Below are 55796 nucleotides of genomic sequence, written 5' to 3'. Positions count from 1 at the left end.
CTCGACGAGCCCACCGCCGCTCTGAACGACGACGACTCGGCGCACCTGCTCGAGCTCATCCGCTCCCTGCAGGCCGAGGGCATGACGGCGATCATCATCAGCCACAAGCTCAACGAGATCAAGGCGATCGCGGACAAGGTCACGATCATCCGCGACGGCAAGACCATCGAGACGCTCGACATGCACGCCGACGACGTGTCCGAGGACCGGATCATCCGCGGGATGGTCGGCCGGGACCTGTCGAACCGGTACCCGGAGCGGGAGCACCCCGTCATCGGCGAGGAACTCCTGCGCATCGAGGACTGGACGGTGCACCACCAGCTCGACGCCTCGCGGGAGATCATCCACCAGGCGAACCTCAACGTCCGCGCCGGCGAGGTCGTCGGCATCGCGGGCCTCATGGGTGCCGGGCGCACCGAACTCGCGATGAGCGTCTTCGGCCACTCGTACGGCACCGGGATCAGCGGCACGGTCTACAAGCGCGGCACCCCGATCAAGACCCACACGGTGTCGCAGGCGATCGACAACGGCATCGCCTACGTCACCGAGGACCGGAAGCGCTACGGCCTCAACCTGATCGACGACATCAAGCGGAACATCTCCGGGTCGGCGCTCGGGAAGCTCGCCAGCTGGGGCTTCGTGAACGCCTCGGAGGAGACGACCGTCGCGACGCAGTTCCTCAAGAGCCTCAACATCAAGGCGCCGAACGTCGACGTCGTGACCGGGAAGCTCTCCGGCGGGAACCAGCAGAAGGTCGTCCTGTCGAAGTGGATGTACGCCGACCCCGACGTGCTGATCCTCGACGAACCCACGCGCGGCATCGACGTCGGCGCGAAGTACGAGATCTACACGATCATCAACAGCCTCGCGGACCAGGGGAAGGCGGTCATCGTGATCTCCTCCGAGCTCCCCGAACTCCTCGGCATCTGCGACCGCATCTACACGCTCTCCGAGGGCACGATCACCGCTGACGTGCCCCGCTCCGAGGCCACACCAGAGGTCCTCATGCAGTACATGACCCAGGAACGGGAGACCCCTGTCAATGAACGCGCTTAAGTCCGCCGCCGGCTACCTCACCGGGCAGCTCCGACAGATCGGCCTGTTCATCGCGCTGATCGTCATCGTCATCTTCTTCCAGGTGACGACCAACGGCATCACGCTCGCCCCGATCAACGTCTCGAACCTGATCGTCCAGAACAGCTACATCCTCATCCTCGCCATCGGCATGGTGATGGTCATCATCGCCGGCCACATCGACCTGTCCGTCGGGTCGGTCGTCGCCTTCACGGGTGCGATGGCGGGCGTGATGATCACGCAGTGGGGCCTGCCGTGGCCGATCGCGGTCGTGCTCTGCCTGGTCGTCGGCGCCCTCGTCGGTGCCTGGCAGGGGTTCTGGATCGCCTACTTCGGCATCCCGGCCTTCATCGTCACGCTGGCGGGCATGCTCGCGTTCCGCGGCGCGGCGCAGATCGTCCTGCACAACCAGCAGATCTCGCCGTTCCCGACCGGGTTCCGTGCGCTCGGCTCCGGCTTCCTGCCGTCCTTCGGCACCACCGGGTACGAGCCGCTCACGATGATCCTCGGCTTCGCGGCGGCCGCGGTCCTGGTGGTCACGGCGTTCCGCGGTCGTGCGACCCGTCGCAAGTACCAGCTCGAGAGCGAACCGTTCGCGTGGTTCATCACGAAGCTCGCGTTCACCGTCGCCCTGGTGATCTACGTGGCGCTGCTGCTCGCCAGCTACAACGGCACCCCGATCGTGCTCGTGGTGCTCGGCGCACTCGTGGTCATCTACTCGGTCGTCATGCGGAGCGCGGTCTTCGGTCGCCACATCTACGCGATCGGCGGCAACGCCCTCGCTGCGCAGCTGTCCGGCGTGAAGACGAAGCGGGTCACCTTCCTGCTCTTCGTCAACATGGGCGTCATCTCGGCGCTGGCCGGTGTGGTGTTCACGGGGCAGCTCAACCTCGCCGCTCCCGGTGCGGGCAACGGCTTCGAGCTCGACGCCATCGCCGCGGTGTTCATCGGTGGCGCAGCCGTCACCGGCGGCATCGGTACGGTCCCCGGCGCGATCGTCGGTGGTCTCATCATCGGTCTGCTCAACAACGGCATGTCGATCCTCGGCGTCGGCACCGAGTACCAGTCGCTCATCAAGGGCCTGGTGCTGCTCGCCGCCGTCGCGTTCGACGTGTTCAACAAGCGCCGGGCGGCGTCCGCGCGCAAGTAGCGCTCGCGCGTTCGCGCGCTTCCGCGTTCGCTTGGTGAGCAGAAATGGTCGGGTCCTCTCTGGGGACCCGACCATTTCTGCTCACGATCGCGAGAGAACGGCCCAACCAGCGGCCGGGAGGCGCACGGTCCCGTCCCCGAGATCCGCGCCGCCCGCCTCCACCTGCGTCGCGTCGGCCGCGGGCACCTCGACGGGATCGGCCGACAGGTTCAGGGCGGTCACCACGGCCGCGTCCGCCGTCGCCGTACGGAGGACGACCTCGGTGTTGGTCAGGTGCACGACGTCGGTGTGGGCGCGGTGCAGCCACGGGTGCCGTCGACGCAGGGCGACGAGGGCCTCGTAGGCGTGGGTGAGCGGGGTCGGAGCCGGTGGCTCTGCCGGGAACCCGGGCCGGACCGCGTCGTCCCCGCCCTCTCGTTCCTCCTTCACGCCGGTCCAGCCGTACTCGTCCCCGGCGTAGACGACCGGCGTCCCTGCGACGGTGAAGAGCACCGCGGCGGCGTGTCCGGCGAACTGCTCCCCCACCGCGCTCGCGATCCGGGTCACGTCGTGGTTGCCGACGAACGTCGTCGGGGCGAAGGTGGCGAGCAGGGCGTCGTGCCGTTCGATCGCGTGTGCCAGTTCGTGGCCGTTGCCGTCCGCGATGCCGTGCCAGATCCCCTGCCACAGCTCGTACTGCGTCAGCGAGTCCATCGTCGATTCGCTGGCGATCGCGGCCGCGTCGCCGTGGATCACCTCGCCGCTGAACCACGCGTCCGGGAACCGCTCCCGCACGCGGGGCAGCACCCTCGCCCAGAACGCCGGCGGTACGGCGTACGCGGCGTCGAGGCGCCAGCCGTCGATGCCCCGCTCCAGCCAGTGCGTCATCGCGTCGACCACGAGGTCCTCGGTCGCCCGGCTGTCGTGGTCCAGCGCCACGAGGATGTCGTGCCCCTCGAACAACCCGACCGGCACCGCTCGTCCCGGCTGCCACCCGGTCCAGTCGATCGAGAACAGGTCCGCGGTCGGAGCGTCCGGCCCCTGGTCTGCCAACGCCCGGAAGGCCGGGTGCTCCCGTCCGACGTGGTTGAAGACGCCGTCGAGCAGCACCCGGACGCCACGGTCGTGCGCGGCCACGACGAGCCGGTCGAAGTCGGCGTCGTCGCCGAGCCGCGGGTCGATGCGGAAGTGGTCGACGGTGTCGTAGCCGTGCGTCGAGCTCGCGAAGACCGGGCCGAGCAGGAGTCCGTTCAGGCCGAGGTCCACCACGTGGTCGAGCCAGCCGGTGATCCGGTCGAGGCGGTGCTCGACGGGTCGGTCGGCGGTGGGCGTCGTCGGGCGGACCTCAGCGCCGACGAACCCGAGCGGGTACACGTGCCACCACATGACGTGCTCGACCCAGGCCGGTTCGGACGGACGTGCAACGGTGGTGTCGGGGTTCACCGCACCGATGCTGCCAGCCGTACCTGGGCTGTGTGCTGGCGGAGCCCCGGGGGCGAGGATGGGGCGATGGGACGGGCGATCAGGACGGAAGCGGACGCGGCGGCGTCAGAGTCGGTGTCGGCGGAACGGACCTGCGCGTCGTGCGGGCGGCGGATGCCGTCGTCAGCGGCCCCGGAGGCGAAGTGGTGCTCCCGTGCGTGCCGTCGCCACGGAGTGGACCGGACGGACCTGGCACTCGAACAGCGCATCGACGAGCTGCTCGCCGCACGGGCACGCACCTCGAGCATCTGCCCGTCCGAGGTGGCCAGGTCGCTCGAACCGGACGACTGGCGCCCACTGATGGAACCCGCCCGTCGAGCGGCCCAGCGCATGACGGCGCGCGGCGAGGTCGAGATCACCCAGCACGGGAGCGTCGTCGATCCCTCGACCGCGAAGGGCCCGATCCGTATCCGCCGACCGCGGTGACCGACACGGCGTCAGATCCGATCGTGCAGCGTGCTGACGAGCCGTTCGAGAGCAGTCACGAGCGTCCGCGTCTTCTCCTGCGTCACCCGTGAAGACGAGTACTGGAAGTGCGTCTTCTCGTCGGTCAGACGTTTGAAGTGCTGTCCTGGCCGGGTGTCGGGCGCGCACGCTTGATCGAGCAGCCGTCGCGCCGCCGCATGGTCCTCACCCAAGTGGTGATGCCCCAAGAGTGCCCCGCAGATGGCGTCGGACGCTGCGATGCCGCCGAGCACGGCGTTCGCGCCGGCAGCCTTCCAGTCCGCGTGACTCGTGGACTCGACGTACATGCGAGCGACCTCGAGGTACGAGACCGCTTCATCACGTCGCATCTCGACCGCGTGTCGATCGACCGCTCGGATCCGACCTGCCATCAGATGAGCGTCCGGATCTCTTCCCCGAACACCGTGCGGGCCTCGTCGCGCCACGAACCGACGAGCGGGTCCCCCTCGGCAACGAAGCGACGAAGGTCTGCCCGGGTGACGTCGAAGACCTGACACTCGTTCCCGGTCCACCGCCGGACGAGATCCCCGAGACGCACGACCGTGTCGGTGTCAACCGCCTCTGCGAAGACGACGAGGAGATCCAGATCGGACGCCTGGGTCGCTGTGCCACGAGCAACGGAGCCGAAGATCGACACCGAGAGCACGCCCGCTCCAGCGGATTCGACGAACGAGGCGATCCGACGCTCGAGCTCGTCGCCGGCGTCGAGGCCGAGTTCGACGGCCGGCCAGAGGAGGTGCTCACGGTTCACGCGGTACGCCGAGTGCTGCAGGCCCCGGTCGACACGAACGAGTCCTGCTTCTTCGAGCTTGTCGAGCGCACGTTTGATGCCGGTGTGCTGCGCAGCGCCGGCAACCCGCGCCACCTGACGCCCGGTCATCCCGGCGTCGGTGCGCGCGAGGACGCGGAGCGCGTCGGCTTGGGTGCTCCCGAGGAGCGTAGCGAGCGGTTTCACGAGTTGCATGGAAGAACCTCCGCGGTGAGTGTACCGATTTTGAGTACACGTGGTGCGGATTCGTGTACACCGCTTCCTCCGCAGGCCGCGGTGAGGGAACACCTGTCGCGAATCTCGGGTTGGGGCGGGAGATGACTGCAACCGGATCGAACGAACCGACCTCCGTCCAGCCCCGTGCCCTCGTGGTGGGAGCCAGCGGCATCACCGGGTCCGCCCTGGTGAGCCACCTGCTCGACCTCGACTGGGAGGTGACCGCACTCTCCCGACGACCGCTCGCCCGCGACGGCGTCCGGACCGTCGCCGCGGACCTCCGCGATCCCGACAGCCTCGGCAGTGCGCTGGCGGACGAGCGTCCGACGCACGTGTTCTTCACCGCCTGGCAGCGACAGGAGACCGAGGCGGAGAACATCCGCGTCAACGGCGGCATGGTCCGCGACCTCCTCGCCGCACTCGCCCACGCACCGGTCGCGCACGTCGCGCTGGTGACCGGCCTGAAGCACTACCTCGGCCCGTTCGAGGCGTACGCCGCCGGCGAGATGCCGGACACGCCCTTCCACGAGGAGGAGCCGCGCCTCGACACCCCGAACTTCTACTACGCGCAAGAGGACGAGCTCTTCGCCGCCGCGGAGCGCCAGGGCTTCACGTGGTCCGTGCACCGCTCGCACACCGTGATCGGGCACGCCGTCGGCAACGCGATGAACATGGGGCTGACGATCGCCGTGCAGGCGACGCTCGCGAAGGAGCTCGGCCTGGACTTCGTGTTCCCGGGCAGCGAGGCGCAGTGGAACGGACTGACGGACATGACCGACGCCGGGATCCTGGCGGAGCACATGGTCTGGGCAGCCACCGCCCCCGAGGGCGCGGACGAGGCCTTCAACATCGTCAACGGCGACGTGTTCCGCTGGCGCTGGATGTGGCCCCGACTGGCCGCGCACCTCGGCGTGGACCCGGCGCGCGTCGTCGGCTACGAGAGCGAGCCCCGGCCGCTCGAACAGCAGATGGCGCCGCACGAGGCCGAGTGGCCCCGCATCGCCGAGCGGTACGACCTGGCCGAGTCCGACCTGACGCGGCTCGCCTCGTGGTGGCACACCGATGCCGACCTGGGCCGGGCGATGGAGGTCGTCACCGACATGGGGAAGAGCCGCGAGGCCGGGTTCACTGCCTTCCGCCGGACCGAACGCGCGTTCGCCGACCTGTTCGCGCGCTACCGGGCCGACCGACTCATCCCCTGAGCCGTCGGCCCGGCACAGCCGGCTACAGCGCGAGCAGGAGCACCACGAGCGTCGCGACCGACAGCACCAGCAGGGCGACGGCACCCTGGACGTCGCGGTCGTGCGCTCGGAGGTGCGCCACGACGGCACCCGCGAAGTAGACGACCGCGCCGATGGCTGCGGCGATGGCGAGCGGCACCCACCAGATGCCGATGACGAGTCCGGCGGCAGCGGCGACCTCCAGCAGACCGAGGACCGTCATCTGCGACGGGGTGACGTGGACGGCCTGCATCGAAGCGATGATCTTCGGGTTGCGGACGAGTTTCATGACGCCCGAGCCGAGCAGGGCCACGGCGAGGACGAGGGACAGGATGACGGCGGCGATGTGCACGGGGGAACTCCAGGTGATGAAACGGACGGTTGTCCCCGTTTCAAACCGGGGACTGCTCTCCGTATTCCCGGCCACGCGATCTAGGCTCGGTGCATGACCCGCCGAGACGTCGCCCGGAACCGTCAGGCACTCGTCGACGCGGCCCGGTCCGCGTTCACCGACCACGGCCTCCAGGCCGCACTGGAACCGATCGCGGTCGCGGCCGGCCTCGGCAACGCGACCCTGTACCGGCACTTCCCGACCCGCGCGGCGCTGTGGGAAGCGGTCCTGGTCGAGCCGATGCACGAGGTCCTCGACCTCGTCGAACACTGCCGCGAGCTGTCCGCCTCGGACCCGTGGGCGGGCTTTGCGACCTTCGTCCGCGAGACCGCAGCGATCGAGGCCCGCCGCACCGGGTTCAGCGAACTCATGACCACCGACTACCGCGACGCTCCGGAACTCCTCCGGCTCCGCATCGCCGTGCAGGAGGGCATCGACGCGCTGTTCGCAGCCGGTCAGCAGGCTGGCCAGATCCGTGCGGACGCCGCACTCGCCGACGTCGCCCTCCTGCAGCTCTCCATCGCGACGACGATCGGCACCTTCGGACGGGTCGCCCCGGACGCCTACCGACGCTGGGTCGACCTGGCCCTCGACGGGTTCCGGGCACCGGGCGTCCCCCGCGAGGGCCTTCCGGGACGCCCGCTCCGTGGCGACCAGGTCCGCCGCGCACTCGCCGAGCGGCAGCCGACGGTGCCCCGTCAGAAGGCGTAGCGGATCCGGCAGGACGGCAGGTGCTCGGCAACGAGTTCGCGGAAGCGCTCGACGAGCTGCCCCTTCATGCCGGACCGGTAGCGGACGTTCACCGCTCCGTTCTCGGACACCTTCTGCTCCTGCAGGTCCGGTCGCCAGAGCAGGTCCTCGGCCTTCGGGTGCCAACCGAGGTTCACCTCGTGCAACGGCTGGTTGTGGGTGAGGAAGATGACCTCGGCCGCGAGCTGCGCCTTGGCCGCCGGCGACAGCACGTCGTCGACCTGGCGGAGCAGTGCAGCCCAGTCAGACTCCCACGTCGGGGTGAGGATGACCGGCGAGAAGTTGAGGTGGACCTCGTACCCGGCGTCGACGAAGTCGTTCACCGCGGCGATCCGCTCGGCGATCGGGCTCGTGCGGATGTCGGTGACCTTCGCGGTCTCGTGCGGCATCAGCGAGAACCGGATGCGGGTGCGACCCATCGGATCCCAGTCGAGCAGCTCGCGGTTGACGTACTTCGTGGCGAACGACGCCTTCGCGGTCGGTGTCATGCGGAACAGATCGCAGAGGTCCCGCACGTTGTCACTGATCACCGCGTCGACGGAGCAGTCGCGGTTCTCGCCGATGTCGTAGACCCATGAGTCGGGGTCGCACTGGTTCGGCTCGGCCTTCGGGCCCTGCTTCGCGATGTTCCGCGCGACGTGCCTCGTGATCTGGTCGATGTTCGCGAACACCGTCACCGGGTTGCTGTAGCCCTTCCGTCGCGGCACGTAGCAGTACGCGCAGGCCATGGCGCAGCCGTTCGCGGTCGACGGTGCGATGAAGTCGGCCGAGCGCCCGTTCGGGCGGGTCACCAGCGACTTCTTGACGCCGAGCACGAGCGCTTCGGTCTTGATCCGGACCCACCGCTGCACGTTGCGCTCGTCGCCGTGGACCTCGGGGATGTTCCAGTGCGATTCGACGGGGACGACCTCGGCGTCCGGCCACCGCCCGATCACCTCTTGTCCGCGCTGCAGCTCGAGAGCGGCGGGTTCGGCGTAGATCCGACGGACCTCGAGCACCGGGCGGACACGTTCGTTGCTCATCACCTCCTGTCTACCGGGCACCACCGACGGTGCAGACTCGTCAGCATGACCGCCGAACCCGACGAGCACTTCTTCGTGGTCGACGGCCGACGGTGGCGCCGGACGGACCCTGCGCTGCCGGAGGACGTCGCCGCGGCACTCCGGTCGCACCTCGGTCGCGGGCGGAATGCCGTCAAGCAGGCGAAGGGCGCGGGCGACGAGGCCGCCCTGGCCGCTGCCCGACACCGGAACGGCCTCGCCAAGCACGGTCTCGGCGAGCGCGGGCCGGAGTGGTGGACGCGTCCCGAGGCCGATCGGATCGCCGATGCCGAGCAGGCCCTGGCCGACCTGGACGCCCTGCCGTGACGACGATCCGTCCGCCGCGCCTGGACCGCATCCTGAACCTCATCGTGTTCGGCCCGGTGATGATCGGGACAGGAGTCGCACTTGCGAGCGTTGCCTTCGTGCCCGGAGCATCGGCGCGGGTGTTCGTCTTCGTCCTCGGTGTCGCCTTCATCGCCGGCGGGACCTGGGCCACGGCCAGGCTCCGACGTGTCGCCGTGCACTTGTCCGACGACACCCTCCGGTACTCCGGCTTCCTCTCGTCCTGGACCGCACCACGTGCGGGCATCACCACGGTGCTCGACGACGCGTACGTCGAGTGGCGCGATGATCACGGAGTCGACCACCGACGGCAGATCTGGCTGCTGACCAGGGCATGGGAGGACGACGGCACGAAGTTCGCCCCGCTCTGGCGCTGGCGACGCGAGGCGCTCCTCGAGGTGCGGGCATGGGCCGGGGCGCACGCGACCTGACTACGCCTCCGTGTGCCCCAGCGACGGCTCGAGCAGCAGGCACGCGGTGCGCGAGGCGGCCGCGTGCAGCTCCAGGACGACGAGCTCGTTCCGACCCTCGCGGAGCACCGGACCCGGGATCGCCAGGGTCTGCTGGGGGCCACGCGACCAGTACCGGCCGAGGCAGAACCCGTTGACCCAGGCGACACCCTTCCGGAACCCGTCGAGCGACAGGTACCGGTCGAGCGACGGCGCGCGATCGTCCACCGCGCCGAGGTCGAGGTCGAACGAACCAGCGGCGAACGTCGGTCCGGCGAGCACGTCGCCGTCCGACGGGTTCACCGAGGCGAGCACCTCGAGCGCCGCCGGAGCGATCGGGTCGAGCGACAGCGGTGCAGCGGTCCAGCGCGCGATCGGGACACCGTCGACGGCCACGCCACCGATCAGGCCCTTCGGCTCGCCGATGCGGGTGCCGTAGTCGACGCGGCCCTGGTCCTCGACCAGGAGCTCGAGCGTGCCGGCGACCGGCGGCAGGGTGATCGCGCGGTCGTGGTGCTCGCGCTCCAGCACCCCCACGACGATCCCGTCCACCGCGACGATCGCACGGTCGCGGACCTCGGTACCGACGGTGAGCACGCCGCCGCTGGGCAGGGCGATCTCGGAGCGGTAGACGACGAAGCCGCTCGCGGCACCGAGGGCGTCGAACGTGGGCGGGGTGTCGTGGGCCGACCACGATGCGAGCGCGGGCAGCAGGGAGCGGAGCGACGCGACGCGGTCGAGACGGACGGCGAGGTCCGCGGCGGGGACGACCCGCGCCTCCAGGCCGCTTGAATAGGCATACTGTTCAAGGCGACCAGAACCACCCGGCTGCATCGACTCAGGCAGCGGCGGGACGGGCGCGTAGCACTCGATGACCGCGCGGAAGGCGTGGAACTTCGCGGTCGGCCGACCGGCCTCGTCGAGCGGGGCGTCGTAGTCGTACGACGTCGCGATCGGGCGGTACACGCCCTTGTCGTTGGCGCCGTTCGTGAAGCCGAAGTTCGTGCCGCCGTGGAACATGTAGATGTTGACCGAGCCGCCGGCAGCGAGCAGATCGTCCAGGTCCGACGCCGAGGCAGCCGCCGGCGTGGTGTGGTGGTGCTCGCCCCAGCTGTCGAACCAGCCGTCCCAGAACTCCGAGCACATCAGGGGCCCGGTCGGCTGCGCCTGTCGGAGCCGTTCCAGGCGCGAAGCGGAGCGGGAGCCGAACGACCCGGTCTTGTGGAGCGATGGCAGCGAACCGTCCTCGAGCATGGTGCCCATCGGCTGGTCGACGCTCGTGAACGGCACGGTGAGGCCGATCGCGCGGTGCATCTCCTCGAGCTTCGACAGGTAGACGGGATCGGAGCCGTAGGCGCCGTACTCGTTCTCGACCTGCACCAGGACGATGGGTCCGCCGTGGTCGATCTGCCGCGGGACCAGCACCGGCGCCAACGCCTGCAAGTACGAGGAAACTGCTGCGAGGAACCCGGGCTCGTCGCGCCGGACGCCCACGGAGCCGTCGGCGAAGAGCCAGTAGGGCAGGCCGCCGTTGGTCCACTCGGCGCAGATGTAGGGGCCGGGGCGGACGATGGCGTGCATGCCCTCTGCGGCGATGAGGTCGAGGAACCGGCCGAGGTCGAGGCCGCCTTCGAAGCTGAACGAACCGGGCGACGGGGCGTGAGCGTTCCAGGCGACGTAGGTCTCGATGGTGTTGAGCCCCATCAGCTTCGCCTTGCGGATCCGGTCGGCCCAGAGGTCGGGGTGCACGCGGAAGTAGTGGATCGCGCCGGACAGGATCCGGTGCGGCTCGCCGTCGAGCAGGAAGTCGGTGTCGCCGATGGCGAAGCGCATGGGTTGACTCTTTCATGGCCGGCCGGAGCCGGGCGTGGGACGGGGCCGTGCGGTGGGATCCGCACGGCCCCGCGGGGTTGCACTGCTACTTGGTCGAGACCGTGAAGCCCTGGTCCTTGCCGTACTTCACGAGGGCCTTCTGCCAGGCCTCGAGGCCGGCGTCGAGCGACGTGCCGTTCTCGTACGCCTGACCGACGGTGTCGGCGTAGACGCTGTTCGCGTACACCTGGTACGGCAGGTAGGTGAAGTCGTTGTCCGAGGACTTCGACGCGTCGACGAGCACCTTGTTGATCTGCTGGCCACCGAAGTAGGACGGCTCCTCGTTGAGGAACGACGACGAGTCGAGGTCAGCGGTCGTCGAGGGGAAGCCACCCGACTTCATGAAGACGCCGGTCGACTCCTTCGACGAGTTCAGCCACTTCAGGAAGCCCGCGGCGAGGGCCGGGTTCTTCGACTGCTTCATGACGACCTCGGCGCTGCCGCCGTTGTTGGCGGTCTGCGCGGTGCCACCGTCGTAGGTCGGCATCGGGGCGACACGCCAGTCACCGGACGCGTCCGCGACGCTGGCCTCGAGGTTGCCGGGCATCCAGGCGCCGGTGATCAGCGTGGCGATCTGGCCGTTGCCGAGCTGCTTGTACCAGTCGTCGCTCCAGCCGACCGTCTTGGACAGCAGGCCCTGCTCGACGAGCTCGTTCCAGGTGCTCGTCCACTTCTTGGTGCCGGCGTCCTGCAGGTTGACGGTGACCTTGTCGCCGTCGGTGGTGAACGGGGTGCCACCGGCCTGGGCGATCATGCTCGTGGTGAAGCCGGCGTCGCCGGAGTCCGCCGCGATGTAGGCGTCGGGGTCGGCTGCGTGCAGCTTCTTCGCGGCGGCGACGTACTCGTCCCACGTCTTCGGCACGGCGATGTCGTGCTCGTCGAAGACCTTCTTGTTGTAGAACAGCGCCATGGGGCCGGAGTCCTGGGGCAGGCCGTAGACCTTGCCGTCGAGCGACACCGAGCTCCAGGTGCTGGCGGCGAACTTGTCCTCGAGGTCACCGAAGCCGTACGACGTCAGGTCGAGGAGCGAGTCGGACAGGGCGAACTGCGGCAGCGCGTAGTACTCGACCTGGGCGACGTCGGGGGCGCCCGAGCCGGCCTTCACGGTGTTCTGCAGCTTGGTGTACTGGTCGGCGCCGGTGCCGGCGTTGACGAGCTTGACCTTCACCTTGGGGTACTGCTTCTCGAACGCGGCGACCTGGGCCTTCGCGGACGGGGTCCAGGACCAGTAGGTCAGGGTGCCACCGTCCTTCAGGGCCTTGGTGATGTCGTCGGACGAGCCACCGGAGGACGAGCCGCCGGACGCGCAGGCGGCGAGGGCGATCGCGGCGGTGACGCCGATGGCGAGGGCGCTGAGCCCGCGCCGGAGACGCTTGTTCATGGGAGTGCCTTTCACTTCTTCGTGGAGGGGGTGGGGCTGCTGTGTCAGGCCTTGACGGACCCGGCTGCGAGGCCGGACTGCCAGAAGCGCTGGAGGAAGAGGAACGCGACCACGATCGGGATGATCGTGAGGAGCGATCCCGTGACGACAAGGTTGTAGATCGGCTGCGCACCGGAGCCGGTGGCCTGCGCGTTCCACTGGTTCAGGCCGACCGTCAGCGGGTACCACTTCGGGTCGCTCAGCATGATGAGCGGCAGGAAGTAGTTGTTCCAGGTGGCGACGACGGCGAAGAGCAGGACGGTGACGACACCGGGTGCGAGCAGGCGGAGCGCGATCGTGAAGAAGATCCGGAACTCCCCCGCGCCGTCCATACGGGCGGCCTCGAGGAGCTCGGCGGGGATCGCGTCGACCGCGTAGGTCCAGATCAGGTACATGCCGAACGGGCTGATGAGCGAGGGCAGGATGATCGCCCACGGGGTGTTCGTCAGGCCGACCTGCGAGAAGAGCAGGAACGTCGGGACCGCCAGCGCCGTGCCGGGGACCGCGATGGCGCCGAGGACGATCGCGAAGACCGCACGCCGTCCGGGGAACTGGAACTTCGCCATGCCGTAGCCGGCGATCGTGGCGAGCAGCGTCGCACCACCGGCACCGACGACCACGTAGAGCAGCGTGTTGCCGAGCCACTGCACGAAGATGCCGTCGTTGTACGTCAGCGTGTCGACGATGTTCTGCCAGAGGTTGAACTTCCCGCCGAACCAGAGGCCGAAGGTGGACAACAGCGACGACTGCGTCTTCGTGCTGTTCACGAGCAGGTAGAACAGCGGCGCGAACGAGTACACGACGAAGACGACCATGACCGCGGTCAGCAGGCCGGAACGCTTCGGCTTGCGTCCGTCGACGTGCTGCTCGGCCTTCCGCTCGGCCTTCCTGGAGGCGCGGGTCGACCGGGTGCGCGGGTCGCGCTGCGTCGTGGTCGCCTCCGTGACCGTGGCCGGGACCGGCGCTGCGGCCGGGTTTCCGGGGTGCTGGATGGTGCTCATCGGTTCTCCTCGCGGGTGCCGCGGACCTGGACGACGTAGGCGATCACCGCGGTGATCACGCCCATCACGATCGCGACGGTGGCGGAGTAGTTGAACTGCTGGCCACTGAAGGACAACGAGTACGCGTACATGTTCGGGGTGAAGGCGCTGCCGATGACGTTCGGGGCGAGGGTCTTCAGCAGGTTCGGCTCGTTGAAGAGCTGGAAGCTGCCGATGATCGAGAAGATCGTGGCGATGACCATCGGGCCGCGGAGCGCCGGGAGCTTGATCGAGAAGACCGTGCGCAGGGGGCCGGCGCCGTCGAGCTCGGCGGCTTCGTACAGGTCGCCGGGGACGGTGCGGAGGGCGGCGTAGAAGATCAGCATGTTGTAGCCGAGGAACTCCCACGTGACCACGTTGCCGATGGAGGTCAGTACCCAGCTCGGGCTGAACGGCTGCAGCAGGTCGATGCCGAGCGCGTCGTTCGCGGCACCCGTCAAGCCGAACTGGTTGCCGTAGATGAAGCCCCAGATGAGCGCCGCGACGACCCCGGGGACCGCGTAGGGCAGGAACACCGCGATGCGGAAGAAGCTCGTGCCCCAGAGTCGGGCGCTGTCGAGGGCGAGGGCGGCCACGAGTGCGAGCCCGAGCATGATGGGCACCTGGACGACCAGGAAGATCGCGACCCGGCCGAAGCCGGACCAGAACTTGGCGTCCTGGAAGAGCTGGACGTAGTTGGCGAACCACACGAACTGGTTGCCGCCGATGAGCTGGTCGCGGAACAGGCTGAGCCAGAGGGCGTAGCCGATCGGCACGATGAGCATCGCGATCAGGACGACGACGAACGGCCCGACGAAGAGCCATCCGGTGTACCGGCCGCGCGGCCTGGCGCGGCGCCGCGGTGGCACGGCCGGCGCGGTGGCTCCGGCTGCGCGCGCTTCCAGCGTGCTCATGTGACTCCCTTGTCGTGCGGTGTTCGGGTCCGTCGATGTTGACGTCAACATCGAACGCCGCGACGATAGCATGGCAACGTCAACATGCGCTAGCGTCCGGGGAGGCAGACTGCGCGAACACGCAACGGAAGGGGCGCGACGATGACGACCGAGTCCCCTGCCGGCACCCGCCGCTCCCCCTCGATGGCTGCCGTCGCCGACGCCGCCGGGGTCTCCATGCAGACCGTCTCCCGGGTCGCTCGGGGCTTCGACAACGTCAGCCCGGAGACCCGCGACCGGGTGCAGCGTGCGATGTCCTCGTTGGGCTACCGGCCGAACCGGGCGGCACGGGCTCTGCGGTCCGGGCGGTTCCGCACCATCGGCGTGATCATGTTCACGCTCGCGTCCTTCGGCAACATGCGCACGCTCGAGGCGATCGCCGACGCCGCGGGCACCGCCGACTTCACGATCACCCTGCTGCCGATGGCGTCCCGCACCGAAGAAGGTGTGCGCTCCGCGTTCTCACGGTTGCACGAGCAGGCCGTCGACGGCGTCGTGATCATCATCGAGTCGCACATCATCGACACGGCCGAGGTCGTGCTCCCCGACGGCGTCCCGATGGTCATCATCGACTCCACCGGCAGCACCGACCACCCGGCCATCGACACCGACCAGGCCGACGGTGCACGCCAGGCCACGCAGCACCTGCTCGACCTCGGGCACGAGACGGTGTGGCACGTGGCTGGCCCGACCTCGTCGTACTCCGCCGCCCGTCGTCTCGCGGCGTGGCAGGACACCCTCGAGCGCGCCGGTCGCGTCGTCCCGCCGGTCTTCCACGGCGGCTGGAGCACCGACTCCGGGTACCGCGCAGGCCTGGTCATCGCCGAGCGCCTGGACATCACCGCCGTGTTCGCCGCCAACGACCAGACGGCACTCGGGGTGCTCCGCGCCGCGCACGAGCTCGGTCGCCCGGTGCCGTCGTCGCTCAGCGTGGTGGGGTTCGACGACTCCCCGGAGTCCGACTCGTTCTGGCCGCCGCTCACCACCGTGCACCAGTCCTTCGACGAGGTCGGGCGCCGAGCCGTCGCGAACCTGCTCGCCCAGATCGACGGCGAGTCCGTGTCCGCCGCCCCCGACCTGGTGCCGGTGCGCCTGGTCGAGCGCGCGAGCACGGCGCCGCCGCCCGCGCGGTAGCCGCGGGCGGTGCGGTGCGGCTTTTCGCGCCCACCGACACCTCACGCGCGCGGCGCCCCGTGAACTGTCGCCCAGCCCGTGAACTCACCCACCCGCCGGACGGGAGGCACGGCCCCAGCCCGCCACGCGCCTCCCGGCCGACAGCCAGCCACCTTTCGCGCCCACCGACACCTCACGCGCGCGCAGCCCCGTGAACTGTCGCCCAGCCCGTGAACTCGCCCACCCGCCGGACGGGAGGCACGGCGCCAGCCCGCCCCCGCGCCTCCCGGCCGACAGCCAGCCACCTTTCGGGCCCACCGACACCTCACGCGCGCGGCGCCCCGTGAACTGTCGCCCAGCCCGTGAACTCGCCACCCGCCGCGCACACGCACACGCGCACGCGCGCGCCGCGCGCGCCGCGCACGCGCGCACGCGCGCGCCGCGCACGCGCGCGCCGCGCACGCGCAGAGGGTGCCGAGCGCAAGCGCCCGGCACCCTCTGTGCTCACTCGACGCCCGCCGTGGCGTGCGCCGAGGCGTCTCAGCCGATCGACACGGCGGTCCAGGAGACCGGCGGCAGCTCGATCGTGATGGTGTCGCCGTCGCGGCTGACCGTCTCGTTCGTGCGGAGCCCGACGCGCTCGGTGGACGAAAGGTCGTTCACGGCGTGGATGTCGTCGTCCCAGATGCCCTCGGCACGGACGTCACCCGAGGCCGCCAGGCCCGCGAGGTCGATCGTGACGGTGGTCGACTCGGACGGGTGGCGGTTGATGAGGAACACCGCTGCCGTGCCGTCCTCGGTCACCGTGGCGGCGGAGTCCACGACCGGGACCTCGCCGTACTTGCCACCGTCGACGGTGTCACCAGAGGCCTTGACCTGCAGCGACGTGCCGTTCGCCAGGCGCGAGGTCACCGAGAACGGGAAGAACGTCGTCTGGCGCCACGCCGGGCCGCCGGGCTCGGTCATGATCGGGCCGATGACGTTGACGAGCTGCGCGAGCGAGGCCGACGCGACCCGGTCCGCGTGGCGGAGCAGCGAGATGAGCAGCCCACCCACGACGACGGCGTCGGCGACGGTGTAGACGTCCTCGAGCAGTCGCGGGGCGACCGGCCAGTCCTGGAGGGTGAACTCCTTGGCCTGCTCGTGCCACTTCGTCAGCGACCAGACGTTCCACTCGTCGAACGAGATGTCGATGCGCTTGTCGGACTTCTTCTGCGCCTGCACGTGGTCGGCGGCGGTGGTGACCGTCTTGATGAAGTGGTCCATGTTGACGCCGGCGGCGAGGAACGACGGCAGGTCGCCGTCCTCTTCGTAGTAGGCGTGCGCGGAGATGTAGTCGACGTCGTCGTAGGTGTGCTCGAGGACGGTGCGCTCCCACTCGCCGAACGTCGGCATCGACGCGCCGGAGGAACCGCAGGCGACGAGCTCGAGGTCGGGCTGGATCTGCCGCATGGCCTTCGCGGTCATGGCGGCGAGCTTGCCGTAGTCCTCGGCGTTCTTGTGGCCGAGCTGCCACGGGCCGTCCATCTCGTTGCCGAGGCACCACATCTTGATGGCGAAGGGCTCCTGGCGACCGTTGGACTTGCGGTACTCGGACAGTGCGGTGCCGGCGTCGATGTTCGCGTACTCGAGGAGCTCGATCGCCTCGGCGGTGCCGCGGGTACCGAGGTTCACGGCGAGCATGAGCTCCGAGCCGACCTTGTCGAGCCAGTGCTGGAACTCGTGCAGCCCGACCTCGTTCGTCTCGGTGGAGTGCCACGCGAGGTCGAGGCGACGCGGGCGCTGCTCGACGGGGCCGACGCCGTCCTCCCACTTGTAACCGGAGACGAAGTTGCCGCCGGGGTAGCGGATGGCGGAGACGCCGAGCTCCTTGACGAGTTCGACGACGTCTTCGCGGAAACCGTGTTCGTCGGCGGTCTCGTGCGTGGGCTCGTGGATGCCGTCGTAGACGTGACGGCCGAGGTGCTCGACGAACCCGCCGAACAGGCGACGTCGCACCGGCCCCACGGTGAACGCGGCGTCGAGGACGAGGTGTGTGCGGGGCATGGATCTCCTTCGATCGGTGCGAGAGCGGGTCGTGCGGTGAGCGGGTCGTGCGGCGCGTCGGCCCGTCACAAAAGTGAGCGCTCACCCGAGAGAAACGCTACCGGGTTTCGCAGAGTCGCGGAAGGGGTGGCGCGCGGCGCGTCGCAGCGCTAATGTGAGCGCTCACGGAGCACCGACCCTGCTCCGCTCGGCCCGTCCCGATGGAGTGATGCCATGCCGATCCGACCAACCACGCCCGCGTCGCGACTCTCGCGCCGCGGATTCCTCGCCGCAGGGGGAACCGCAGCCGCAGCTGCTGCGGTCCTGCCGCTCGCCGGGTGCTCGAGCCCGATCGCCGCCGGCCTGGCCGGCAGCGCACTCAACCCGGAGACGCTCGTCTTCTGGAACCTCTTCGGTGGCGGTGACGGCGCCCGCATGCAGGCGATGGAAGCCGGCTACGCGAAGCAGCACGGCGGCTCCAGCTCCCTGCAGGCCACCACCTTCGCGTGGGGCAACCCGTACTACTCGAAGCTGACACTGGCCACCGTCGGGAACAAGCCACCGGACGTCGCGGTGGCGCACCTGACCCGTGCGAAGCCGCTCTGGGACGGTGACCTGCTCGACCCGATCACCTCCGACGACCTGGCCAGTGTCGGACTCAGCGCCGCCGACTTCAACCAGAAGGCCTGGGCAGCGCAGAAGACCGACGGGAACAACATCGCGATCCCGCTCGACACCCACCCCTTCGTGCTCTTCTACAACGTTGACATCTGCAAGAAGGCGGGCCTGCTCGACAGCGACGGCAACCTCAAGGACCTGTCCGGCATGGACACGTTCGAGAGCGCCCTGGCCGCGGTCTCGAAGGTCACCGGCGGGAACGCCCTCAACGTCGCGAACGTCGTCCCCGAGACGGCGACCCCGTGGCGCTTCTTCTGGACGCTCTACAACCAGCAGAAGGACGCGACCCCGTTCATCAGCGACGGCGGCGCGAAGCTCACCGTGAACGAGGACGCGTACAACGAGGTCACCAGCCGCACCCAGAAGTGGGTCAAGCAGGGCTGGCTGAACAAGGCGCTCGACTACGCGACGGCCGAGTCGCTGATGTTCGACGGCAAGGTCGGCTTCTTCATGCAGGGCGAGTGGGAGATCAGCACGGCCCAGTCGATCAAGGGCCTGAAGTTCGGCATGGCGCCGATCCCGCAGCTCTACGACAAGCCGGCGACCCAGGCCGACTCGCACACGTTCGTGCTCCCCCGCAAGGACCGGACGCCCGAGCAGCGCAAGCAGCACATGCTGTTCATCAAGCAGATGCTCGAGCAGAGCATGACATGGGCCGAGGGTGGCCACGTCCCCGCGTACATCCCGACGTTCGACAGCACCGCGTACAAGAAGCTCACCCCGCAGTCGAACTACGCCGCAGCGGCCGAGACGGCGGTCTTCGACGACGCCGCTTGGTACGGCGGTTCCGGATCGACGTTCGAGAACACCGTCGGGGCGCAGCTCGCCCTCGTGCAGCAGGGCAGCTCGTCCCCCGCCCAGGCCCTCAGCGCGATCAAGAGCCAGCTCGCGACCTACCTCAACACCCCGAGCCCGCTGTGACCGGGCACGCGAACACCCGGCACCCGAACGCCGGGCACGCGAACACCCGGCACCCGAACGCCGGGCACACAGACGTGAACACCGCGCGAAAGGCACGATGACGTGACCACAGCACCTGTCCTCGACCGGCCCACGGACGCGACCACCGCGCCACGTCCGCGCCGGGCCCGCACCTACCGGACCAGCCTCACCCGTGGCCAGGGCCGCAGTGGGTGGCTGTTCCTCGCCCCCTTCGGCCTGTTCTACGTGGCCTTCCTGCTCGGCCCGACGATCTGGATGATCGTCTCGAGCTTCTTCAACACCTCGACGGTCCGCACGGGGCTCGGCAGCTTCGCCGGGTTCGCGAACTACGCGGAGATGCTCGGACGCTCGGACTTCTGGTCCTCGCTCTGGCACACCCTGCAGTTCACGCTGTACACGACGCCGCCGCTCGTCATCCTGGCGTTCGTCTTCGCCGTCCTGACGAACCGGATGAACCGCGGCCAGTGGTTCTTCCGTCTGGCGTTCTTCCTGCCGTTCATCCTGCCGTCGGCGACGATCTCGCTGATCTGGGTGTTCATCTTCACGCCGGCCACCGGCCTGTGGGCGAGCATGCAGTCGGCCATCGGGATCACTCCTGGTTCCGGCATGCTGTCGAGCCCGAACACCGCGATGATCGGTGTCGCGATCGCCACCGTCTGGTGGACCCTCGGCTTCAACTTCGTGCTCTACCTGGCCGGCCTGCAGGAGATCCCGCGCGAACTGTACGAAGCGGCTGCCGTCGACGGCGCGTCGAACTGGCAGCAGATCAAGTCAATCACGCTGCCGCTGCTCGGTCGCACGACGACCCTGGTCATCCTGTTGCAGATCATCGCGAGCCTGAAGATCTTCGACCAGGTGTACCTGATGACGAACGGCGGGCCGGGCATCTCGACCCAGGTCTCGCTGCAGCTCATCACGGGCGTCGGCTTCACCGACAACCGCCTCGGCGCGGCGTCGGCCGCGTCGGTGCTCCTGTTCATCGTGATCGTCGCGATCGCGGTCATCCGGCAGCTCGTCGAGCGCGCTGCCGCCAAGCGAGAGATCGGTGCCTGACGTGACCGCCACCGAGAACATCACCACCGCCCGGCCCAAGCTCCGCAATGGTGTCTCCGCCGCGGCGCCCGCGAACGCCGCGAAGATCGGCGTCTCCGGCAAGGGCTTCACGATCGTGTCCGGCATCGTCCTGACGGTGTTCGCGATCATCTGGCTCATCCCGAGCCTGTTCGCCCTGAAGACGTCGCTGTCCGACAACGGCGTCGCCGCACTCGGTGCGAACAAGATCCTGTCCGACTGGAACCCGACGCTGCACTCGTACGCGTCGCTGTTCGGGGCGGGCGACATCTGGAACTGGTACCTGGCAAGCGCGATCACGAGCGTCGTCACCGCGGTGCTCACCGTGCTGTTCGCGTCGATGGCGGCGTTCGCGCTGTCCCGGCTCGTGTTCCGCGGTCGGAACATCGCGTTCCTGCTCATCATCCTCGGGATCATGATCCCGACCCAGGTGCTGATCATCCCGATCTTCCAGGAGCTCAACGCCGTGGGCCTCCTGAACACCTACTGGTCGGTGATCTTCCCGCAGGTGCCCGCCGTGATCGCGGTGTTCATCTTCAAGCAGTTCTTCGACGGCATCCCGCGGGAGCTCGAGGAGGCCGCGCGCATCGACGGCGCAGGGCTCTGGAAGGTCTACTGGTCGGTCATCCTGCCGCTGTCGCGTCCGGTGATCGCAGCGGTGACGATCCTGACCTTCGTCGGGGTCTGGAACAACCTGCTGCTGCCGCTGTTCGTGCTGTCGAACCCGGACCTCATGACGATCCCGGTCGGGCTCGCCACGGTCCAGGGCAGCTTCGGTCAGCGCTACGCCGACATCCAGGCGGGTGCGATCCTGGCGGCGCTGCCGCTGATCATCCTCTACCTGATCTTCCAGCGGCAGATCGTGGAGGGCGTGACGGGTTCCGGCCTCAAGGGCTGACGCCACCACAGGACGGACGGGAGGCCCGGTGCCAGCTGGCACCGGGCCTCCCGTCCGTCTGTCGGTCGCGACCACCTGCACCAGGTGGGTCGACGGGGCCGGGTCGCGTCAGGCGGAGACGGATTCCTTCGCCTCGTGCTTCCAGAAGCCGGAGAACGTGATGCGCGACTTCGGCAGGCCGGCGCGGTGCAGGTGCCGGCGGCCCTCGGTCGCGAGTGTCGACTCGCCGACCACGAAGGCGTACCCGCGGTCGTCGGCGGGCACGTGCCGCTGCAGTTCGGCGAGTGCGGCGCGGCCGGGCACCGCGTGCGGGTCGACCTCGTCGCGGACGATCCAGGTGACCGTCACGCCGACCGGAGCGTCGAGATCGCGGACGTCGCCGGTGGTGGGGACCTCCTGGATGATGCGGCCGACGGTGTCGCGGGGCAGGGACGCGGCGATGCCGACGACACCGGGCAGCCCGGTCTCCTCTGCGGCGATGACGACCTCGCTCGTGCCGTCCGGGCAGTCGAAGATGCAGCCCTGGTCGAGCATCGCGAGCTCGTCGCCGGGGCGGGCGGCGCAGGCCCAGATCGCGGCGCGGCCCTCGGGCTCGCCGTCGTCGTCGGTGTGCACGACGAAGTCGATGTCGAGCTCGGCGGTCCCGTCGTCGAGGCGGCGGTAGTCGGCGACGGTGTAGTTGGCGCAGTGCGGGCGGACATCCTCGGGGATGGCGAGGAACGTCGGCCACCACTTCTTGCCGTCGAGGTCCGGCATCCGGAAGGCGTCCTGGTCCGGGCGCTGCACGAAAAGGCGGAACCAGTGGTCGAAGCCGAGGAACGGGAACGCGCCGAGGTCGTCCCCGGTGACGGTCACGCGCTGCATCGACGGGGTCGTGCGCTCGGTCCGGAGGACGTGGGCACGGAAGAGCCGGGGGTTCTCGGGCAGGAGCCGCGGGGTCTTCGCCATGAGGGAAGGCTAACCTAAGATGATCTCCGTGCCAGCCCCCACCCCCGCCCTGGCTTCCCCTCCGGATGCCCACGCCGTCGCCCCACCGGCCGCCCTCGGTGTGCACCGATCGGCCGTGCGCAAGCGCCTCGCGGTGATCGGCGGCCTCGTCGTGGTCCTCGCCCTGGTCGCCGTCGCGAGCATGCTCCTCGGCAGCAACCGGATCGGTGTCGACCAGGTGCTCGCCGGGCTCACCCGGACCGGGACGAGCACGGAGGAAGCGATCGTCTGGGGCTCCCGCATCCCGCGCACGCTCATCGGTGCGTCGGTCGGCGCGGCCCTCGGGATCGCCGGACTCCTCATGCAGGGGCACACCCGCAACCCACTCGCCGACCCCGGGCTCTTCGGCGTCTCGTCCGGCGCCGGGCTGGCCGTCGTCATCGGGGTCTACGTCTTCGGGGTCTCGAGCACCGGCGCGACCGTCTGGTTCGCCCTCGGTGGCGCCCTGGTGGCGAGCGTCGTCGTGTTCTCGGTGACGATCGCCGGCAGCGGGACGGCGAGCCCGGTGCCGCTCGCACTGGCCGGCGCCGCGGTGTCGGCGCTCCTCGGCGCCCTGACCTCGTTCGTGGTGCTGACCGACCAGGACTCCCTCGACGCCTACCGGCTGTGGGTCGTCGGCTCCCTCGCCGCACGACAGCTCGACATCCTCGGCGCGGTGTGGCCGTTCCTCGTCGCGGGTCTCGTGCTCGCGGTGCTCAACGTCCGGGCCCTGGACGCGCTCGGGCTCGGGTCGGACCTGGCGAAGGGGCTCGGCGAGAACGTGCTCGTCGCACGGCTCGTCGGCCTCGGCGGGATCACGCTGCTGGCTGCCGGGGCGACCGCCGCCGCGGGGCCGATCGGCTTCGTCGGCCTCACCGTGCCGCACGTCGCCCGCGCGCTCGTCGGCACCGGACACCGCTGGACCCTGCCGGTGTCCGCGCTCGTCGGTGCCGCACTCGTGCTGCTCGCCGACGTCGTCGGTCGCCTGATCGGCGGGTTCTCCGAGGTCGAGGTCGGCATCGTCCTCGCCGTGATCGGCGGCCCGGTGTTCATCGCCGTCGCGCGTCGCCGATCGCTGGTGTCCCTGTGAGCGGGGCGATGAGCGCGACCGCCGCACCCACCGCCGCGACCACGGCCCCGCGCCGGGCCGGCGTCCGCATCGGGCCGGTCGGGCTCGCCTGGCGCCCCCGGGTCTTCTGGCTCTCGGTCGCCTCGGTCGTCGCGGTCCTGGTGCTCGTCGTGCTCGGCGTCGCGATCGGCTCGACGTGGATCACCCCCGGCACCGTCGTCCGCTCGCTCCTCGGGCTCGAGAGCGGCCCGGACGCCTTCATCGTGACGTCGCTCCGACTCCCCCGGGTCCTCACCGGTGCCCTCGTCGGCCTGACCCTCGGCGTCGCAGGAGCGCTGACGCAGACCTTCACGCGCAACCCGCTCGGTACCCCCGACATCATCGGGGTGACCTCCGGCGCGAGCGTCGGCGCGGTCGCGGCGATCGTGCTCGGCGGTGGCACGTACTCGGTGTCGTCGATCGTGCTCGGCGGCGGGATCCCGGTCGCGGCCACGATCGGTGCGCTCGTCGCCGCCGTCGCCGTGTACGGCCTCGGCTGGCGCGGCGGCGTGCAGAGCTACCGACTCGTGCTCGTCGGCATCGGCGTGAGCGCGACGCTCGACGCCGTCACCAGCTACCTGCTCGTCCGCGCGAAGATCACCGCGGCGGCCGCTGCCTCACAGTGGCTCGTCGGCAGCCTGTCGAGCACCTCGTGGTCGAGCGTCTGGCCGCTGCTGATCGTCGCCGCCGTCGCGGTCCCGATCTCCCTGGCGACGAGCGCGGCCCTCGGGATCGGCCAGCTCGGCGACGAGGTCGCGACGGGCGTCGGCCTCGCGGTCCAGCGCCACCGGCTGCTCGTGATCGCGTTGGCGGTGGTGCTCACGGCCGCGGCCGTCGCCGCGGCCGGACCGGTCGGCTTCGTCGCGTTCGTGGTACCGCAGATCGGGCTCCGGCTGGCCGGGACGAACCGGCCGCCGCTGCTCCTCGCCGGCATGCTCGGCGCCGTGCTGGTCCTCGCCGCCGACCTGCTGTCCCGCGCAGCGTTCCCCTGGCAGGTGCCCGTCGGCATCATCACCACCGTGATCGGTGCCCCGTACCTGATCTGGCTCCTCATCCGTCACCGCAAGGAGATGTCCCGATGACGACACGCGACACCCCCGTCCTCGAAGCCCGCGGCCTGTCCGTCGGCTACGACCGCCACCCCGTGCTGACCGACCTGGACCTGCGCATCGAACGCGGGACGGTCACGACGTTCCTCGGCGCGAACGGCTGCGGCAAGTCGACGCTGCTCAAGGCGTTCGGACGGGTCCTCAAGCCGCAGTCGGGCGAGGTCCACCTGGACGGCGTGCCGATCCGCAAGGAGCCGAACCGCCAGGTCGCCCGGAAGCTCGCGATCCTGCCGCAGTCCCCCGTCGCACCCGCCGGCACGAGTGTGCTCGACCTGGTGATGCGCGGCCGGAACCCGCACCAGTCGTGGGCGAAGCCGTGGACCGCCGAGGACGCCGTGTTCGCCGAGCAGGCGATCGCCGCGACCGGGCTGACCGAGGTCGCCCACCGCGACGTCGCGAGCCTGTCCGGCGGGCAGCGTCAGCGCGCCTGGATCGCCCTCGTGGTCGCGCAGCAGGCCGAGACGCTCCTGCTCGACGAGCCCACCACGTACCTCGACCTCGCGCACCAGCTCGAGGTCCTCCGCCTGGTCCGTCGCCTCAACCGCGAGCAGGGGTCGACGGTCGTGATGGTGCTGCACGACCTGTCGCTCGCCGCCCGCTACTCCGACCGGCTCGTCGTGCTCCACGACGGCGGGGTCGCCGCCGACGGCACCCCGGCCGAGGTCCTCACGCCGGCGCTCCTCGAGCGGGCCTTCGGGTTGCACGCCCGGGTGCTGCCGGACCCGGTCACCGGTGCGCCGATGATCGTCCCCGAGGCCGACGAGCACGATCCGGTCGCGCAGCAGGATCCGGTCTCCGAACTGGCGACGACGGGCAGCTTAGGTTAGCCTCTCCTAACGTGAAGCTTCCCCGTCGCGGCTCCTTGCGTGCCGTCCTCCTGACCTCCGTGGCCGTCTCGGCCCTCCTCCTCGCCGGCTGCTCCAGCAACAGCAGCTCGAACGACGCCGACGGTGACACCGGCTCGGCGTCGAAGGCCTGGTCCTACGAAGACGCGACCGGCACGACCGTCAAGGTCGACCACACGCCAAAGCGCGTCGTCGTCCTGAACGACCTCGCCATCTCGTTCATCGAGTACGGGCTCAAGCCGGTCGGCACGTTCGGCCAGCTCACGATGGCGAAGGACGCCCGGTTCGACGACCTCGACACCGACGGCATCACCCAGCTCGGCACCGGCTACGGGGACATCGACCTGGAGCAGCTCGCCGCGCTCAAGCCCGACCTCGTCGTGACCTCGGTCTACCCGACTGACGAGAAGGGCACGCTCGACGACACCCAGCCCGGCTACGGCTTCAAGGACATGGAGCAGCAGAAGCAGATCCAGGCCATCGCGCCGGTCGCCCAGATCATGTGGGGCGGCAAGGGTGAGGACGTCATCGAGAAGATCGCCGACCTCACCGAGTCCCTCGGGGCGAAGGAGTCCACGATCGAGGCCGCCGAGAAGCGCTTCGACACCGCGGGCGACGAGCTCGAGAAGGTCGCGAAGGACAAGGACCTCTCGGTCGTCTCGATGTACGCCGACGGCGACGGCGCGTACGTCACGCGCCCGACCGACGAGCCGCTGCTGCAGATGTACTCGTCCTTCGGCGTCGACTTCGTGAACCCGAAGCCGAAGGGCTTCTACTGGGGCATCTACTCGTGGGAGAACGCCGGCCAGATCAGCGGCGACGTGATCCTGCTGTCGCAGCAGGGCTACCAGCTCGCCGACCTCGAGAAGCAGCCGACCTTCGCCGACAACGCGGCCCTCGAAGCCGGTCAGGTCCACAGCTGGACCTTCCCGGCGCTCGACTACGCGTCGCAGGCCGACTACATGACCCAGCTCGCGGGCTGGCTCGAGGACAGCAAGAAGCTGTCCTAGGACGCAACCCACAGGGCGGACAGGAGGCGCGGTGCCAGCTGGCACCGCGCCTCCCGTCGTTCCCGCGTCTCGTCCCGGGCCGTCACCCGGCTGGCAGAGCCGCGTTCACCGCCGTCTGGGCCTCGCGCCAGACCGACGCGCGGGCTCCCGCGTAGGTGCCGCCCTGGCCGTTCGAGTAGTACCGCAGGTTGTGCTTCGCGCCGTCGGTGTTGCCCTGCCAGTACGCGGTCACCGCACGGGAGCTGCCGCCGATCAACCAGACCTGGTCGGCTGAGTCGGCCGTGCCGGTCTTGCCGAACAGCGTCGTGCCGTCGGGCGTCTGCCCACCGCTCGCCCACGAAGCCGAGCACGGCTCCCCCTGCACGTCTGATCGTCATCGTTCCCGTTCCCCCCGGTGCATCCGCCTTGGTGCGGTCCGAGGAGCGTCCCAGCACTGTTCGGGCGAACCCCGGGACTTCGCCGCGGAGCACCGTCGTGTCCCCTGGGAAAGTGCCGGTCGCCGAACAGCGGTGGACGACTGCCGGTCGAGGGCGCAGACTCGGCCTGTGGGGACGACTCGGGGGTGGCGGCGCTGGCCGGGTCCGATCGCGCTCGCCTGCCTCGTCGCGGTGGTGCTGTCCGGCTGCGCGCCGCAGGTGATCGGCGACGAGTACGACGCCCCTGGCCCGGGTGTGCGCAGCGACGGCTCGATCGACACCCGGCCCGCGGTGGGGTGGGTCGAGCCGGGAGCACGCTTCTTCGTGACCACCTACGGGTCATCGAGCTGCCCGACCGCCCCGACCGCCGTGACCACCACCGACGACGGCCGCGGGCTCGACGTCGCGCTGCGGCGGACCGGGGGGAACGCGTGCACCGCGGACCTCGGGCCCGCGAGCTACGCACTCGACCTGCCGGAGGGCTTCCGACCGCGGCAGGCGGTCGTCGTCTCGCTGCACTTCGCGGACGACGACCGGGTGGTCCGGCGCACCCTGCGCCGGTGAGGCGAGCGCGGCTCTGCCACGTGCCAGCAGACGGACGGGAGGCGCGGTGCCAGCTGGCACCGCGCCTCCTGTCCGTCTGTCGGTCCGGTCACTCCTTGTTGAGCTTGTCCTGCACCGCCCCTGCGGTCTTCTCGACGGTGTTCGGCAGCTCCGTCGTCCCGGAGAAGCGGGAGTCCGGGTGGGTGGGCGGGGCCATCGGGACCGACGACGTGGGGCCGTCGTGGTACGAGTACTCGCCCTTGCCGTCGAACGACGGACCGCTCGCCCATGGGCGGATGCCCACCAAGCGACACCGGGCGGTTCGGCGTCGGTCCGGTGTGGCGGCGCAACCGCGGTACGATCCGGTACCCGATCACTCCCGCACGGAAGCGAGACCCCCATGGCAGCAGCGAACGCACGCGTCCTGCACGTGATGTGCACCGTCTTCCTGGTGGTGGCCTTCCTGTCCGTCGGCGTCGGCGCGTGGTCCATCGCGAACGACTCGGGCGAGGGCGGCGTGAACATCGGCGCCGGGATCCTGCTGTACTTCGGGTACCTGCTCGGTGCGATCGGGCTCGCGCTCGGTGTGGCTGCGCTCGTCACCGGCGCGGTGTCGCGGCGGCGTTCGCTGGCCTGAGCTGCGCTGCGCTGCGGCGCCCGGTCGTTGTCGGTGTCGCTGTCGTTGTCGCCGTCGCTGTCGCTGTCGTTGTCGCCGTGGCTGTCGCTGTGGCTGTCGCCGTCGCCGTCGCCGTTGCTGTCGCTGTCGCTGTGCTCAGCGCTCGGCGCGGCTCCGTCTCGCCGAGCGCGGCGGGGCTGCCCGGAGGTGGTCGCTGACCCGTCCGAGGATCCGTGCCAGGTCGTCGACGTCCTGATCCGACAGCGGAGCGAACAGCAGACCCCGCACCGCCTCGATGTGCCCGGGGAACACCGCGGCGAGGACGTCCCGTCCGGCGTCGGTGATCGCCACCACGGTGCTGCGCTCGTCGTCCGGTGAGGGCGACCGCGTGACGAGTCCGCGCTGGTCGAGCAGCTGCGCCTGGTACGTCAGGCCGCTGCGACTGTAGACGACCCCGTCGGCCAGGTCGGTCATGCGCTGCGAGCCGTCCGGCGCGTCGCCGAGGCGGGCCAGCAGCTGGAACTGCACGTAGCTCAGCGAGCCCGCGTCACGGAGCTGCCGCTCGACGGCGGGACGAAGGAGGCTGCCGACCTCGGTGAACGCGAAGTAGGCGCCGAGCTGCGTCGGTGTCAGGGCTTGGGGAGCGTCGGTCACGTGTCCCATCCTACCTGTTGCTTCGAGTTCGAAGCAGTGGTACGTTCCTGGCATCTGCTTCGAACTCGAAGCAACCGACGAAGGGCACGATCATGAAGGCAGTCCAGTTCCACGAGGTCGGCGGACCCGAGGTCCTCCGGTACGGCGATGTCGAGCAGCAGGCCCCGGCCGCCGGGCAGGTCCGACTGCGCGTCGCGGCATCCGCGTTCAACGCGGCGGACAACGGCATGCGTGCCGGGTTCCTGCCGATCCCCGTCGAGCTGCCCCACGTGCCGGGCTACGACGTCTCCGGCACCGTCGATGCGCTGGGCGATGGGGTCGGCGGCGTGGTCGACGGCGGGCCCGGCAACGGGCTCGCTGGCGGACTCGCGGTCGGGGACGCCGTGGTCGGCTTCCTGCCGATGGAGCGCGATGGTGGCGCGGCCGAGTACGTGGTCGTCCCCGCCGAGGCCGTCGTCGCGGCACCGCACTCGATCCCCCTGGCCGACGCCGCCGCACTGCCCTCGGTGTCGTTGACCGCGTGGCAGGCCCTGTTCGACGACGGCGGACTGCAGGCAGGTCAGCGCGTGCTGATCGTCGGCGCCGGCGGCGTGGTCGGCAAGTACGCGGTCCAGCTCGCCGTCCGCGCCGGGGTGCACGTCATCGCGACCGCCAGCCCGCGCAGCATCGACGCCGTCCGCGCAGCCGGCGCCGACCAGGTGATCGACCACACCCGGACGGACCTGCTCGACGCCCTCGACGGACAGGTCGACGTCCTGCTGAACCTCGCGCCGATCGAGCCGGAGCAGTTCGCGGCGTACGTCGACGCAGTCCGGGACGGCGGTGTGGTGGTCAGCACCACCGCGTTCATGGCCACCCCCGACGACGCCTCACGCGGGGTGCGCGCCGCGACCGTCTTCGTGCAGCCGAACCGGGAGCGCCTCGCGCAGCTCGTGGCGCTCGTCGACGCGGGCGAGCTCACGGTCGAGGTGACGCGCCGGATCCCGCTCGAGGAACTCACCGCGCTCCACGCCGAGGCGAGCGAGGGCCGGATCTCGGGGAAGGTCGTCGTCCTGCCCTGATGCGGCCGGGCTGCCGGGCGGCCGGGCCGCCGGGCCGCCGGGCCGCCGGATCGCCGGACCGCCGGTCAGCCGATGACGCCGGTGTGCTCGAGCACGATGTTCACACCGATCAGGACGAGGATCACACCGCCGGCGATCTCCGCCGGCTTGCCGAACCGGGCGCCGACACGACGACCGACGAGCACGCCGACGAAGGTCAGCACGGTGGTCGTCACGCCGATGAGCAGGACCGCCCAGCCGATCGACACCGGCAGGAACGCCAGGGTGACCCCCACGGCGAGCGCGTCGATGCTGGTGGCGAGGGAGAGCACGAGCAGCTCACGGACCCGCAGCCGGTCGGTGTCCTCCTCGTGGTCCTCGCCGCCGCGGAGCGCTTCCCAGAGCATCTTGCCGCCGACCAGCGCCAGCAGTCCGAACGCCACCCAGTGGTCCACGTCGGCGATGTACTGCGCGAACGTGGTGCCGAGCAGCCAGCCGATCAGGGGCATGCCCGCCTGGAACGCACCGAACGCGATCGCGATGACGAGCGCGTGGCGCACGTTGAACCGCTTCATGTGCAGGCCCTTGCCGAGGGCGACGGCGAAGGCATCGGCGGAGACGCCGAGCGCGATGAGGAACAGGGCCCAGAACGACATGGGAGAGCGCACTTTCGAGACGAACGAGTGGAGACACCGGCGTCTCGGGACCCGTCGATCCTTCCACGCTGATCGGCCGTCTCCGAACGGAAAAGGCCTGATCAGCGGGATTCGTCGTGCCGAATCCGGGCGTTCGAGCGGGCGTGCCCGACGTGTCGGCGTCCCGCCCCGCGATCTCGCTGCTCGCGGTGCGCTCAGCGCGCCGCGTAGAGGTCGCGGAGGATCGCCGCCTCGGCCGCGTGGTGGATCAGTTCGTCGACGACGTGCAGCACGAACGACCGCCGGGTCGCATCCCCGTACGGGCCAGCGACCGCACCCATCGGGTCGGCAGCGGCATCGCCCAGCGCACGCGCGGCACCGAGGAACGCGGCGATCGCGTCGTCGAGTGCGGCGAGCGCCGAGGCCGACGAGGCAGCCGGGCCCGGAGCTCCGGTCGGCGCGGGGTCGAGCCCCAACCACTCTCGGTTCCGGTCGTCCGCCACCGTCTCCACGATGTGGTCGAGTCGCCACCGGATCGTGACGTCCGGGTCGCCGGGGATCGGCTGCCAGGCCCACTCGTCGTCGTCGAGTCCGACCATCCGGTCGGTGAGACGACCGGCGGCGTACTCCGCGAGTTCGATCACGTCCTGCTGTGCGGTGTCCATGGCTCATCATCCCCTCCGACGGCGAAGGACGCGCCTCGCGACCGGCCGTGCGAGACTCGGCACGTGCTCACCGACGCGGACCTCCACGCCGCCCTGCGTACGGCGGCGACCCGCTGGCGTCGCTCCGACCCGGCGCGCGAGGACGCATCGGACTACCGCATCGCGGACCTCCGTGCCACGCCCGGCGCAGCGGACGTGCTCCTCGCGCAGCGCGACGACGCCACTGCCCGGTTGTCCATCGGACTGCCGGCGTCCGGAGCACCGCAGTACTGGCTGTACGCCGAACCCGAGGACGCGGCCGACTGGGTCGGCCAGCTCCTCGTCTGGATCGACGAAGAGGTCTTCACGGGCGGGCTCGGGCCGGCGTGCACGCGGGAACTCCGGGGCGACGAGAGCTACGTGATCGTCACGAACTACGGGTGGCAGCTCACCGACGGTGCTGAGCACGCGCGGTTGACCGCCGCGGCGGGGCCGCTCGGCTGGCACGGCGCCGGCACGCTCTGATCACAGGGTCTTCCGCAGCAGCAGACGCTCCGTGCGGATCACGGGGAGAGCATGACCGCCCCTACTGGGACCGACGGATCCGGTCGATGCCCGTCCGGCAGCGCGCGAGGTACTCGCCGTACAGATCGGGCCGCCGCTCGAGTGCCCACCGGGTGACGTCGAGCAGGTGCAGCACCGTCATCGACACCAGCGTCCGGTGATCGGCGTCCGAGTCCAGCCCCGCGCTGACCATGAACTCGTCGTGCTCCTGGCGACTGATCGACTCGTCGATGAACGCCCACTCGACGACCCTCCGCGCATCGGTCCACGGCGTCGGTCCGGTCTCGGCAGCACCCCAGTCGATGAGGACCGGTGGCGCGAGTGGTCCGCGGGAGATGAGGTTGCGTGGTGCGAGGTCGCCGTGCGCGAGGCCGAGGTCGAACCGCTCCGACTCGAGTCGCCCGATCAGGTCGCGCATCTCGTCGGCGGACACGTAGGCGCCGTCGCGGTGGAGCCGGTCGTCGCCGTCGAGGGCTGCGAGGTCGTAGTGGAGGTGTGCCGACCACGCGTGCTCGAGGTCCGCGCCGAACCGTGAGTACAACGACGGCGGCGCGTCCCGGAGCGGGATCCGACCGACGGCGCGGGCGTAGGCACCGAGCCACGTCCAGGGCCGGGCGATCCCCCGCGGGTCCGGCTCGACGTACTCCGACACCGTGAACGGGACGCCTTCTTCGACGCCGTGCAGCAGGGGTGTCGCGGTGGGGATGCCGATGCGAGCCGCCTCCCGCGCCGCCCACGCCTCGACCGGGTACTCGTCCTCACGGCGCGGATCAGCCGGGAACCGGAGGACGACGGCGCCGCCCTCGGGCCGATCGGCCCGGAAGGTGTGGTTGACCGCCCCTCCCGGCAGCTGTTCCAGGTGCTCGGCCGTCGCGCCCACCGAGCGCAGCACGGCGCTGATCCACGGCTGCCCGATGACGTCCTCCGACACCCGCCCATCATGGCGGCCCCTCCGCCCTCGGTCGAGCGGGTTCCGGTCGGGGGTGCTCCCTCGCTAGCATGCGGCATGGCCACGCAGAGCCCACTCGGTGCGTACCTCCGCGCACGTCGGAGTGTGACCTCGCCTGCGGACGTCGGGATCACGGTCGGCGGGCAGGTGAGGCGCGTCGTCGGCTTGCGCCGCGAAGAGGTCGCGATCCTGGCCGGCATCAGCACCGAGTACTACCTGCGGCTGGAGCAGGGGCGGGAGACGAGGCCGTCGGACCAGGTCGTCGACGCGTTGGCGAGGGCCCTGCTCCTCGCTGACGACGCCCGCGAGTACCTCCACGAACTCGCGCGTCCGACCTCGACCTCGACCTCGGCCGGGAGCCAGCTCGACGACGTCGACCAGGGAGTGCAGTGGCTCATCGACTCGTGGCCGCGGACCGCCGCCGTCGTGCACAACCGGTACCTCGACGTCCTCGCGACCAACGCGCTCGCCGAGGCACTGAACCCGAGCTACCGGGTGGGCGTGAACAACCTGATCTCGCTGCTCACCGACCGTGACGAACGCGCACTCCACGAAGGGTGGGAGGGACTCTGCGAACGGACCACCGCACTCCTCCGCTCGATGTTCGGGCAGCGGCTCACGGACCCACGGCTCTCGGGCCTGGTGTCGGAGCTCTCCGCGCGCAACCCGCACTTCCGTGACGCCTGGCAGCGCAACGACGTGTCGACGTCGTCCACCGGCGTGCACGTCCTGCGCCATCCGCGGGTCGGTCGCCTCGTCCTGCACTACGCGCGGCTGCCGCTGCCGGGTGCGGACGGTCAGAGCATCTGGCTCTACCAGGCCGAGCCCGGCACACCGAGCGACACCGCGCTCCAGCGCCTCACACCGTCGGGCCCCGTGTAGGGAACCGCCGCCGAGCCTGGTAGGAGCGGGGACAGGCTCGGCAGCCTCGACCGCCCTACCGTCGCGACATGGACCTCCACCTCACCGACAAGGTCGCCGTCGTCACCGGGGCGAGCAAGGGCATCGGACTCGCCATCACCGAAGCGCTCGTCGCCGAAGGAGCACGGGTCGTCGCCGGCGCACGCAGCATCACCGACGAACTCGTCGCGCTGTCCGACTCGGGCCAGGTGCTCGCCGTGCCCGTCGACCTCTCCACGCCGGACGGACCGGCCGAACTCGTCGCACGCGCCGAGCACTTCGGCGGGCTGGACGTCCTCGTGAACAACGTCGGAGCAGTCACACCGCGCACGGACGGCTTCCTCGCGGTCGGCGACGACGAGTGGCTGCGGACGCTGAACCTCAGCCTGATGGCAACGGTGCGGACGACGCGGGCCGCGATCCCGCTGCTGCTCGAGCGCGGCCGGGGCAACGTCGTCACGATCGCGTCCGTCAACGCGTTCCTGCCGGACCCCGGGGTCATCGACTACTCCGCGACGAAGGCCGCCGTCTGGAACCTCTCGAAGTCGCTGTCCAAGGAGTACGGCCCGCAGGGCATCCGGTTCAACACCATCAGTCCCGGGCCCGTGTCGACGCCGCTCTGGCTCGGCGACGGCGGTGTCGCGGCGACCGTCGCTGCCGCGATGGGCATCTCCCCGGAGGTGGCCCGCGAACGGATCATCGCCGAGGGCGGCGGATTCTCGACCGGCCGGTTCACCGAGCCGGCGGAGGTCGCGGACCTCGTGCTCCTGCTCGCGAGCGATCGTGCCGGCAACGTGACCGGGGCCGACTTCCTCATCGACGGCGGATTGACCAAAGACCTGTGACCGCTCGGCGGACGTCGCCGGGCACCACAACCCGAAGGAGACACCATGTCGAAGACTCCGGTCGTGTTCATCCACGGCCTCTGGATCCACTCGTCTGCCTGGCAGCCGTGGATCGACCTGTTCGCCGAGCACGGGTACGACGCGATCGCTCCGGGGTGGCCCGGCGACGGGGACTCGGTCGCCGCCACGCGTGACGATCCCAGTGGGCTCGACGACGTCGGGATCGAACAGATCTGCCGTCACTACACGGACATCATCGACTCGCTCGAGACGAAACCGATCGTGGTCGGGCACTCCTTCGGCGGGCTCATCGCCCAGGAGCTCCTCGCCAACGGCTACGCCGTCGCGGGGGTCGCGATCGACCCGGCACCGATCAAGGGGGTGAAGATCCTGCCGTTCTCCCAGCTCCGGTCGGGCTTCCCCGCACTCGGCAACCCCAAGAACAAGCACCGGACCGTCTCCCTCACCGCCAAGGAGTTCCGGTACTCGTTCGGCAACGCGATCCCCGCCGAGGAGTCCGACGCGCTGCACGAAGCCTGGACGATCCCGGGCCCGGGCCGTCCGCTGTTCGAGGACGCGTCGGCGAACTTCACCCGCAATTCGCCTGCCGCCGTCGACACGCACGCCGCCGAGCGCGGACCGTTGCTCCTGGTGTCGGGGACCGAGGACCACACGGTGCCCCAGTCGGTGACCTCCGCCGTGTTCCGGCTCTACCAGGACAACCCCTCGGCGGTCACCGAGTACCGCGAGTTCGAGGGTCGCGGCCACTCCCTCACCATCGACAGCGGGTGGCGCACGGTCGCGGACTCCGCGCTCGAGTGGCTCGCGTCGCAGCGCCTCGCGGGTGCCGACGACCAGGTCACCGCCCAGTAGCCGCTCTGGCCTGCTGACCGTGCCCAGCCGGAGGACCACCCTCGCCGTCGCGATCCTCGCCTCGTTCGTGTCGTTCCTCGACGGGTCGATCGTGAACGTCGCGCTCCCGGCGATCTCCGGTGACCTCGGCGGACAGGTGCGGACCCAGCAGTGGGTGCTCGACGCGTACCTCCTCGCGCTCGGTGCCCTGATCCTCCTGACCGGCTCGCTCGCGGACACGGTCGGAAGGCTCCGGGTCCTCCGCATCGGGCTGGTGCTGTTCGGAGCCGCCTCGGTGGCCTGCGCGCTCGCACCGACCGCCGGGCTCCTCATCGGGGCACGGGCGGCGCAGGGCGTCGGAGCAGCACTCCTCGTCCCCAGCTCGCTGGCGCTCATCACCGCGACCTTCCCGAGCGAGACCCGCGGACGGGCCATCGGGACCTGGACGGCGTGGACGAGTACGGCGTTCGTCGTCGGGCCGCTGCTCGGGGGCGCGCTCGTCGACCTCGTCGGTTGGCGGTCGGTGTTCGCCATCAACGTGGTTCCCATCGTCGTCACCCTCGCGATGCTCGGCCGATCGCACGACCCGCTACGGACGACCGCCCGCGGCAGGATCGACGTGCTCGGCGCCGTCCTCGTCGCGCTGGGCCTCGCCGCCTCGGCGTTCGGTCTCATCGAACAGCAGGAGTCCGGCTGGGCGAGCGCCGTCGTGCTCGTGCCGTTGGCGGTGGGGGTCGTCGCACTCGCCGCGTTCCTCGCATGGGAGCGCCGTGCGGCGCAGCCGCTGCTCCCCCTCGGCCTCTTCCGGATCCGCGACTTCCGCAACGGGAACCTGGCGACCGCTGCGATCTACGGCGGAGTGTCGCTCGGGCTCCTGGTCGTGGTGCTCTTCCTGCAGGAGGTCGCTGGCTACCCGGCCACGCTCGCGGGGCTGGCGACGTTGCCCATCGCACTGACGTCGTTGCTCCTCTCCCGGTCGGTCGGGGCACTCGCCGGTCGGCTCGGTCCGCGGCTGTTCGTCGCCACCGGGTGCGGGATCTCCGCCGTCGGGTTCCTGCTGATGCTCGCGGCCGAGCCACCCGTGCACTTCATGTGGCAGCTCCTGCCGGGGCTGCTCGTCTACGGACTCGGCCTCACGATCACCGTCGCTCCCCTGACGACCGCGGTGCTCGCGTCCGTGCCGGCCGACCGTGCCGGGGTCGCCTCCGCCGTGAACAACGCGGTGGCCCGCATCGCCGGACTCGTCGTGATCGCGTTGCTCAGCACGATCGTCGGCTCGACGGTGGACACGGTCGGGTTCCACCGTGCCGTCGTGGTGACCGCGGCGTTGTTCGCGTGCGGCGCCGTGGTCGCCGGGTTCGGCCTCGGTCCCGCGCGGGCTGGTACCGCGTCGATCCCCGCCGACGCCGCGGCGAACTGCAACGACCGTCCCGCACCGGCCGGGCTCCACGCCGGATCGGTGACCGCTCCCGAAGTGGCCCGCTGACGACGCCCGATCGTCGACGGCCTGGCAGGGTGAGGGGATGCCGACCATCAGGAACATCGCCGTGGGTCTGCCCGTCAAGGACGGACACGTCCTGTTGTCCGAGTCCTTCGACGCCGTCCGCGGCCTGGCCTTCTTCCGTGCCGTCGGTGGCGGGATCGAGTTCGGCGAGCGAGCTGACCAGGCGCTCCGCCGCGAGTTCCGTGAAGAGCTCGACGTCGAGCTCACCGAGGCCGAGCTGCTGGGCGTCGTCGAGAACCTCTTCGAGTTCGAGGGACGCCCCGGCCACGAGTACGTCCACGTCTTCGCCGTCCGGTCGGACGACCTCGATGCCGTCCCGCTCGACGCGGAACTCGTCGTGTTGGACGAAGGCAGCGCGGTGCGGTGGATCCCGCTCGACACCACGGCCGCGGTGTTCCCCGAAGGCGTGCTCACGATGCTCGACCGGGACCGACTCGACCACCGCCCCAGAGAGGCCTGACCGTGCACTTCACCGCTGAACAGCACCTCGACGGGGGCATCACCGAGCGCCGGTTCACACTCGGTGACGTCCCCGGCATCCTGTGGACGCCACCGACCGCCACCCCGTCGCAGCCGGTGCCGCTGATCCTGCTGGGCCAACCCGGCAGCATCGGGATGCAACGGATGCTCCCGCGTCTCGTGGCGCGAGCCCGCAGCGCCGCCCGGCAGGGATTCGCCTCGGTCGCCATCGAGCTCCCCGGAGCAGGCGAGCGGCCCGCGCTCCCCGGAGCGGAGCAGGCTCGAGCGGAACTCAGGCATGCGATCGCCGCCGGTCAGCCGCCCGGGGCCGACGTCGTCGATCGACTGGTCCTGCCGCTCGTCGATCGAGCGGTGCCGGAGTGGCAGGCGACACTCGACGAGGTGCTCGACCTTCCCGAGATCGGTGGGCCGGTCGGGTTCTCGGGCGGGGTCATCGCGATCGGCGTCCGTCTGGCCGCGATCGAACCACGCATCGCGGCGGCCGCACTCTTCGCGGGCAGCTTCGTGCCACGCACGACCATGGACGAGGCCCGCCGGGTCACGATCCCGCTGCACGTGCTCCTCCAGTGGGACGACGAAGGGAACGACCGAGCGATGGCGCTCGATCTCTTCGACGCCTTCGCCTCGACGGAGAAGACCCTGTCCGCCAACACCGGGGGTCACACAGGCGTGCCGCAGTTCGCGGGCGACGAAGCCGACCGCTTCTTCACCAGGCACCTCGGTGCCGCTGCGGGATGAGCGCTAGCCCTCGTCGGGCGCCGCGACGCGCACCCTCGGGGGCAGCCCCACGAGCGCCGTGCGCCAGCTCCAGGCAGCACCGGCGAAGACGACGGCCGTCAGGACCCAGAGCAACCAGGGCACGTCGGTGTCCAGGAACGCCAGGCTCAAGGGGAACAGCGCCATGCCGACGGAGCTCGCGGTCTGGAACACGCCGATCGCCCGTCCACGGACGCGCGGGTGCGGAGCTTCGGCCATGACGGCGTTCGCCGCGGGCAGGGAGATCATGTCCGCCACGGCGAGCACGATCCCGACGAGGACCACGAAGCACCACGCAGCGGCACCGGCCAGCGGTGGCAGGAAGACCAGCGGCACCGCGATCGCGCCGGTGAGCAGTGCGCCCGTCGCGATCAGTGTCCCGCGGTCGAGGCCAGCGACCCATCGCGTGACCGACGTCTGGAACACCGCGGAGAGCGCCGTCGCGACCGCGAACTGGACCGGGGCCACCGCGGGCGGCATGTGCCACTGCTGGACGAACAGGACGCTCAGCGCGACGTTCGGCAGCACCATCGCTGGACCGATCAAGAACTGCCCGAGGGTGATCAGCCGCATCGAGCGGTCCGCGAGGAACTCGCGCAGCGTCCCCGACGTCTCGTGCGGGTCCGACGAACGAGGTGGGTGCTCGTCCCTCGTCCCGGTGGGCTGCGTCGCGAAGACGACGGCCGCCGCGACACTGGTGACGACGTTCGCGACGATCAGCCACCGGAGTCCGTCCTGTCCGTGTGCCAGCGTGACGGCTGCCACGACAGCACCGGTGCCGAGGGCTGCCGCCTTGATCGCCTCGAGGAACGCGAACCACCGCTCGAACGGACGGCCGTCGGCGAGGTCGTGGACGTACGCCGTCCACGAGGTCCAGTAGAGCCGTTCGGACGCGTTGGCGAGGAAGATCGCCGCGAAGACCACGACCGGGTCGTGCGCGATCAGGTAGAGCGCGAACCCCGCCGCGGACATGAGGTTGTTGAGGATCATCGACGCCTTCGCGCCGAAGCGGTCGGTCAGCACTCCGCCGAGCAGTCCGATCGGCAGGGCGGCGAGGCTCGCGACCGTCGACAGCAGTCCGATGACGGCGAGTGGCACGTCGGTCGTGAGCGTGAAGTACACGATCGTCAACGGGAGCGTGAGTCCCGCACCGATCGTGTCGACGAGGACGGCGAAGGTCACGAATCGATGCTCGGAGAGCGTCGACAGCGACGCCCGGAGACGGGCAGGAGAGAAGAACACAGGAGATCCCAGGAGTCAGCGCGGAGCGGTGTGCCCGTCCGCGGGCGTGCAGAAGGCCACGAGACGGACGCTCGTGACGAGGGGGCAAGCGCTCGGGGCGCTCGCTCAGTTCTGCGTTGCCATGACTCCGGGATTCTCGGCTGACGGTTGCTCAGGTGAACGTTAGCGCAGACGCCCGCTGCCCAGTGCGGTCTCGATCCGATCGACGACGTCCGCAGGTTCCGGGAGCCGCGTCGTCATCAGCCGCAACGCTCCGGTACGCGTTCGAAGTGCGCGATCCGCGCGGGCCGAAGCGACGGCGCCCGCTATGTCGTCAGCCGATGCGGTCTCCGCGTCGAGCGCTCGGCCGACTCCGAGCCCCTCCACGCGTCGAGCGGTGAACGGCTGGTCCGCGCCCATCGGGAGGACGACCTGGGGAGCGCCTCCGAGCACGGAGCTCAGGAAGAGGCCACTGCCGCCGTGGTGCACGACCACGCTCGCCCGTGCCGCCAGGGCGTCCAGATCGACGAACTGCTCGACCCGCACGTGCTCCCTTCGTGCGCTGAACCGGGCCGGATCGAGGTCCCTGCCCACCGCGAGCACGGACGGGGCATCGACGGAGCCGAGTGCCGAGAGGATTCGGTCGAACAGGTCGCCGGACTCCGTGTTGAACTCGGTTCCGAGCGTCGCGACGATCGAGCCGTCCGGACGCGGCGCGGCTCCGATGGCAGGACGCATCCACACCGTGTCGGCCGGTGCCGGGAACAGCGGGTCACGCATGGGTGGCGCGAACGGGACGACGAAGAGGTCCCCGTGCAGCCGGATCAGTTCGGCGAGGCCCAACTCGTCGCGGAGCCGATCCAGCGGAGCCGCGAGTCGGCCGGGCCGGACGAGCGCTCCGCTGGCTATGACGGCGACGACCACGACGGGAACACCCGCCCGTTGCGCAGCGGCCATCGCGCCGAAGTCGAGCTCGTCGCACACGAGGAGGTCGGCCGTGTGCAGTTCCGGGGCGACGGATGCTGCCGAGGTCAGGGCGGCGGAGCCCGCGAAGTGCTGCTCGACGACCGCCAACTCGTGCTCGATGTCGACCGGGACGAGCGGGGCGATCGTGCGGCTCGGTTCGTTCCGGTGATCCTCGGCGCTGACCACGCCGTCGTACAGACCGGCCGGCACTGCGCGGACCGCGGACGCGCGACCGACGAGGGTGAGGACGTGGCCGGCCTCGACGAGCGCGCGATGCAGCGGCAACTGCGGAACGAGGTGACCAGCACCACCCACGAAGGAACACACGACGCGCACGCGAAGGACGCTAGCAACTACGCTGCCGGACAAGGAGGGTCAGCGCACCACATGGAGCACCTCGAAACACGCCAGAGTTCATGGGCAGTCGACTTCGCTCAGGAAGCGTCGCGGTTGTTCGACGTCGTCCGGCCCCTCGTCACAGACATCGAACACATCGGCAGCACCGCGATCCCCGGACTCGAAGCAAAACCGGTCATCGACATGGCCGCCCGCGCGGCACCGGACGTCGATCCGCACCAGCTCGGGCCCGTCCTCGCAGCAGCTGGGTACACACGGCACACCGCTGGACCGAAGAACCACGGCGTCTACACGCGCGAGCACGACGGGCAGAGGACGCACATCCTCCACGTCTTCGCGGACGGCCAGTGGGACGACTGCAACCAGCGGCTCTTCCGTGACCGGCTGCTCCGGGACCCGGCCGCCCGAAGTCGGTACCGGGACGTCAAGACCCGGGCGGCAGCAGCGTTCAGCGGCCGGGCGTACACGGCGGCGAAGAGCCAGATCGTGCAGGAACTCCTCGACGACGAGCGCGCCGCACGGGGTCTGGCCCCGACGATGGCATGGGACAAGTGAGCCGCCACGTGGTGGACCTCGAGAAGTACGACACGCTCTGGGCGGCTGCACACCCGCGTTTCGAAGCCGGCGATCTGCAGCCCGACCGAGAACCGGTGGAGGGCGACCCACGGTGGGGCATCAGCTTGGTCCTGCTCCCGCCTGACAGGACGGCCCGCACACTTGCTGATGCTGCGGAGGAACTCGGCGCTGCCTACGACGGCGCACACCACGTCTACGGGGAAGCCGACCTCCACCTGACCGTCACGAGCCTCGAGCCGTACTCGAGCGGTGCGGACCCGTCGACGATCGAGCACTACGTCCGCGTGGTCGAGGCGTCTCGCGACCTGCTGGACGTCAGAGTCCGCCTCGTCGGGCTCGGCGGCTCTGCCGCCGGCGTCTTCGTCCAGGGTTTCGACGACGACACGCTGCGCCCTCTGCGCGCCCGGATGCGCGCGGCAGCCGGAGACCTGCACGACGGCACCGCACCACCGATGGCGTTCGTCCGGGACACCGCGCACATCTCGCTCAGTGTCCACCGTCAGGCGACGCCCGAGCCCGCGGCTGCGCGCCTCGTGGAGGGGTTGCGCCGTCGGGATTTCGGCACGATGGACGGCGGCCGTATCGCCCTCGTCTGTTACCGCCCCAGAGGCGGTTCCATGGGAATCGAGGTCCTGCACGCCATGGCGTAGGCACGGCTCGGGTTGGCGCGATCCGTACGACCGTCGTCCGCGCTGCTGGTGGTGCCCGGCAACGACGCGCAGTTGAGTTGACGTCATGAACGACCGCCTGGCCACGACGACTCACCCGCTCCTGCGCCGAGGGCGTCTGCTGTGGCCGACGGCGGCGTGGTTCTGGGCGCTCCAGTTCGCCGTCCTGAACCCGCTCCTCGCCGTGCTCCTCGTCACGGCGTACGGAGCGACACCGACGCAGGTCGGACTGGTGCTCGGCGCGTACAACACCGGCGGGTTCGTCGCCTCGCTCGTGATCCCGACGGCGGCGGACCGGACGGGCGACTACCTCCGTCCGCTGGTGTTCTGCGCGCTCGGCGGCATCGGGCTGGTGGCCGTGCTCGCCCTCACCGCGTCGTTGCCCATCGTGGCGATCGCGCTCGTCGTGCTCGGTGCACCGCCCGGAGTGGGGTCGACCCTGCTCTTCGCCCAGCTGCGCCACACCGGAGCCTCGCCGGCCCGGGTCATCCGGACCCGCGCGATCGTGTCGTTCGCCTGGGTGATCGGTCCGCCGCTCGCCACCCTCGCGACCGGTGCAGCCGGCACGCCCGCGGCGCTGCTGCTCCTCGGCGCGATCAGTCTGGTGAACGTCGTCACCGCACTCCTCCTGCTCCGCCGCCGCACCGTCGTCCCGCGGAAGGACGACGCGGGGCGTCCGAGCGTGCTCGCGCAACTCCGCGGTCAGGCACGGTGGACGCTGATGACGACCTTCACGCTGCTGCAGGCGACGAACATCGCCACGGTGACGATCACGACCCTGTTCGTGTCGCGTGACCTGGACGCGCCGATCGTCTGGGCCGGCGTCGTCCTCGGGACAGCGGCGCTCCTGGAGATCCCCGCACTGCTGACCATCGGGCACCTCCACACCCGGCTGCCGACTCGACTCCTACTCGGCGCCGGCTGGGTCGCAGGGGCTGCCTACTACGGCCTCGCGGTGCTCGTGCACGTGCCGTGGCAGCTCCTGGCGTTGCAGCCACTGAACGCGTGGTTCTTCGCAACGGTCGCGGGCGTCGGACTGACCGTCTTCCAGGACGCCTTCCCGAACCCGGGGCTCGCGTCGGGACTGTTCACGAACACACGTCGGGTCGGTGCCGTCCTGGCCGGAGCGCTCATCGCCTGGCTCGGGGCCTCCCCGGCTCCGTACCGAGCGGTGTACGGCGCCGCGGCCGCCATCGTCACCCTCGTCGTCGTGCTCACGGCCGTCGAGATGCGTTCCCGACGGCACGTCGATGCACGCTAGGTTCGCCACGTGAGCACCGTCCGCGACCACCGCGTGGCCGTGCTGGTCCTCGACGGAGCGAAGGCCCTCGACGTCGGGATCGCAGCGCACGTGTTCGCGAACCGGCCGAGCATGCCCTACGAAGTGCGGGTGTGCGGCGAGCAGGTCGGGACCGTCGACGGGTGGAACGGGCTCGCCTACGCCGTGGGCCACGGCCTCGAGGCCCTCGCGTGGGCGGACACCGTCCTCGTGCCGGGGCACCGGAACCCGGCTGACACCGCCACCCCGTCCGTCGTGACGGCGGCGCTCCAGCAGGCGCACGAGCGGGGTGCCCGCATCGCGGCGATCTCGACGGGCGCGTTCACGCTCGCGGCAGCCGGACTCCTCGACGGCCGCCGCGCGACCACGCACTGGCACTACACACACGTGCTGCAGGAGCAGTACCCGACCGTGGACGTCGACGCGAACGTGCTCTTCGTCGACGCGGGGCAGGTCCTGACGAGCGCCGGCGCGGCCAGCGGCATCGACCTCTGCCTGCACCTCGTCCGTCGTGACCACGGTGTCGCACTCGCCAACCACGTCGCTCGTCGACTGGTCAGCGCCCCGTACCGCAGCGGCGGTCAGGCGCAGTACGTGCCCCGCAGCATCCCGGAGCCGCTCGGCGACGTGTTCGCCGCGACCCGCGCCTGGGCCCTCGAACACCTCCGGGACGACCTGACGCTCACGACACTCGCACGCCGGGCCACGGTGTCACCCCGCACGTTCTCGCGGCGCTTCACCGCGGACACCGGCATCACCCCGATGCAGTGGGTCCTGCGGGCACGCGTCGACCACGCGCGGGAACTCTTGGAGCGGACGGACCTCACGGTCACGCAGATCGCCGAGGCGACGGGGCTCGGCTCGGACACGAACCTCCGCCGGCACTTCGGAGCGATCATCGGGACCTCGCCGACCGCGTACCGGGACGCCTTCCGCGAGTGAACACGCCGGTCACGTCCGCGACGCGGCCAGATCACGGGCCTGGAGGCGCGGTGCCAGCTGGCACCGCGCCTCCAGGCCGCCATGGCTAGGACTGGCGGACGAGACCGTGCTCGTACGCGAAGATCACCGCGTGCACCCGGTCCCGCAACCCGAGCTTGGCGAGCACCCGCCCGACGTGCGTCTTCACGGTGGACTCGCTCGTCACCAGGTGCGCGGCGATCTCCGGGTTGGAGAGTCCTCGGGCGATGGCGAGCAGCACGTCGCGTTCGCGGGGCGTGAGCGGTTCGAGGGGGTCGTGGTCCGGCGCCGTGTCGTCGGGCAGCTCCGCACCGAAGAGCTCGAGCATCCGCCGGGTCACCCGGGGTGAGACCGCTGCCTCACCCGCCGCGACCGACCGGATGGCGTCGAGCAGCTGGGCAGAGCTGACGTCCTTCAGCAGGAACCCGCTGGCCCCGGCCCGCAGGCCACCGAAGGCGTACTCGTCGAGGTCGAAGGTGGTCAGGACGAGCACCCGCGTCTCGGGGAGCTCTTCCACGATCGCCGCGGTGGCGGCCACGCCGTCGACGTGCGGCATCCGGATGTCCATGAGCACGACGTCGGGGCGGACGGAGCGCACCAGGCGCAGGGCAGCGGCACCGTCGCCCGCCTCGCCCACGACCTCCACGTCGGGTTGCGCGTCGAGCAGCAGGCGGAACCCGGTGCGGATGAGCTGCTGGTCGTCGACGATCGCGACGCGGATCATGCGGTCTCCGCCCGGTTCGGGACGGTGGCGCGGATCTCCCACCCGTCGGTGCCCTCGCGTGGCCCCGCGGTGACGTTCCCGCCCAACGCGCGGACGCGCTCGGTGATGCCCACGAGCCCTCGACCCGACCCCAGCGGATCGCGAGCCGACGGGACCGGACGCTCCGCGCCTCCCGGCCGCCCGTCGTCGCTGACGACCACGGTGACCTCCCTGGCGGAGGCGTCCACGCGGACGGCGACCGACCGCGCGCCGGTGGCGTGCCGGGCGGCGTTGGTCAGGCCCTCCTGCACGATCCGGTGCACGGCGAGCTGCAGGGCGTCGTCGTCGGGCGGCGCCCCGACGAGCGACAGTGCGACGGGCGTGCCGACGGCCCGGAAGCGGTCGACGAGCTGCGGGATGTCCTGGATCGTGGGCTGCGGGGCGAGCGCCGGTCCGTCGTCGCCGCCGAGCACGCCGAGCATGCGCCGCATGTCGTTCATCGCTCCGCGGCCGACCTCGGCGACGCCGTGCATGGCCGACGCCGACGCCGACGGGACGTCGGACCCGGCCGCCGCTCCCTCGGCGAGACGGACCATCACGGTGAGCGAGTGGGAGACGATGTCGTGCATCTCGCGCGCGATCCGGGCCCGCTCGGCCGCGGTGGCGAGCTGGGCCTGCTGGTCGCGCTCCCGGGCGAGCTGGTGCGCCCGGTCGATCAGGGCCTGCGTGTAGCGACGGCGGTTCGCGACGTTGATGCCGATCAGGACGGCCGCCAGCAGGAAGGTCGTCGGTTGCGGGTACAGGACGTCCGCGAGCCCGCCGGACCCCGGCGCGACGACCCACACGCGCAGCGCCGTCGCACCGGCAGCCAGCACGGTGGCGACCGCGGCGGTCCACCAGCCGGCGGCACGGGACCACCACACGGTCGCGGCGTAGACCGTGAAGAGCACCGGCGAGTAGCCCGCCTGTGTCCAGGTCATCGCGACGACGGACGCCAGCCCGAGCACCGCGGTCACCGCAGGGTGGGTGCGCCGCAACGGGATGCCCGAGACCGCGACGATGACCAGGACGACGACGGTGATCCGTGCAGCCGTGCTGCCGTCCGCCTGCCACAGGCTGCCGAAGGCCGCGATGACCTCGATCGCACCCCAGAAGACCATGAGCAGGACATCGGTCAGGACGGGGTGGCGTGCCCAGAACCGGCGGAGCCGACCGGGTGCGTCGGGCAGGGCGATGCCCCCGGCACCGTCCACGACGGCACCGGGGGCGAGGTCGCCGGGGGCGACGTCCGCTGTGGTCACGCGTCCCGCTTCTCGACCAGCACGAGTGCCGTCACGGACGCGACGACCACCCAGGCCAGCAGCACCGCGAATCCGCTCCATCCACCCAAGGCTAGGACGCCGTCGTGCCATCCCGCGGTCACCTTCGTCCCGAACTGCATCAGGGGCTGCCCCGCGTTCTGCGGGAGCAGGTTGTTCAGCGTCCCGAGCCACTTCGCGTCGGTGAAGGACTGCACGAGCTGGACGACGACCGGTGCGACGAGCAGCAGTCCGAGCACCGTGGCGATCGCTCCGGCCGTGGTGCGCAGGACGACGCCGACCGCGAAGGCGAGCAGGGCGATCAGGGTCAGGTAGACCGAGGCACCGAGCAGGGGCATCGCGACGCTGCCGTCGAGGGATGCCTCGACGCCGTTGCCCGCGGCGACGGGCAGCGTCGTGAACGCCGTCGCCCAGACGCTGATCGCGCTCGCGACGAACACGACGACCGCCAGGACGATCGCCTTCGCGGCGAGGGCCACCGACCGGCGCGGGACCGCGGCGAACGAGGACCGGATCATGCCGGTGCCGTACTCACCCGTGACGACGATGGCGCCGAGCACCGCGACGACGAGGACGGAGATCATCGTGCCGCTGGTGCTGTAGAGGACCAGGGCGTTCCGGGCGGCATCGCCGGACAGGGTCTGCCCGCCGTTGTCCGACAGGGACGCCAACAGCAGCCCGATCCCGATCGGCAGCACGATGAGCAGCAGGACGGTCCACACCGTCGACCGCAGCGAGCGGAGCTTGATCCACTCGGACCGCAGCACCCCCGAGAACCGGATGCCGCCGCCGTGCGCGCGGCCACCGTGCGCGTGGCCGGCGGGTGCACCGCTGCCGGCGGTCACGTCGGTCGTCGCCGCGCTCACCGTGCCACCTCCGACCGGTACTCGACCTGGTCGTGCGTGAGTTCGAGGTACGCCTGTTCCAGGCTCGCCTCGGTGGTCGCGAGCTGGTGCAGGACGATGCCCGCCGCACCCGCGGCCTCGCCGATCTGCTCGGCACCGAGCCCACGGACCTGCAGGGACCCGTCGTCTTCGTACCCGATGGTCACGTCGGGTCCGGCGATGGCCGCCAGGAGCCGGTCCGGCTCGGGCGTCCGGACGGACACCGAACGCTCCGTCGCGGCGGCCACGAGGTCCGCGATGTCCATGTCGGCGAGCACGCGCCCACGGCCCATCACGACGATGCGGTCGGCGGTCAGCGCCATCTCGCTCATCAAGTGGCTCGAGATGAAGACCGCCCGTCCCTCGGCCGCCAGGCTCCGGGCGAGTCGGCGGACCCAGACGACGCCCTCGGGGTCGAGGCCGTTCACCGGCTCGTCGAGGATCAGCGTCTGCGGGTCGCCGAGGAGCGCTGCCGCGATGCCGAGCCGCTGCCCCATGCCGAGCGAGAACCCGCCGACGCGCTTCTTCGCGACGTTCTCGAGCCCCGTCATGCCGATCACCTCGTGCACGCGGGACGTCGGGATCCGGTGCGTCGCGGCGAGCGCCGACAGGTGGTCGAAGGCGCTCCGACCGCGGTGCACGGCCTTCGCCTCGAGGAGCGCCCCGACCCGGTGGAGCGGATCCCGGAGTTCGCGGTACGGGCGGCCGTCGACGTGGGCGGTGCCCGAGGTCGGACGGTCGAGCCCGACGACGGCGCGCATCGTGGTGGACTTGCCGGCGCCGTTCGGGCCGAGGAACCCCGTGACGACGCCGGGACGCACCGTGAAGGACACGTCGTCGACGGCGACCTTCTCGCCGTAGCGCTTGGTGAGGTTCTGGATCTCGATCATGCGGCAACGGTACGGAGCGCGGACACCCCGCCACATCGTCGTCGACGCTGATCTCCGACGGCCCCTGGTGGTACCGCGGTACCACCAGGGACCCGGCCGGATACGCTCGGGCAATGGCAGAACAGGGGTGGCACGAGGACGTGCTCGGGGCACCGTTCGAGCGACTGGAACTGCCGCTCGGGTCCGACTCCGAGGGACCCGTCGTGGCCACCCTCGTCCGGCGTCGGCACACCCCCACGGACCTGCTGCTGCACGGTCACGGCCCGCTGCACGGGGTCGACGTCCTGTACATGCACGGCTGGTCGGACTACTTCTTCCAGGTCGAGCTCGCCGAACGCATCGAGCAGCTCGGCGCCCGCTTCCACGCGCTCGACCTGCGGAAGTACGGGCGCAGCCTCCGGCCCCACCAGACCCCGGGGAACGTCGACGACCTGGCCGTCTACGACGAGGACATCTCGGCCGCCCTCGACGCGATCTCCGCCGAGCACCCGGGCTCCGCGCGGCGGCGACTCGTCCCGATGGGCCACTCCACCGGCGGGCTCACCCTGTCGCTCTGGGCTGCCCGGCACCCGGAGCTCGTCGACGGGCTGATCCTGAACAGCCCCTGGCTCGAGTTCCAGGCGAGCGCGGTCGGCCGTGCCCTGGTCGCGCCGGTCGTCCGGCTCGGAGCCCGGCGCAACCCGCTCGCGCCGATGCCGGCCGTCGACCCGGGCTTCTACACGCGCACCGTCTCCGCGGCGGGCGAGGGCTCGTGGACGTACGACCAGCAGTGGCGGCCGGACCGGGGCTTCCCGCTGCACCCCGGCTGGCTCGCTGCGGTGTTCGACGGGCAGGCCCGGGTCGAGGCCGGTCTCGGCATCGAGGTGCCCGCTCTAGTGCTGTTGAGCGACAAGAGCATGTTGCAACCGCGGTGGGACCCGGGGATGGCGCACGCCGACGTCGCGCTCAACGTGGACACCGTGGCGCACCGGTCGCTCTCGCTCGGCGAGGAGGTCACCGTGCGACGTCTCGCCGGTGCCCTGCACGACGTGGTGCTGTCCGCGCCCGAGGTGCGCGAGCGGGCCTACGACGTGATCGGACGCTGGGCCAGGACCCTGTCGCCCCGCTAGCGTGACGGCATGACCGCATCGTTCAACCACACGATCATCGCGGCGAAGGAGCCCGCGGTCTCCGCGGCGTTCTTCGTCGATCTCCTCGAGGCCGCCGAGGCGCCCTCCTGGGGACCCTTCACCAACATCCAGCTCCCCGACGGCGTGCTCCTGCAGTTCGCGGCGCCGCCGATGGACTTCCCACCGCAGCACTACGCGTTCCTGCTCGACGACGAGCACTTCGACCGTGCGTACGCGCGGATCACCGCGGAGGGCCGCGAGCACTGGGCGGACCCGCAGCGCCAGCGTCCGGGCGAGACGAACACCGAGCACGACGGCCGGGGCGTGTACCTGCTCGATCCGTCCGGCCACTACGTCGAGCTGCTCACGAGGCCCTACCTGTGAGCGGAGGGGACGCCCGCACGACCGCCGTCGAGCTCGTCCGGCTCGACCCCGTCGGCGCCGACCGTGACGCACTGACCGACTTCCTGTCGTCAGAGGAGTTCCCCTTCCACGACCGGGCGACGGGCGAGACGACGCCGGTGCCGTGGGACGAGGACGTGCTCCCGCGCGGTTGACGGTTCTGGTGCACGATCCCCGGCATCCATGGACCAGGACCGTCAGCGCGCTGGGAGAACATGCCTCCCTCACCGCCCGCCCGGCGGCGGGTCAGCTCGACGACGGGCGGCTGAAGACGTTCACCACGTTGCCGTCCGGATCCCGGAAGAGCAGTGACCGGTTGCCCCACGGCATCGTGGTCGGCGGCAGCACGACGTCGTCGAGGTGGTCCCGCAGGCGCTCGTACTCGGCGTCGACGTCCCCGACGAGGAACTCGACGATGATGCTCCCACCGAGGCCCGCGGCGGGTGCTCCGGAACCGAGCATCGCGACGGTGGCCGGTGTGGCGAGCGCGATGACGGAGCCACCGGTGACGATCTCGGCGAAGACCGGTGCGGGCCGTCGGGCCTCGGTCCCGGTGACCCGTTCGTAGAACTGCACCATCCCGGCGAGGTCGTCGGTGATGATCCGGATGGATGCGAACTGCACGGTGTGCCTCCCTGTCCGGTCACCCTGACCGCACAGGTCGAGCATCCTCGGCCGCCGCGACACCGTCCTGTCGGAGTTTCCCGAACCCGCCCCGCCCCGCCCGCGGCCCGGCCGAGCACGGCCCCGTCAGTCGCCGAGCACCGGACGGAGCACCCCGTGCGGGATGTCGAGCTCGTCGAGGTGCACCACGCGTGCCGGTGCGCGCTCGTCGGTGTCCTGCACCTCGAGCACGCGGTCGCCACGGAACGCCCGGACACCGTCCCGCAGCCGGCACCACGCCACGAGGTACCAGTCCTCGCCCTTGCCGATGTACCCGAGGGGCTCGACGTCACGATCGGTCTCGGTGCCCGAGGCGTCCCGGTACCGCATCCGCACGACCCGTCCGCCGGTGAGTGCTGCGGCGAGCGCCGTCGGTCCCGGCACGCGTTCACCCGACTCGAGCAGGTGCACCCGGCTCGCGAGCCGGGCCGTCCGACGTGCGTCGTCCTCGGCGAGGACCGCGGTGACCTTCCGGGCGGCGCTCCGTGCAGCGTCGCGGAACGGACTGGCGGCGAGCGTGCCGAGACCGATCGCGACGGCGAGCGCCTCCTCGATCGTCAACCCGAGGGGTGGCAGGGTCGCGCTGGCGTCGACGGTGTACCCGCCGGTGCGCCCGGGTTCGGCCCAGATCGGCACGCCGGCCTGCTGCAGGGACAGCAGGTCCCGTTCCACCGTGCGGACACTGACCCCGAACCGCTCCGCGAGCAGCCGTGCGCTCCGCAGCGCAGGCGCGGCGGAGCGCAGCTCCTCGACGAGGGCGTACAGGCGGTCGGTCCGGTTCACGACGCGACCATAGCGCCCGGGACGCTACCGGGCGACGCCCTGGAGGCACGTGGCGGGCCCGCCCCGCGCCTCCAGGCCGTCATCGCCCGCGTCTCAGGACCGCACCAGCGTTCAGGAACGCGACAGGCGTTCGACGGTCGCGTGCGCGCCGTCGGCGATGAGCCCGTCGAGGGCGTCGCGGTACGCGGCGACGAACCGTTCGTCGTCGACGAGGTCGCCGAACACCTGCCGGTTCGCGATGAAGGCGAGCCGGTCCTCGCGCTGGGTGAGGGCGATGCGGTGCAGCGGCTCGGCCAGACGGTCGACGATCTCGATGGGCTCGCCGGACTCGTCGGTGCCCTCGTCGTACCGCGCCCACGAGGCGACGATCGCGGCGGACAGCGTCACGGGCCGGTCGGCGGCGAGGTTCTCCCGCACCACCGGCAGCAGCCACTTCGGGATCCGGTCGCTCGACTCGGCGCAGAGCCGGGCGAGGGTGTCGCGGACCTCGGGGTTCTGGAACCGTTCGATCAGGGTGGACTTGTAGTCCTCGAGGTCGATGCCGGGCACGGGGTGGAGCGTCGGCGTGCCTTCTTCGTCCATGTAGCGGCGCAGGAAGGCCGCGATCGCCGGGTCCTGCGTGGCCTCGTGCGCGTACCGGTAGCCGGACAGGTACCCGAAGTAGCACAGGCCCTGGTGCGATGCGTTGAGCAGGCGGAGCTTCATGAGCTCGTAGGGTTCGACGTCGTCGACGAGCTGCACGTCGACCTGCTCGTACGGCGGGCGTCCGGCGGGGTGGTCGTCCTCGAGGACCCACTGGAAGAAGGGTTCGGCGACGACGGGCCAGGCGTCCTCGATGCCGAGTTCGTCGCGGACCCAGGCGCGGTCCTCGTCGGCGGTGACCGGGGTGATCCGGTCCACCATCGAGTTCGGGAACGACACGTGCTCGTCCATCCAGTCGGCGAACTCCGGGTCCTGCAGCCGGGCGTACGCGGTGAACATTTCGCGCGCCACGTGGCCGTTGCCCTGGATGTTGTCGCACGACATCACGGTGAAGGGCTGCTCACCGCGGTCCCGCCGACGCCGCAGGGCTTCGACGACGAGGCCGAACACGGTGCGGGGCGGGCCGTCGCCGCGCAGGTCCGCGGCGACGCCGGGCTCGTCGGCGACGAACTCGCCGGTGACGTGGTCGAAGTTGTAGCCGCCCTCGGTGATGGTCAGGCTGACGATCTTGGTGTCCGGGTGCGCCATCTTCTCCACGACGGCGTCCGGGTCGTCGACCGCGAGCAGGTAGTCGACGATGCTGCCGATCACGCGGGACTCGCGGGTGCCGTCCGGGTGCTTGAGCACGAGCGTGTACAGGCCGCCCTGCTCGGCCATCGCGGTGGCCATCCGGCGGTCCTGCTCGAGGACGCCGACGCCGCAGATGCCGTACTCCCGGGCCTCGCCCCGCTGCAGGAGCTGGTCGATCACCATCGCCTGGTGGGCACGGTGGAAGCCGCCGACGCCGAAGTGGACGATGCCGGCGGTGATCGCCTGCCGGTCGTAGGTCGGGACGGCGACACCGGTCGCGGCGATCTCGTCGAGGGTGTCGGGGGACAGTCGGACGGCCATGGGTACTCCTTCGTACGGCGTGCGGGCGGGCGGTTCTGCGGTTCTGCGGTTCTGCGGCGGGCCGCTCCGTCCAGTCAACCGCGTCCCGGGGGACGAAACTGAGGATGCACTCCGTGTCGTTGCACCGAGTGCATCGATGCACCTAGTGTTCTCACTCGTGACCCTCACGACCGACCGCCGCGCCGCCCTCAAGGCGAAGCACCGTGCGGCGATCCTGCAGGCCGCGCGCGACCTCGTCGACGAGCGCGGGGGTCGTGGTTTCAGCGTCGACGACCTCGCCGCCCGGGCCGACATCGCCCGGCGCACGGTCTTCAACCACTTCGCCTCGCTCGACGAGGTCCTGCTGGCCGTATGCGAGCAGGAACTGTCCGTGATCATCGACCGCTTCCTGGTCGACATGGCCCGGACCCCGGTCGGCGACGGCAGCCGGGCCTCGATGTTCGACGAGCTGGAGTCGGCCGCGCGCGGTGCGGACCTGGCGACGGCGATCTCGAGCATGTACCGGATCCTCGGCGACCCCGGCAAGGACGACCCGAAGGCGGCGGTGCTCACGCAGACCGCGTTCTCCCGGGTCACCGAACGACTCCGCGACGAGATCGCGCGACGGTACCCGGCCGCCGACGCCCTCGACGCCGCGCTGCTCGTCGAGTCGCTCATGAGCGGCATCGTCGTGATCGCGCAACACTGGCTGTCCACGTCCGGTCCGTCCGTCGACGAACGGTCGCTCGCGGACTGGGACGCGCTGCTCGCTCGCCTCGTGCACAGCGTCCGCAGCGGCTACATGCCCACCGACTGACACTTCCCTCCCCAAGGGGTCCACCGGCGCACCCCGCACCACACAGCACCTGCAACGAAAGGAACGGGGCAACCGCATGGCCGGTCTCCTCTACCGTCTCGGACGGTTCTCCGCACGACGCCACTGGACCGTGATCATCGCGTGGATGGCGATCATGGCCATCGCGGGCGTCACCTACACGCTGTTCGCGGGCACCATCTCGTCGGCGATCTCGATCCCGAACACCAAGACGAGCCAGGTCCAGGACCAGCTCGCCGACAAGTTCCCGTCCGCGAACGGCGGCAACGGGACGATCGTGTTCGAGACCACGAACGGCAAGGCGTTCACGGACTCCCAGAAGTCCGACATCGACGACTTCCTGACGAAGCTCGAGGAGCTCGACGGCGTCAAGGGCGCCACGAGCGGGTTCACCACCCAGCAGCAGCTCGACGACCAGCGGCAGAAGATCGTCGACGGGCGCAAGGAGATCAGCGACGGGCGGGCGAAGCTCGAGACCGGGCAGGACCAGCTCGACGCCCAGAAGGCGCAGCTCACCTCCGGCAAGCAGCAGATCGCGGACGCACAGGACCAGCTCGACGCGCAGAAGGCGCAGGCCCAGGCAGCCGGCGCCGCGGCGGCAGCAGCCGCACAGGCGCAGCTCGCGCAGGCCCAGGCGCAGATCGACGCCCAGCAGGCGCAGATCACCGCGGGCGAGCAGCAGATCGCGGACGCCCAGAAGACGATCGACACGAACACGAAGAAGCTCGACGACAGCGCGGAAGAGCTGGAGCAGGGCTCGAAGCTCCTCGACCTGTCGAAGGACGTCCGCTTCGTGTCGGAGAACGGCAGCGCCGTCATCGGCACCGTGCAGTTCACGAAGTCGACGTACGAGGTCCCCGCCGACACCAAGACCGCGATCGCGGACGACGCCGACTCCGCGGACATCAGCGGCGTCGACGTCTACGTCTCGAACGACATCGCACAGGGCGTCCCGTCGATCCTCGGCCCCGGCGAGATCATCGGCGTGATCATCGCCGCGCTCGTGCTGTTCCTCATGCTCCGCACGATCATCGGCGCCGCCATCCCCCTGGTCTCCGCCGTGCTCGGCGTCGGGGTGGCCACGCTCGCTTCCCTGTCGTTCTCGAGCCTCGTCGAGTTCATCTCGGTGACGCCGGTGCTGGGGGTGATGCTCGGCCTGGCGGTCGGCATCGACTACTCGCTCTTCATCCTGAACCGACACCGGACCCAGCTGAAGCAGGGCATGCAGGTGCACGAGTCCATCGGGCTCGCGAACGGCACCTCCGGCAACGCCGTGGTCTTCGCCGGTGCGACCGTCATCGTCGCCCTGCTCGCGCTGAACATCACCGGCATCCCGTTCCTCGGGCTGATGGGCACGGTCGGCGCCGTCGCGGTGCTCTTCGCGATCCTCATCGCCACGTCCTTCACGCCGGCACTGCTGTCGCTCATCGGCATGCGGATCCTCCGCAAGAAGGAGCGCGCGAACATCGGGAACACCGGTTCGACGCGGGTGCCGAACAAGCCGATGTCGACGTGGCGCGCGGTCATCACGCTCGTCGCCGGCGTCGCCGTCCTCGGCACGATCGCACTCCCCGCGACGCAGATGCGCCTCGGACTGCCGACCGGTGCGTCCGAGTCCGTCGACTCGAGCCAGTACAAGGCGTACAAGGCCCTCGACGACGAGTTCGGCGCCGGTCAGAACGGCCCGCTGCTCGTCGTGGCGACCCTGCCGGAATCGATCAGCAAGTCCGACGTCACCGCGACCGAGGTCACCATCGGTGAAGCCCTGGCGAAGAACGACGACGTCAAGGCCGTGCTGCCGATCGGTACCTCGTCCGACCGCGACATCATCGCCTTCCAGGTGAAGCCCGCCGGCGGCCCGGACAGCATCTCGACCGAGAACCTCGTGAAGGACCTCCGCGAGCAGACCGTGTCGACGGACGACGGGAAGGTCACCCTCGGCGTCGCCGGCAACGCGTCCGCCAACATCGACGTGTCCGAGAAGCTCTCGAACGTGCTGCCGCTCTACCTCGTGGTGGTCGTCGGTCTGTCGCTCATCATCCTGATCATCGTGTTCCGGTCCTTCCTGGTCCCGATCACGGCGACGGCGGGCTTCATCCTGTCGGTGATGGCGTCGTTCGGTGGGCTGACCGCGATCTACCAGTTCGGCTGGCTCGGCTCCGTGTTCGGCGTGCACGACCCGGCACCGATCCTGAGCTTCCTGCCCATCATCGAGATCGGCATCCTGTTCGGGCTCGCGATGGACTACCAGCTGTTCCTGGTGTCCGGCATGCGGGAGTCGTACGCCCACGGCGCCAGCGCGAAGGTGGCGGTCCAGCGCGGGCTGCACGCCGGTCGCGCGGTGGTCACGGCAGCGGCGATCATCATGATCTCGGTGTTCTCGGGCTTCATCTTCTCGGACTCCTCGACGATCAAGCCGATCGGCTTCGGTCTGGCGTTCGGTGTGCTCGTGGACGCGTTCGTCGTCCGCATGCTGCTGATCCCGGCCGCGATGCACCTGCTCGGCAAGAGCGCCTGGTGGTTCCCGAAGTGGCTCGACCGGATCGTGCCGGACGTCGACGTCGAGGGCGCGAAGCTCGAGCGCTCGCACCCGGTCGCCGGGCACGAGTCGACGCACACCGCGTCGCACGCGCTCCCGGTGGAGCCGGACGCGCACGTGCACGACTCGGGGCACCCGCCCGCGCACCGCGCGTAGTCGACGCACCCAGCCTGGAGGCGGGGGGGGGGGGCCCCCCCCCCCCCCCCCCCCCCCCCCCCCGGGGGGGCCCCCCCCCCCCCCCCCCCCCCCCCCCCCGCCTCCAGGCAGTCACCTGTACCACCCCCGGAAAGGACCCGACATGGCTCCCGCCATC

Annotated in this window: 60 protein-coding genes (1 of these 60 running past the window's edge); 34 read left to right on the top strand and 26 right to left on the bottom strand. The window is 70.5% G+C overall.

Features of this window, described 5'->3' with window-relative positions; all coding sequences use genetic code 11:
* Together mmsA and mmsB are read left to right on the top strand one after the other, a co-directional pair.
* Positions 1-1056, top strand: partial view of a multiple monosaccharide ABC transporter ATP-binding protein gene (gene mmsA / locus EDF19_RS11800; protein ID WP_123681085.1) — the 3' portion only. Its footprint begins 498 nt before the window's first position; 1056 of the gene's 1554 nt are visible here — the last part of the coding sequence; the start codon falls outside the window, past its left edge; the stop codon is at positions 1054-1056.
* Positions 1043-2224: a multiple monosaccharide ABC transporter permease gene (gene mmsB / locus EDF19_RS11795; RefSeq protein WP_123681084.1), complete on the top strand. Its 1182-nt coding sequence runs from the start codon at positions 1043-1045 to the stop codon at positions 2222-2224. The genes mmsA and mmsB overlap by 14 nt, the downstream gene beginning before the upstream one ends.
* An 81-nt stretch (positions 2225-2305) precedes the next feature.
* Here the strand turns inward: mmsB and EDF19_RS11790 are convergent, their stop codons facing one another.
* On the bottom strand, positions 2306-3646 hold the full coding sequence (locus tag EDF19_RS11790) for an alpha-amylase family glycosyl hydrolase (RefSeq protein ID WP_123681083.1): 1341 nt from the start codon (positions 3644-3646) through the stop codon (positions 2306-2308).
* Positions 3647-3859: 213 nt separating this feature from the next.
* Between EDF19_RS11790 and EDF19_RS19390 the strand changes: the two genes are divergently transcribed.
* A complete protein-coding gene (locus tag EDF19_RS19390) occupies positions 3860-4111 on the top strand; it encodes a DUF3253 domain-containing protein (RefSeq protein WP_260217128.1) in 252 nt (83 codons plus the stop codon).
* Between the two features lie 11 nt (positions 4112-4122).
* Here EDF19_RS19390 and EDF19_RS11780 read toward each other — a convergent pair whose 3' ends face one another.
* Positions 4123-4437, bottom strand: coding sequence for a hypothetical protein (locus tag EDF19_RS11780; protein WP_148071086.1), 315 nt, complete (start codon positions 4435-4437; stop codon positions 4123-4125).
* Between the two features lie 83 nt (positions 4438-4520).
* Positions 4521-5105 carry a nucleotidyltransferase domain-containing protein gene (locus EDF19_RS11775; RefSeq protein WP_185022807.1) on the bottom strand — a complete coding sequence of 195 codons (585 nt, stop codon included), beginning with the start codon at positions 5103-5105 and terminating at the stop codon, positions 4521-4523.
* Between the two features lie 131 nt (positions 5106-5236).
* On the opposite strand from EDF19_RS11775, the gene EDF19_RS11770 reads away from it, so the two are divergent.
* Positions 5237-6337: an SDR family oxidoreductase gene (locus EDF19_RS11770; protein WP_123681079.1), complete on the top strand. Its 1101-nt coding sequence runs from the start codon at positions 5237-5239 to the stop codon at positions 6335-6337.
* 22 nt (positions 6338-6359) lie between these two features.
* On the opposite strand, the gene EDF19_RS11765 is transcribed toward EDF19_RS11770, so the two are convergent.
* Positions 6360-6707, bottom strand: a complete 348-nt coding sequence (locus EDF19_RS11765) for a DoxX family protein (RefSeq protein ID WP_123681078.1) — start codon at positions 6705-6707, stop codon at positions 6360-6362.
* Positions 6708-6800: 93 nt separating this feature from the next.
* On the opposite strand from EDF19_RS11765, the gene EDF19_RS11760 reads away from it, so the two are divergent.
* Complete coding sequence (locus EDF19_RS11760) at positions 6801-7457, top strand: TetR/AcrR family transcriptional regulator (RefSeq protein WP_123681077.1); 657 nt, start codon at positions 6801-6803, stop codon at positions 7455-7457.
* Here EDF19_RS11760 and EDF19_RS11755 read toward each other — a convergent pair.
* Positions 7445-8518, bottom strand: a complete 1074-nt coding sequence (locus EDF19_RS11755; RefSeq protein WP_123681076.1) for a spore photoproduct lyase family protein — start codon at positions 8516-8518, stop codon at positions 7445-7447. The genes EDF19_RS11760 and EDF19_RS11755 overlap by 13 nt on opposite strands.
* A 45-nt stretch (positions 8519-8563) precedes the next feature.
* Here EDF19_RS11755 and EDF19_RS11750 point away from each other — a divergent pair, with 45 nt between their 5' ends.
* Together EDF19_RS11750 and EDF19_RS11745 are read left to right on the top strand one after the other, a co-directional pair.
* Complete coding sequence (locus EDF19_RS11750; RefSeq protein ID WP_123681075.1) at positions 8564-8863, top strand: biopolymer transporter Tol; 300 nt, start codon at positions 8564-8566, stop codon at positions 8861-8863.
* Positions 8860-9312: a hypothetical protein gene (locus EDF19_RS11745; RefSeq protein ID WP_123681074.1), complete on the top strand. Its 453-nt coding sequence runs from the start codon at positions 8860-8862 to the stop codon at positions 9310-9312. The genes EDF19_RS11750 and EDF19_RS11745 overlap by 4 nt, the downstream gene beginning before the upstream one ends.
* Here the strand turns inward: EDF19_RS11745 and EDF19_RS11740 are convergent, their stop codons facing one another.
* The 4 genes from EDF19_RS11740 to EDF19_RS11725 all read right to left on the bottom strand — a co-directional run bounded on the left by EDF19_RS11740 (position 9313) and on the right by EDF19_RS11725 (position 14555).
* Positions 9313-11163, bottom strand: a complete 1851-nt coding sequence (locus EDF19_RS11740) for a beta-galactosidase family protein (RefSeq protein WP_123681073.1) — start codon at positions 11161-11163, stop codon at positions 9313-9315.
* 85 nt (positions 11164-11248) lie between these two features.
* Positions 11249-12583 (bottom strand): sugar ABC transporter substrate-binding protein, encoded by a 1335-nt coding sequence (locus EDF19_RS11735; protein WP_185022806.1) that lies wholly within the window; start codon positions 12581-12583, stop codon positions 11249-11251.
* Between the two features lie 44 nt (positions 12584-12627).
* Positions 12628-13623, bottom strand: coding sequence for a carbohydrate ABC transporter permease (locus EDF19_RS11730; RefSeq protein WP_123681071.1), 996 nt, complete (start codon positions 13621-13623; stop codon positions 12628-12630).
* Complete coding sequence (locus EDF19_RS11725; RefSeq protein ID WP_123681070.1) at positions 13620-14555, bottom strand: carbohydrate ABC transporter permease; 936 nt, start codon at positions 14553-14555, stop codon at positions 13620-13622. Before EDF19_RS11725 ends, EDF19_RS11730 begins: the two co-directional genes overlap by 4 nt.
* Positions 14556-14696: 141 nt before the next feature.
* On the opposite strand from EDF19_RS11725, the gene EDF19_RS11720 reads away from it, so the two are divergent.
* Positions 14697-15728: a LacI family DNA-binding transcriptional regulator gene (locus EDF19_RS11720; protein ID WP_123681069.1), complete on the top strand. Its 1032-nt coding sequence runs from the start codon at positions 14697-14699 to the stop codon at positions 15726-15728.
* A 519-nt stretch (positions 15729-16247) separates the two neighbouring features.
* Here the strand turns inward: EDF19_RS11720 and EDF19_RS11715 are convergent.
* Positions 16248-17753, bottom strand: a complete 1506-nt coding sequence (locus EDF19_RS11715) for an alpha-N-arabinofuranosidase (protein WP_123681068.1) — start codon at positions 17751-17753, stop codon at positions 16248-16250.
* A gap of 213 nt (positions 17754-17966) precedes the next feature.
* Between EDF19_RS11715 and EDF19_RS11710 the strand changes: the two genes are divergently transcribed.
* The 3 genes from EDF19_RS11710 (at position 17967) to EDF19_RS11700 (ending at position 21321) form a co-directional block, all read left to right on the top strand.
* A complete protein-coding gene (locus EDF19_RS11710) occupies positions 17967-19331 on the top strand; it encodes an extracellular solute-binding protein (protein ID WP_123681067.1) in 1365 nt (454 codons plus the stop codon).
* A 102-nt stretch (positions 19332-19433) separates the two neighbouring features.
* The gene (locus EDF19_RS11705) at positions 19434-20405 is read left to right on the top strand and encodes a carbohydrate ABC transporter permease (protein ID WP_123681066.1); all 972 of its coding nucleotides are present in this window, start codon (positions 19434-19436) and stop codon (positions 20403-20405) included.
* Complete coding sequence (locus tag EDF19_RS11700) at positions 20398-21321, top strand: carbohydrate ABC transporter permease (RefSeq protein WP_260217126.1); 924 nt, start codon at positions 20398-20400, stop codon at positions 21319-21321. The genes EDF19_RS11705 and EDF19_RS11700 overlap by 8 nt, the downstream gene beginning before the upstream one ends.
* Positions 21322-21429: 108 nt before the next feature.
* On the opposite strand, the gene EDF19_RS11695 is transcribed toward EDF19_RS11700, so the two are convergent.
* Positions 21430-22269, bottom strand: coding sequence for a siderophore-interacting protein (locus EDF19_RS11695; protein WP_123681065.1), 840 nt, complete (start codon positions 22267-22269; stop codon positions 21430-21432).
* Positions 22270-22297: 28 nt separating this feature from the next.
* Between EDF19_RS11695 and EDF19_RS11690 the strand changes: the two genes are divergently transcribed.
* The 4 genes from EDF19_RS11690 to EDF19_RS11675 are packed head-to-tail and all read left to right on the top strand — an operon-like array spanning position 22298 to position 26359.
* Positions 22298-23377, top strand: a complete 1080-nt coding sequence (locus EDF19_RS11690) for a FecCD family ABC transporter permease (protein WP_395860068.1) — start codon at positions 22298-22300, stop codon at positions 23375-23377.
* Positions 23378-23385: 8 nt separating this feature from the next.
* The gene (locus tag EDF19_RS11685; protein WP_260217124.1) at positions 23386-24477 is read left to right on the top strand and encodes an iron ABC transporter permease; all 1092 of its coding nucleotides are present in this window, start codon (positions 23386-23388) and stop codon (positions 24475-24477) included.
* On the top strand, positions 24474-25331 hold the full coding sequence (locus EDF19_RS11680; RefSeq protein WP_123681064.1) for an ABC transporter ATP-binding protein: 858 nt from the start codon (positions 24474-24476) through the stop codon (positions 25329-25331). Before EDF19_RS11685 ends, EDF19_RS11680 begins: the two co-directional genes overlap by 4 nt.
* Before the next feature lie 11 nt (positions 25332-25342).
* Positions 25343-26359, top strand: coding sequence for an ABC transporter substrate-binding protein (locus tag EDF19_RS11675; RefSeq protein ID WP_148071085.1), 1017 nt, complete (start codon positions 25343-25345; stop codon positions 26357-26359).
* An 82-nt stretch (positions 26360-26441) separates the two neighbouring features.
* Here EDF19_RS11675 and EDF19_RS11670 read toward each other — a convergent pair whose 3' ends face one another.
* Positions 26442-26723, bottom strand: coding sequence for a hypothetical protein (locus EDF19_RS11670; protein ID WP_185022805.1), 282 nt, complete (start codon positions 26721-26723; stop codon positions 26442-26444).
* A gap of 181 nt (positions 26724-26904) precedes the next feature.
* Between EDF19_RS11670 and EDF19_RS11665 the strand changes: the two genes are divergently transcribed.
* Positions 26905-27339 (top strand): hypothetical protein, encoded by a 435-nt coding sequence (locus EDF19_RS11665; RefSeq protein WP_123681062.1) that lies wholly within the window; start codon positions 26905-26907, stop codon positions 27337-27339.
* 88 nt (positions 27340-27427) lie between these two features.
* Here the strand turns inward: EDF19_RS11665 and EDF19_RS11660 are convergent, their stop codons facing one another.
* Positions 27428-27622 (bottom strand): hypothetical protein, encoded by a 195-nt coding sequence (locus EDF19_RS11660; RefSeq protein WP_221180657.1) that lies wholly within the window; start codon positions 27620-27622, stop codon positions 27428-27430.
* 96 nt (positions 27623-27718) lie between these two features.
* Between EDF19_RS11660 and EDF19_RS19150 the strand changes: the two genes are divergently transcribed.
* Positions 27719-27955 carry a hypothetical protein gene (locus tag EDF19_RS19150; RefSeq protein WP_185022804.1) on the top strand — a complete coding sequence of 79 codons (237 nt, stop codon included), beginning with the start codon at positions 27719-27721 and terminating at the stop codon, positions 27953-27955.
* A gap of 135 nt (positions 27956-28090) precedes the next feature.
* Here EDF19_RS19150 and EDF19_RS11650 read toward each other — a convergent pair whose 3' ends face one another.
* Positions 28091-28588: a MarR family winged helix-turn-helix transcriptional regulator gene (locus EDF19_RS11650; RefSeq protein ID WP_123681281.1), complete on the bottom strand. Its 498-nt coding sequence runs from the start codon at positions 28586-28588 to the stop codon at positions 28091-28093.
* Positions 28589-28680: 92 nt separating this feature from the next.
* Between EDF19_RS11650 and EDF19_RS11645 the strand changes: the two genes are divergently transcribed.
* Positions 28681-29649, top strand: coding sequence for an NADP-dependent oxidoreductase (locus tag EDF19_RS11645; RefSeq protein ID WP_123681060.1), 969 nt, complete (start codon positions 28681-28683; stop codon positions 29647-29649).
* 65 nt (positions 29650-29714) lie between these two features.
* Here EDF19_RS11645 and EDF19_RS11640 read toward each other — a convergent pair whose 3' ends face one another.
* Together EDF19_RS11640 and EDF19_RS11635 are read right to left on the bottom strand one after the other, a co-directional pair.
* Complete coding sequence (locus tag EDF19_RS11640; RefSeq protein ID WP_123681059.1) at positions 29715-30284, bottom strand: manganese efflux pump MntP family protein; 570 nt, start codon at positions 30282-30284, stop codon at positions 29715-29717.
* 194 nt (positions 30285-30478) lie between these two features.
* A complete protein-coding gene (locus EDF19_RS11635; protein WP_123681058.1) occupies positions 30479-30928 on the bottom strand; it encodes a DinB family protein in 450 nt (149 codons plus the stop codon).
* Positions 30929-30991: 63 nt separating this feature from the next.
* Here EDF19_RS11635 and EDF19_RS11630 point away from each other — a divergent pair, with 63 nt between their 5' ends.
* A complete protein-coding gene (locus EDF19_RS11630; protein ID WP_123681057.1) occupies positions 30992-31432 on the top strand; it encodes a hypothetical protein in 441 nt (146 codons plus the stop codon).
* A gap of 61 nt (positions 31433-31493) precedes the next feature.
* On the opposite strand, the gene EDF19_RS11625 is transcribed toward EDF19_RS11630, so the two are convergent.
* Entirely contained in the window at positions 31494-32402 is a 909-nt protein-coding gene (locus EDF19_RS11625) for a phosphotransferase family protein (RefSeq protein WP_123681056.1), read from the bottom strand.
* A 75-nt stretch (positions 32403-32477) separates the two neighbouring features.
* On the opposite strand from EDF19_RS11625, the gene EDF19_RS11620 reads away from it, so the two are divergent.
* The 6 genes from EDF19_RS11620 (at position 32478) to EDF19_RS11595 (ending at position 37739) form a co-directional block, all read left to right on the top strand.
* A complete protein-coding gene (locus tag EDF19_RS11620) occupies positions 32478-33302 on the top strand; it encodes a helix-turn-helix transcriptional regulator (protein ID WP_185022803.1) in 825 nt (274 codons plus the stop codon).
* Between the two features lie 68 nt (positions 33303-33370).
* The gene (locus EDF19_RS11615) at positions 33371-34165 is read left to right on the top strand and encodes an SDR family NAD(P)-dependent oxidoreductase (protein WP_123681054.1); all 795 of its coding nucleotides are present in this window, start codon (positions 33371-33373) and stop codon (positions 34163-34165) included.
* 45 nt (positions 34166-34210) lie between these two features.
* Positions 34211-35038 carry an alpha/beta hydrolase gene (locus tag EDF19_RS11610; protein WP_123681053.1) on the top strand — a complete coding sequence of 276 codons (828 nt, stop codon included), beginning with the start codon at positions 34211-34213 and terminating at the stop codon, positions 35036-35038.
* Positions 35039-35057: 19 nt separating this feature from the next.
* Positions 35058-36503, top strand: coding sequence for a DHA2 family efflux MFS transporter permease subunit (locus EDF19_RS11605; protein WP_311317109.1), 1446 nt, complete (start codon positions 35058-35060; stop codon positions 36501-36503).
* A gap of 37 nt (positions 36504-36540) precedes the next feature.
* Positions 36541-36981, top strand: coding sequence for an NUDIX hydrolase (locus EDF19_RS11600; RefSeq protein ID WP_123681052.1), 441 nt, complete (start codon positions 36541-36543; stop codon positions 36979-36981).
* A gap of 2 nt (positions 36982-36983) precedes the next feature.
* Positions 36984-37739: a dienelactone hydrolase family protein gene (locus EDF19_RS11595; RefSeq protein ID WP_123681051.1), complete on the top strand. Its 756-nt coding sequence runs from the start codon at positions 36984-36986 to the stop codon at positions 37737-37739.
* Positions 37740-37742: 3 nt separating this feature from the next.
* On the opposite strand, the gene EDF19_RS11590 is transcribed toward EDF19_RS11595, so the two are convergent.
* Positions 37743-38939, bottom strand: coding sequence for an MFS transporter (locus EDF19_RS11590; protein ID WP_185022802.1), 1197 nt, complete (start codon positions 38937-38939; stop codon positions 37743-37745).
* Between the two features lie 222 nt (positions 38940-39161).
* Entirely contained in the window at positions 39162-40229 is a 1068-nt protein-coding gene (locus EDF19_RS11585; protein WP_148071084.1) for a nucleotide disphospho-sugar-binding domain-containing protein, read from the bottom strand.
* Positions 40230-40331: 102 nt separating this feature from the next.
* Here EDF19_RS11585 and EDF19_RS11580 point away from each other — a divergent pair, with 102 nt between their 5' ends.
* From EDF19_RS11580 to EDF19_RS11565, 4 genes are all read left to right on the top strand, one after another.
* Complete coding sequence (locus EDF19_RS11580) at positions 40332-40856, top strand: GrpB family protein (protein WP_185022800.1); 525 nt, start codon at positions 40332-40334, stop codon at positions 40854-40856.
* Positions 40853-41527, top strand: coding sequence for a hypothetical protein (locus EDF19_RS11575; RefSeq protein ID WP_123681047.1), 675 nt, complete (start codon positions 40853-40855; stop codon positions 41525-41527). The genes EDF19_RS11580 and EDF19_RS11575 overlap by 4 nt, the downstream gene beginning before the upstream one ends.
* Before the next feature lie 85 nt (positions 41528-41612).
* Positions 41613-42806 (top strand): MFS transporter, encoded by a 1194-nt coding sequence (locus tag EDF19_RS11570; protein WP_123681046.1) that lies wholly within the window; start codon positions 41613-41615, stop codon positions 42804-42806.
* Positions 42807-42815: 9 nt separating this feature from the next.
* Positions 42816-43766: a GlxA family transcriptional regulator gene (locus EDF19_RS11565; RefSeq protein WP_260217121.1), complete on the top strand. Its 951-nt coding sequence runs from the start codon at positions 42816-42818 to the stop codon at positions 43764-43766.
* 85 nt (positions 43767-43851) lie between these two features.
* Here EDF19_RS11565 and EDF19_RS11560 read toward each other — a convergent pair whose 3' ends face one another.
* Genes EDF19_RS11560 through EDF19_RS11545 form a run of 4 tightly spaced genes read right to left on the bottom strand, consistent with a single transcriptional unit; the run spans position 43852 to position 47580 of the window.
* Positions 43852-44508 carry a response regulator transcription factor gene (locus EDF19_RS11560; protein ID WP_123681045.1) on the bottom strand — a complete coding sequence of 219 codons (657 nt, stop codon included), beginning with the start codon at positions 44506-44508 and terminating at the stop codon, positions 43852-43854.
* The gene (locus EDF19_RS11555) at positions 44505-45788 is read right to left on the bottom strand and encodes a sensor histidine kinase (protein WP_185022799.1); all 1284 of its coding nucleotides are present in this window, start codon (positions 45786-45788) and stop codon (positions 44505-44507) included. The genes EDF19_RS11560 and EDF19_RS11555 overlap by 4 nt, the downstream gene beginning before the upstream one ends.
* Positions 45785-46672, bottom strand: a complete 888-nt coding sequence (locus EDF19_RS11550; RefSeq protein ID WP_123681043.1) for an ABC transporter permease subunit — start codon at positions 46670-46672, stop codon at positions 45785-45787. Before EDF19_RS11550 ends, EDF19_RS11555 begins: the two co-directional genes overlap by 4 nt.
* The gene (locus EDF19_RS11545; protein WP_123681042.1) at positions 46669-47580 is read right to left on the bottom strand and encodes an ABC transporter ATP-binding protein; all 912 of its coding nucleotides are present in this window, start codon (positions 47578-47580) and stop codon (positions 46669-46671) included. The genes EDF19_RS11550 and EDF19_RS11545 overlap by 4 nt, the downstream gene beginning before the upstream one ends.
* Before the next feature lie 113 nt (positions 47581-47693).
* Here EDF19_RS11545 and EDF19_RS11540 point away from each other — a divergent pair, with 113 nt between their 5' ends.
* The 3 genes from EDF19_RS11540 to EDF19_RS19145 are packed head-to-tail and all read left to right on the top strand — an operon-like array spanning position 47694 to position 49246.
* Positions 47694-48689 (top strand): alpha/beta hydrolase, encoded by a 996-nt coding sequence (locus tag EDF19_RS11540; RefSeq protein ID WP_123681041.1) that lies wholly within the window; start codon positions 47694-47696, stop codon positions 48687-48689.
* A gap of 9 nt (positions 48690-48698) precedes the next feature.
* Positions 48699-49073 (top strand): VOC family protein, encoded by a 375-nt coding sequence (locus EDF19_RS11535; RefSeq protein ID WP_123681040.1) that lies wholly within the window; start codon positions 48699-48701, stop codon positions 49071-49073.
* Positions 49070-49246, top strand: a complete 177-nt coding sequence (locus tag EDF19_RS19145) for a hypothetical protein (RefSeq protein WP_185022839.1) — start codon at positions 49070-49072, stop codon at positions 49244-49246. Before EDF19_RS11535 ends, EDF19_RS19145 begins: the two co-directional genes overlap by 4 nt.
* A gap of 91 nt (positions 49247-49337) precedes the next feature.
* On the opposite strand, the gene EDF19_RS11530 is transcribed toward EDF19_RS19145, so the two are convergent.
* From EDF19_RS11530 to EDF19_RS11520, 3 genes are all read right to left on the bottom strand, one after another.
* On the bottom strand, positions 49338-49715 hold the full coding sequence (locus EDF19_RS11530; protein ID WP_123681278.1) for a VOC family protein: 378 nt from the start codon (positions 49713-49715) through the stop codon (positions 49338-49340).
* Between the two features lie 126 nt (positions 49716-49841).
* The gene (locus EDF19_RS11525) at positions 49842-50537 is read right to left on the bottom strand and encodes a YafY family protein (RefSeq protein WP_123681039.1); all 696 of its coding nucleotides are present in this window, start codon (positions 50535-50537) and stop codon (positions 49842-49844) included.
* Between the two features lie 111 nt (positions 50538-50648).
* On the bottom strand, positions 50649-52130 hold the full coding sequence (locus EDF19_RS11520) for a mannitol dehydrogenase family protein (RefSeq protein ID WP_123681038.1): 1482 nt from the start codon (positions 52128-52130) through the stop codon (positions 50649-50651).
* 157 nt (positions 52131-52287) lie between these two features.
* Here EDF19_RS11520 and EDF19_RS11515 point away from each other — a divergent pair, with 157 nt between their 5' ends.
* Both EDF19_RS11515 and EDF19_RS11510 read left to right on the top strand, forming a co-directional pair.
* The gene (locus tag EDF19_RS11515) at positions 52288-52926 is read left to right on the top strand and encodes a TetR/AcrR family transcriptional regulator (protein WP_185022798.1); all 639 of its coding nucleotides are present in this window, start codon (positions 52288-52290) and stop codon (positions 52924-52926) included.
* A gap of 76 nt (positions 52927-53002) precedes the next feature.
* On the top strand, positions 53003-55639 hold the full coding sequence (locus EDF19_RS11510) for an MMPL family transporter (RefSeq protein ID WP_123681036.1): 2637 nt from the start codon (positions 53003-53005) through the stop codon (positions 55637-55639).
* The last annotated feature ends 157 nt before the right edge of the window (positions 55640-55796 follow it).

It is taken from the genome of Curtobacterium sp. PhB115, assembly GCF_003752025.1.
GTDB lineage: Bacteria > Actinomycetota > Actinomycetes > Actinomycetales > Microbacteriaceae > Curtobacterium.
This window is presented reverse-complemented; position numbering and strand designations above follow the sequence as displayed.

Bases quoted from the DNA above. Each gene is read 5' to 3' on its own strand.
- mmsB (WP_123681084.1), top strand. From the start codon at position 1,043: ATGAACGCGCTTAAGTCCGCCGCCGGCTACCTCACCGGGCAGCTCCGA.
- EDF19_RS11780 (WP_148071086.1), bottom strand. From the start codon at position 4,437: ATGTACGTCGAGTCCACGAGTCACGCGGACTGGAAGGCTGCCGGCGCG.
- EDF19_RS11770 (WP_123681079.1), top strand. From the start codon at position 5,237: ATGACTGCAACCGGATCGAACGAACCGACCTCCGTCCAGCCCCGTGCC.
- EDF19_RS11760 (WP_123681077.1), top strand. From the start codon at position 6,801: ATGACCCGCCGAGACGTCGCCCGGAACCGTCAGGCACTCGTCGACGCG.
- EDF19_RS11755 (WP_123681076.1), bottom strand. From the start codon at position 8,518: ATGAGCAACGAACGTGTCCGCCCGGTGCTCGAGGTCCGTCGGATCTAC.
- EDF19_RS11750 (WP_123681075.1), top strand. From the start codon at position 8,564: ATGACCGCCGAACCCGACGAGCACTTCTTCGTGGTCGACGGCCGACGG.
- EDF19_RS11740 (WP_123681073.1), bottom strand. From the start codon at position 11,163: ATGCGCTTCGCCATCGGCGACACCGACTTCCTGCTCGACGGCGAGCCG.
- EDF19_RS11735 (WP_185022806.1), bottom strand. From the start codon at position 12,583: ATGAACAAGCGTCTCCGGCGCGGGCTCAGCGCCCTCGCCATCGGCGTC.
- EDF19_RS11730 (WP_123681071.1), bottom strand. From the start codon at position 13,623: ATGAGCACCATCCAGCACCCCGGAAACCCGGCCGCAGCGCCGGTCCCG.
- EDF19_RS11725 (WP_123681070.1), bottom strand. From the start codon at position 14,555: ATGAGCACGCTGGAAGCGCGCGCAGCCGGAGCCACCGCGCCGGCCGTG.
- EDF19_RS11720 (WP_123681069.1), top strand. From the start codon at position 14,697: ATGACGACCGAGTCCCCTGCCGGCACCCGCCGCTCCCCCTCGATGGCT.
- EDF19_RS11715 (WP_123681068.1), bottom strand. From the start codon at position 17,753: ATGCCCCGCACACACCTCGTCCTCGACGCCGCGTTCACCGTGGGGCCG.
- EDF19_RS11710 (WP_123681067.1), top strand. From the start codon at position 17,967: ATGCCGATCCGACCAACCACGCCCGCGTCGCGACTCTCGCGCCGCGGA.
- EDF19_RS11695 (WP_123681065.1), bottom strand. From the start codon at position 22,269: ATGGCGAAGACCCCGCGGCTCCTGCCCGAGAACCCCCGGCTCTTCCGT.
- EDF19_RS11685 (WP_260217124.1), top strand. From the start codon at position 23,386: ATGAGCGCGACCGCCGCACCCACCGCCGCGACCACGGCCCCGCGCCGG.
- EDF19_RS11680 (WP_123681064.1), top strand. From the start codon at position 24,474: ATGACGACACGCGACACCCCCGTCCTCGAAGCCCGCGGCCTGTCCGTC.
- EDF19_RS19150 (WP_185022804.1), top strand. From the start codon at position 27,719: ATGGCAGCAGCGAACGCACGCGTCCTGCACGTGATGTGCACCGTCTTC.
- EDF19_RS11645 (WP_123681060.1), top strand. From the start codon at position 28,681: ATGAAGGCAGTCCAGTTCCACGAGGTCGGCGGACCCGAGGTCCTCCGG.
- EDF19_RS11640 (WP_123681059.1), bottom strand. From the start codon at position 30,284: ATGTCGTTCTGGGCCCTGTTCCTCATCGCGCTCGGCGTCTCCGCCGAT.
- EDF19_RS11635 (WP_123681058.1), bottom strand. From the start codon at position 30,928: ATGGACACCGCACAGCAGGACGTGATCGAACTCGCGGAGTACGCCGCC.
- EDF19_RS11620 (WP_185022803.1), top strand. From the start codon at position 32,478: ATGGCCACGCAGAGCCCACTCGGTGCGTACCTCCGCGCACGTCGGAGT.
- EDF19_RS11615 (WP_123681054.1), top strand. From the start codon at position 33,371: ATGGACCTCCACCTCACCGACAAGGTCGCCGTCGTCACCGGGGCGAGC.
- EDF19_RS11610 (WP_123681053.1), top strand. From the start codon at position 34,211: ATGTCGAAGACTCCGGTCGTGTTCATCCACGGCCTCTGGATCCACTCG.
- EDF19_RS11600 (WP_123681052.1), top strand. From the start codon at position 36,541: ATGCCGACCATCAGGAACATCGCCGTGGGTCTGCCCGTCAAGGACGGA.
- EDF19_RS11580 (WP_185022800.1), top strand. From the start codon at position 40,332: ATGGAGCACCTCGAAACACGCCAGAGTTCATGGGCAGTCGACTTCGCT.
- EDF19_RS11570 (WP_123681046.1), top strand. From the start codon at position 41,613: ATGAACGACCGCCTGGCCACGACGACTCACCCGCTCCTGCGCCGAGGG.
- EDF19_RS11560 (WP_123681045.1), bottom strand. From the start codon at position 44,508: ATGATCCGCGTCGCGATCGTCGACGACCAGCAGCTCATCCGCACCGGG.
- EDF19_RS11545 (WP_123681042.1), bottom strand. From the start codon at position 47,580: ATGATCGAGATCCAGAACCTCACCAAGCGCTACGGCGAGAAGGTCGCC.
- EDF19_RS11540 (WP_123681041.1), top strand. From the start codon at position 47,694: ATGGCAGAACAGGGGTGGCACGAGGACGTGCTCGGGGCACCGTTCGAG.
- EDF19_RS11535 (WP_123681040.1), top strand. From the start codon at position 48,699: ATGACCGCATCGTTCAACCACACGATCATCGCGGCGAAGGAGCCCGCG.
- EDF19_RS11520 (WP_123681038.1), bottom strand. From the start codon at position 52,130: ATGGCCGTCCGACTGTCCCCCGACACCCTCGACGAGATCGCCGCGACC.
- EDF19_RS11510 (WP_123681036.1), top strand. From the start codon at position 53,003: ATGGCCGGTCTCCTCTACCGTCTCGGACGGTTCTCCGCACGACGCCAC.